Raw genomic sequence first — 57,671 nt, forward strand, 5'->3', positions numbered from 1 at the left:
CCTTCCGGAAGAAGGAGGCGATAACCGTTGGTTTCCATAACTGATAATGATTTGTTGTTCTCAAAGATACGATTTTATCGAATTTACCCCTCATATTTTTACGTTGATCCCAAAAGGTGGAGATAAAAACTGTAGGAAAAAAGAAAAGAAGTTCATTCAATGTGTTTTCCATCCTTAAGATGATCTAGCTGTTGAAAATGGAGAAGTTCCTTGTGTATGTTTGTGAATGTAAGAACAGAACTAACCGACCTCGGCACGTCTGTTACTGGAAATCTTTTGACAGTACACTATTCATATCTCAACATGGAGATAACCTTCTTGTTTGATATTTTATATATTTTCCATGCGATAGATAAGAAGATAATCACACCAACTATCAACGCTATTGAAAACCAAAATAAGAAATTATGTATTAATTGTAATCCAAATCGGAACGCACATTATTTAACAAAAAATGATATACAAGAGGCAATGCCACCACTAATGAGGTAATATATAGTCCTAAATAGATGCCTCCTAATAATATTGAAATATCAAACGAAGAAGCTCCATATATTTTTCGAACAGCTATCTGTTTTTCCATAGAATTAACATCTTTGGTTATTGCTGTATATGCTCTCAATACAACGATAACAATAGACATAAATGAGAACAACAAGAATAAATCAGTAACCGACTTTGTTGCATCTATTGTCAAAAGTTGTTCTTCCTTAAAAGTTTTCAAATAGAAAGGTATTGTATTAGGCAGTTTCGTTCTAATTATTTTTTCTATTTCACTGCGTACATAATCTTTTTTACCGGCTTGTACTTTCACATAAAAATCTTTTGGATTCCCTTTTGATAAGGATATTACATTATAACGATACTTTTCACCCTTCTGTAACAAGTTTTTTGACATTGGCTTAAACGGTAATTGATCATAAACTCCAACAACCGTATAATACACATTGTTAATCATTACGGTTCTTGTAGCCAATTTATCTAATTCTAAATTCAGAAATTTAGAAATAACAATTTCGTTTTCGGTAGCAGGAAGTCTACCTGCAATCATAGGAAGATTAAAAAATGAAAAGTAATTCCGATCTACATCCTTTACTATTCCCTCAAAAGAAACAGTATCATTCAAAACAATAGATCGAGTCAATTCTGAACCCACCAATGATATATTCTCAACAAAATCGATAGCTTTTATAGAAGACAATAATTCTTCTTCAGCACCCATAAAACGGACATTATCTAAAACTACATGAAATATATGTTCGGATTCTTCATCAGACAATGTCCTATTTATTGTAACCTTTGAATGATTCGAAAACAACAACAATCCTAAAGAAGAGCCCACAAAAAAAGTAGATACTATAAACTGGAGTGCCAACAAAGCCTTAACCATTTTTCCTGAGCGTCCAGTCTTGATGCTTTCAGTCAAGATGCGTTTTTTTATTCGATATACAACCCCAAATGCAATAACCATTGAAATTACCAAAAGTGATAAGACAATTTCAATATAAGACTTATACAATACCCATACATCAATTTGTATAATTTCATCTATAGCTACAGAGTCTGGCAAATACATATAATACAAAGGCAAAAGTATATCTGTTAATCCCATTGTTACCATCAATGCAATAAAAAGGAACAAAAATATATCCACTAACAATAAAAGATATAAGCCCAACAGACTTGAACCAAATACCATCCGAATCCCCAACTCCCTTGTTCGTGTATAAAAATCCTGAATAAAGTTTTTTACAAAATTGAAAAACACCAAGAATGAAATCAAAGAACCCAATAGGGATATAGATAATACGATATAAGAAAGTTAATCATAAGCTTGATGTAAACTTTCTGCTTTCAAACGATAATCCTCCCATTCATACTTTTCACTAGGCAAATAAGTCTCAATAGGTGTTTCATCTAAACGTTCATTAAATAACAATGCGATTTTTCCACTATACAGTTTATCATCTGTAAACTTATCGTCTATGACCACATACATATCCGCACATTCATCTAATCCTTTCGGAAGGTCTTTTACAACTCCAGTTATTACATAGTCTTTTTTCAACAATTTCCCATTTTCATTAGAAAGAACGAACAATGAATTCCCTACTGGATTGGATTTGCCATATACTTTCCTAGCATAACTTTCTGACAAGACAATACTTCCTACACGTAAGTCGCCATCAATGAACTCTAATGAATAAACTTGTGGGAAATCTTTTGTTACACACAAACTATTCAATATATAAGAGATTTCTTTCCCTTCATAAAAGAAAGTGACATCATCTTTTTGACGCATTCCCGAATATGCGATTTTCTCACATCTTAATGGATTATACAAGAAGATATTATTAATGCATCGCCCCTGATAGCTAGAACCATATCTCTTTGTTGTTTGATCAACACTATAAATATTAGCTATTTTAGAGCTATTAGGATAGTACAAATATTGACCACGAATAAACTCCAAATAATAGTTCGTCATCCCAAAGCAAATCAATCCTATAGAGAAGCATAGAATCAACAGCAGATTCAATTTCTTTTCTTTTCTTTCCAAAAACGCCGTATCGAAATTTTAAAGAAGTTAAATAGCATATTTCATGTAATTTACTCAATTAATGATCTCTATGATCACTAACGGTAAAAGTTATAGCGTTATTTTGTATAGTAGATGATTACTGTATTTTTTGATGCAATGATGGCAAAATCTTTCCCAAGGTTGATATGTAAGTAAATCCCTCGTATTTCTGACTAAAAATAGCTTTTTCTCTTTTTTAGCTGACACAGTAAAATGGATTTCTCGTACATTTTAGGAGAAAAAGGAAGCTTTTTCCTGCTCTTTCGGTGCATTTTCTTGAAAAGCCGGCGCGTTTTGATCAAAAGCCGGTGTGTTTGGGTAAATTCATGGTAAGCTTTTTGGGAAAAAGTAACGAGAAATAGAAACAAAATCAGTGCGTTTTGTCTGAAAAACTCGTGATATCTTGCTGGAAAGTCCTTTTAAACAGGAATAGATTGTTAAAATCTGTTTTAAATAGAGGCGATTTTTCCTTTTCTCGTTTTTAAAGACAGATTTTTTTGTCAGAAATGATTTCAAATCCATTCTATTTTTGAATGATAAAAAGATCGTTATACATGAAAAAGAGTGACAGCTGGTCGATTAATCCTATAAGGAATGTTTTTTCTTTCGTTTTATTGTCAGAAAATATCAGGATTGAACAGCTTTCTGTTAAACCTTAACTCGCTGTGCGTCGCATATTCCCGATCATCTGTACAAATCTCTTCAAATATCGCAGAAATAAGAGGGTAGTTTTGACAAAATGTCAAAATGAAAAAGAGAAAATATCCTCACCGGATACTTTCTCTTTTCCATATATATACTCCAAAGATTTTTAGTCTCTGTTGGAGAAATATTTCATGAACTGTGAGCGTTCGTATAATGCCGGATCAGGAATATTGGCATAATTCAGTTTTCCGATAAACTGATCCAATGATTCATAATGAGCCTGATGCATCCATTCTTCTACGCAAGTCGTGATTTGTGAGATGATTTCTGCTCCGTGTGTATAGATAGCGCTACACATTTCAACAGCAGATGCTCCGGCCAACAAGCATTTAACAACGTCTTCCCAGTCGTGTACTCCGGTAGAAGAAGCAATGCTGATATTCGGAATCTTACCGGATACGATAGCCGTCCAGCGAATCGTATCGCTCAAATCTGAATGGCTGCTGAATACATTGCCTGATACCAACTGCATTGTATTCAGATCAATGTCCGGCTGATAGAAACGGTTGAATAGAACAACGCCGTCTGCACCGTTAGCCTTCAATTGATTAACCAAAGCCGGCATATTAGAGATGTATTTTCCGAGTTTGATGATGACCGGAATAGTAACCACTTGTTTTACTTTCTTCAGAATCTGGGTATATAACTGATACAAGTCTTCACAGCTGTGATGGATATCGGTTTCAAGGAAGAAAACATTCAGTTCGATAGCATCAGCTCCGGCATCTTGTAATTGCTTGGCAAACTCAATCCATGTATCTGCCCGATAACAGTTGATGCTGGCAATGATAGGAATGGTACACAATTCTTTGGATTTGCGAATCAGTTCCAGGTAATTTTCCACTTGGTTTGCCTTTACATAGCCACGGATATAATCGGCAGCCTCCGGATAATCGGATTCTTGCAACATGGCATCGCTTTGCATTTCCATTTGTTCTTCAAACAATGATTTCAGAACGATGGCACCAGCGCCGGCTTTTTCAAATTCCTTGTTTCGTTCCGCATTATTGGTTAAACCGGAACTACTGACGATAATAGGAGACTGAAGTGTCAGTCCCGCATATTGTGTCTTTAGGTTAATCATATTTATTCTGTTTTTTATTGTTTATTAGACTTATTGTTAGTCAACCGTTTTGTTGATCAGTTATTAATATTCTCTTTCTCCAAAGATATAAGTCCCCACACGTATCATGTTGCTTCCTTCCTCAATTGCCAGTTTGTAGTCGTGCGACATTCCCATGGAAAGGATCGAGAAAGCTTCTGATTGGCAGAATACGGTTTCCTTTAATTCCGTGAAAAGCGCGTGCAAGGTATGGAATTCCTTGCGGATCTGGCTTTCATCGTCTGTCAAAGTAGCCATACCCATGATGCCACAGATTTGTACATGGGGTAATTCCGGTAAATGATTTACCAGTTCGCGACATTCATCGGGTGTAAATCCATGTTTGGTTTCTTCAGCTGCCACATGGATTTCCAGCAAGACGCGGATGATTCGCTCATGCTTGGCCGCCTGTTTTTCGATTTCATTCAATAACTTCAGTGAGTCAACGCTATGAATGAGACTGATAAACGGGGCAATGTCTTTTACCTTATTGCTTTGTAGCGGACCGATAAAATGCCATTCAATATCTTTGGGGAGAACAAGCTGTTTGGCTACCAGCTCTTGAGCTCTGCTTTCTCCGAATACACGCTGTCCGGCCTGATAAGCTTCTTGCAAAGCTTCAACCGGATGAAACTTTGAAACAGCAACAAGCGTCACTCCTTGTGGAAGTGAAGCCTGTAATTCTTGAATATGCTGAGCTATATCCATAATGATATGATTTAGATCGTTGTTTCTGCCGCTTTCTTTTGTTCAGCAATCAGTTCTTCCTTTGATTTGGGTTCGGAAGGAATGCTGTTCGGATCAAACGGGAATACATCCATCAACTGAGTTTCTGTAACCGAAGCAATCGTATAGTCAGACAATGTTCCTTTCATACCTTCTTCCAGTACGGCGATTGCCTCTTTTAAAGTAGAAGCCTGAGCCAGCATCTGAGCGGCTGTTTTCTTTTCGGCTCCGCTTTTTTCGTCGAGCGTAATGAAATATACTTTTATTTTATAGTAACGGTCTCCGTTTTCATTGAAGAATAGTTCTGAAATACGTGCACGCTTGATGTCTGTTACCGTAAACTCGCCTGTAATGAAAGGACGAATTTCTTCGATAATACGTGATTCAGCTTCTGTAAATGACAGAGCATCTACAAGATAAGGCTCTGTTACTTTCTTCTGCATACCATTTTCAAGCATCTTCTCGAAAGAGACTTTACATTCAAACCAGTTGTGCATCTTTATTCTGTTTATATTAATTATTATCTTGTTTCTTCCGACAAAGGTAATAGCAATTTATAAATAAAACAATTGATAGCTATTTTTTCGGAAATGTATTTTCATGAATAATTTGTACTTTTATCGCCTTATTGAATGAGAATAAAATCAAGATAAATAGAATTACATGAAGACATTACTTTCATTGCCACCTAATTTGGTGGACTGTTTTCATCAGATAGAAAAGGTATCAGAAGATGCTTGGTTTTGTACATCCGATCCTGTAGGTGCCCGGCTGGGTTCGGGAGGCGGAACTACCTGGCTGCTGGAATCGTGCTGGCAGAAAGAGCATAAGGATATCGATTTTAAGTCTTGGCTGGCTTTGGAAAAGCGTATCTTGTTGCATGCCGGCGGACAAAGTCGGCGTTTGCCTTCGTATGCACCTTCGGGAAAGATTTTAACGCCCGTTCCGGTGTTTCGTTGGGCTAGAGGGCAACGGTTGTCGCAGAATCTGCTTTCGTTGCAGCTTCCGTTGTATCGGGAAATCATGCAGAAGGCACCGGATTCTTTGCATACATTAGTGGCCAGCGGAGATGTTTATATCCGGAATAGCGAGCCTTTGCAGGAAATTCCCGAAGCCGATGTCGTTTGTTATGGCTTGTGGGTTGACCCGTCACTGGCAACCAATCATGGTGTTTTTGTATCAGACCGGAATTGTCCGGACGAACTGGATTTTATGTGGCAAAAGCCTTCTTTGGAGCAACTGGCTTCTTTGTCGGGTTCGCATTTGTTCCTGATGGATATTGGTATTTGGTTGTTAAGCGATAAAGCTGTCCGGCTATTGGCAGAACGCTCCAAGAAAGCCGACGGAAGTTGGAACTTCTACGATATGTATGGAGAATTCGGGTTGGCATTAGGACGGAATCCGCAGGTAAAGGATGAAGCTTTGAATCAGTTGAAGGTGGTTATTCTGCCGTTGCCGGGAGGTGAGTTTTATCATTATGGGACGAGTAGGGAATTGATTTCTTCAACATTGGCCGTACAGAACCTGGTGCGTGATCAGCGGGCCATTATGCATCGGAAAGTCAAACCGCATCCGGCGATGTTTGTACAGAATGCAATCCTGGATAAGCCTTTGACGGCTGATAATTCGGAAGTATGGATAGAGAATAGCCATGTGGCAGGAAAATGGCAACTGGCCAACAGACATATTATAACCGGTGTGCCACGAAACGACTGGAGTCTGACTTTGCCTGCCGGTGTTTGTGTAGATGTTGTTCCCTTGCGGGAATCTGCATTTGTGGCTCGTCCGTATGGTTTTTATGATGCCTTCAAAGGAAAACGCGATGATGCTTCGACACAATGGATGGGAAAACCGGTGCAGGAATGGATGCAGGAACGCCAGGTTGCATTGCCCGATTTCTCGGATTTGCAGGAAGCGCCTATCTTTCCGGTTTGTACCTCTGTCGAGGAATTAGGTCTTGTATTGCGCTGGATGATATCCGAACCTGAGTTGATCACCGGTAAAGAAGTCTGGGAGAAAGCCGAGAAGTTGTCGGCAAACCAACTGTCTGATCAGGCCAATCTTTTGCGGTTGGTAGAACAGCGGGATTCCTATTGTCGGGAAAACTGGCCGATGTTGGCCAAGAATCATGCGAAAAGTGTCTTCTATCAGTTGGATTTGGCCGATGCAGCCCAAGCCTTTGCGCATTATCGGTTGCCATTGCCGGATATATTGCCTGCCGATGAACCGGTCATGAAGCGCATTCATAATTATATGTTCCGTTCGAAAGCCCATCAATTGGCCGGACAACCTTGGGAAGCTGAGCAACAGGCGGCCTTTGCTTTACTGCGCGATGGTTTGTTGCAGACGCTTGATTCGGATTTGCAGCGTCCGCATCGGCAAGTTTATCCCGATCAGATTGTATGGGGAAGAAGTCCTGTCCGGATTGACTTGGCTGGTGGATGGACGGATACGCCTCCGTACTGTCTTTTTTCCGGAGGAAATGTGGTAAATGTGGCCATCGAACTGAATGGACAGCCTCCTTTGCAGGTTTATATCAAGCCTTCTAAAGATTATCGGATTACCTTGCGCTCGATTGATCTGGGAGCCATGGAGCAGATTCAGACTTGGGAAGAATTGTCCGATTTCAATAAAGTGGGTTCGCCTTTCTCAATCCCGAAAGCGGCATTGGCTTTGGCCGGATTCTTACCCCGTTTTTCAGCAGATAAGTTTACTTCATTGGAAGAACAGCTGAAAGACTTCGGCAGTGGTTTGGAAATTACGTTGTTGGCTGCTATTCCGGCGGGTTCCGGCTTGGGGACAAGTTCAATTCTGGCAGCAACCGTTTTGGGTTCTTTGTCCGACTTCTGTGGCTTGGGTTGGGATAAGAATGAAATCGGTAGCCGTACCTTGATTTTGGAGCAGTTGCTCACCACCGGCGGAGGCTGGCAAGATCAATATGGCGGTGTGTTGCACGGTCTGAAGTTATTGCAGACCAACGATGGCTTTTATCAGCATCCGCAAGTCCGTTGGTTGCCTGAATATCTCTTCACAGATCCTTGTTATCAGTCTTGTCATATTCTGTATTATACGGGAATTACCCGGACGGCAAAGCACATATTGGCAGAGATTGTTCAGGGAATGTTTCTCAACAGTGCTGCTCATCTGCATATTTTAGGAGAGATGAAACGTCATGCCTTGGATATGTTTGAGGCGATTCAGCTGGGGAACTTCGAGCAGTACGGTCGTCTGGTAGGGAAGAGTTGGGAACAGAACAAGGCGCTTGATTCCGGAACGAATCCTCCAGCTGTGGAAGCCATTATCAATCGTATCCAGGACGAGGCTTTAGGTTATAAATTACCGGGAGCCGGCGGTGGCGGATATTTATATGTCGTAGCAAAAGATCCGGACGCAGCCCGTCGGATTCGGCAGACATTGATGACAAATCCTGCGAATGCAAACGCCCGCCTAGTAGAAATGAATCTTTCGAATAAAGGTTTGCAGGTAAGCCGTTCTTAATACAGATAAAAGCTTTTCCCGCCGCGCTGGGGTTTTTGTAGAGATACAAAAGTCTCCGCGTGCCGCGCTGAAGTTTTTGTAGAGATGCAAAAGTCTCCGCGTGTCGCGCTGAAGTTTCTGTAGAGGTACAAAAGTCTCCGCGTGTCGCGCTGAAGTTTTTGTAGAGATGCAAAAGTCTCCGCGTGTCGCGCTGGGAGTTATGTAAGCTTCAGGAGATAATTTTTGAAGGGAAAGATAGGATATTTGAGGACAAAAAAATCCCGGTTGCTTTCTTTTTGGGGATAAGCAACCGGGATTATTATTATCTTATATGGGATGAGATTACATCATGCCACCCATTCCGCCCATACCCGGATTCATTGCCGGAGCAGCCGGAGTCTCTTCTTTCTTGTCTGCGATAACACATTCAGTAGTCAAGAACATACCAGCGATTGAAGCGGCATTTTCCAAAGCTACACGAGTTACCTTAGCCGGGTCGATTACACCAGCAGCACACAAGTTTTCGAAGCAATCCTTGCGAGCGTTGTAACCGAAGTCGCCTTTGCCTTCTTTTACGCGCTGAACGATAACGGCACCTTCTTTACCAGCGTTGGCAACGATCTGACGCAACGGTTCTTCGATTGCACGTTTAACGATTTCGATACCAGTTGTTTCATCATCGTTTTCACCCTTCAAGCCTTCCAAGGCAGAGATAGCACGGATGTAAGCAACGCCACCACCAGGAACGGTACCTTCTTCGATAGCTGCACGAGTTGCATGCAAAGCATCATCAACACGGTCTTTCTTTTCTTTCATTTCAACTTCAGAAGGAGCACCTACGTACAGAACAGCTACGCCACCTGCCATCTTGGCCAAACGTTCCTGAAGTTTTTCTTTATCATAATCAGATGTTGTATTTTCCATCTGCATTTTGATCTGACCGATACGATCCTGAATAGCTTGCTTGTCGCCTGCACCGTTTACGATAGTTGTGTTGTCTTTGTTAACAACGATCTTTTCAGCAGTACCCAGCATATCCATAGTAGCGCCTTCCAGCTTCATACCTTTTTCTTCAGAGATAACGATACCGCCAGTCAATACAGCAATATCTTCCAACATAGCCTTACGACGATCGCCGAAGCCCGGAGCCTTAACAGCACAGATCTTCAAAGAACCACGCAGACGGTTTACAACCAAAGTAGCCAAAGCTTCGCTGTCGATGTCTTCAGCGATGATCAACAACGGACGACCGCTCTGAACTGTCGGTTCAAGAATTGGCAGCAAGTCTTTCAATACTGAGATCTTCTTGTCGTAGATCAGCACATACGGATTTTCCATCTGGCATTCCATCTTTTCAGTATCTGTTACGAAATACGGAGAGATGTAACCACGATCGAACTGCATACCTTCTACAACATCAACAGTTGTTTCAGTACCTTTGGCTTCTTCTACTGTGATAACGCCTTCTTTCTTTACCTTTTGCATAGCTTCTGCAATCAGTTTACCGATAGCTTCATCACCATTGGCAGAGATTTTAGCAACGTGTTCAACCTTTTCGAATTTATCGCCAACTTCTTCAGCTTGTTCAGCGATGCTTTCTACAACTTTAGCAACGGCTTTGTCGATACCACGTTTCAAATCCATTGGGTTTGCACCTGCTGTAACGTTCTTCAAACCAACACCGATGATTGCTTGTGCCAATACAGTTGCAGTAGTTGTACCGTCACCTGCATTATCATTAGTCTTTGATGCTACTTCACGAACCAACTGAGCACCCATGTTTTCAAACTGATTGCTCAATTCGATTTCTTTTGCTACTGTAACACCATCTTTTGTGATGTGAGGAGCACCGAATTTCTTTTCGATAATTACGTTACGACCCTTCGGACCCAGAGTTACTTTAACGGCATTTGCCAATTCGTCCACACCTTTCTTCAAAAGGTCGCGGGCATCCATATCATATTTAATTTCTTTAGCCATGATTTTCTAGTTTTTGAATTTGTTAGTTTGTTTGTTTTTGTGAGTTGACAAGTGAATGAATAACCGAGGTAATGGATTTGTTTCCTGAAATCTTTTCCTCTTGTTCCCTTGTCGCTTTTATTTAGATGATTGCCAAAATATCAGATTGACGCATGATCAAGTACTTTTCGCCTTCGAATTCGATTTCAGTACCTGCATATTTACCGTATAATACAGTATCGCCTTCTTTAACAACCATTTCTTCGTCTTTGGTTCCCTGACCAACGGCTTTCACTTCACCTTTTAAAGGTTTTTCTTTTGCTGAATCCGGAATAATGATTCCACCTACAGTTTTTTCTTCTGCGGCAGCCGGCTTGATAAGCACGCGGTCTGCTAATGGTTTAATGTTCATATCTGTATAAGTTTTAATTTATAATTTTATAATCGATATTTACCGGAGTCTTTTTACGACTTCCGCTAATATCTCTACGAATAGTGTGCCAAACCGATTTGGGAAGATGACAGACTGTCAATATTGCCGAATCTGACAAATGCGGATATTTCCTCAGGACAACCTGTCAGTCTGTTTCCGCCATCGGAAGCATTTATCGGATGATCCGGGCATATCCTTCTTTACGGGCTTTCGGTTCGGCCGGTGTTGTTGCCGGATAACCTAAAGCAATGGCTCCAATTCCGCCCAGACCTTCGGGAAGTCCCATTTCTTTCATCAGTTGTTTGCCTTCTTCGGTAGCGAACATTTCGATCTCTCGGTTAATCCAACAGCTGGCAAGTCCTATGGCATGGGCGGCAAGCATCATGTTTTCGAGTACACAAGTTCCGTCTTGAATGGCAAACGGACAATCAGTTGGGGCGAAAACCAATACATAAGTTGGTGCATCGTAATAAGGATTCCCGCTTTTCCCGCGAACAGCCGCATTCATGGCTGCCAGCTTTTCTTTCATTTGTTCTTGTTGTACGGCTACGATGAATGGAGATTGCCAGCCCATTCCGGTTGGAGCAAAGGTTCCGGCCTGTAATACGGCATTCAGTTCTTCGTCGGTAATCTGTTCAGGTAAATATTTACGGCAACTACGGCGTGTCTCAATGAGTTTTAAAAATTCGTTTTCCATATCTTATAAAGAATTATTGTTATTATAATATGTACAGATAAATCTGTTCTTGCATACAAATATATAATGAGAAATCAATTTGACAAAAATACCGTTTGGAACGATGGTATAATAATAAAGAAAGCAGGTAAAAGAAAATAGATCCTTTTGCCTGCTTTGATACATTATTCATTTGTGAGTTACTTATTCTTCTGCATTTTTCTTTAGCCATTCCAGTCTGCGACAATCCGGAAGATGCTTTACTTTAAAATGTTCGAAGGTTGCTTTAAATCCTTTGCCGTCGGGCGAAGCGGCCATTAAGCCAACCATGACCGGAATATTGTCTTGCAACCAGGCCGTACGCATCATGGTGTATTCCTTATCGTCGAGTGAATAGAAGATCTCAACTGCATCCAGGCGTCTGACTGCCTTGATCCAGATATAAGGAACCGGTTTATCGAGCGCGATGACGCTCCAGTCCGATGTTTTGTGCGTAACAACCGTACTGATATTAAACTTACCGTCGACAAACTCAATACCGGTTTTGATATAATTCTCGTGATCAATCCGCAACATTAATCCTGCCTGATCAAAACGTTGCTTATAATCTCCTGTTACCTTTACTTTTACTTCAAATTCTCCTCCATAGGTAGTGTAGTAGAAAGGGGCATCATCTACTGTGAAGCCGTAATGTGAAATCCGCCAGTAATCACTTTGAGGTGTTACGAACATTGACAGCGAATTGTCTTTGATTTCCCATTCTTCCGGTTCATTGAACCATTGCATCTTCTCCAGCGACTGGGCTATCCCCATTTGGGAAGACACTAAAACCAATAAGGTAAAAAATAACTTTTTCATTGAATGCTAGTATAATTAAATATGAATGAATCAATCAATGGAATCTTTTCTTCATTTTTCATTTGGCAGTTTGTGTATAACTGCATTTTAAATTTACCTTTGCAAAGGTAAATGGCAAGATTAATTTGTACAATGATTATTAATAACCATTTTCGCTATGGATATTGTAAAGAAGCTGACCAACGAATTTTCACGACAGGATTTTACGAATTCAAGAGAAGATCTGGATGCCGGAGAACTGGATAAGTATAAAAGAATTGCTTCGGGATATGCCACAATTGAAAACGCCATTGCTGTATTAAGTGATATGCATGCCAATACCAGTTATATTTATTATGGTGATTTCTCTGACGTGTTAGGACTTGGAAAAATGACTGATAAAGAAGATCGTATTGGTTCTATTTGGGAAGAGGAGATCTTAAAGCTTGTTTCTCCGGATGATTTGCATAATAAATACTTGCATGAACTGCGTTTTTTTCATTTTGTGAAGCATTTGCCTAAAGGCCGTCGTCATCATTATTATTTGGCAAACAAGTTGCGGATGAAAGATTCTGCCGGAAATTATCATGCCGTTTTGCATCGTTTGTTTTATGTTCCCGAACCCAATGGGAATAGTTTATGGTTGGCTTTGTGTTTATATACTCCGTTGACCGTTGATTTGCCAAACGGGAGTGTGGTGGTCAATTCGGTAACAGGAGAAACGGAAGAGCTGGAAGTAAAGAATGATTTAAAGATCTTGTCGGATAGGGAAAGGCAAGTACTCCGACTGATTGATAAAGGACTGATGAGTAAAAATATAGCAGAAAGACTTTCGATCAGTATCAATACGGTCAGCAGGCACCGACAAGAGATTCTCAGTAAGCTTCAGGTTAAGAATTCTATCGAAGCTTGTCGGATTGCTAAAGATTTAGGACTTATTTAACTGTTACTGGAAGTTAGGCAGACAGGCATTTCTCTTCAGATTGACATTCTGACACTTTGTCAATTTAACTGCTTTAAAACTGAGCTGTACGGTTCGGAGTATGGGCTTGTTTGATTTTATGCGATTCTCGCGAAGTTGAGATTTGTCAAAAAGAAAGTAAAAGGCGTGTTTGTGAAAAAAAAGATTGTTGCTTCAGTACGTCCTGGGCAAGAAAAATAGATCTTGTTGGTTGGTGGCTGGATTTACATTACTTTTTGGCAGATTAAAAGTAACTGGATTTGGACAAGAAAATGGAAGGAAAACAGCCTCTCGGCAGGTGAAAAACTGCCGAAAAAGCGTGTCACGAACAAAATAAACGGGAATTATCTTCAAAATACCTGACTTTTTACGGGAAATCCTACTAGCTTTGAACAAATTCCCGGCGTGTTTTTGGTAAAACATAGGCATGAATTGGGTTAAAAGTAGGCATAAAATCCTCCTTTGTAGACGAAAATAGGGGTGAAAATAGCCCTTTTTGCCCGTTTTTTGTGTAATATGATATGAATGGATGTTAGCAGATTAAGGCTGATTTTGTCTTACTGTTGGCTATCAACTGTAAAACCTTTCAAAGTGATCAAGTTGTTATTGCTATAGATGCAGGTAATAATCTTTGGCCAACGCTATAAAATCATCCGTATAAACATGCCTTTCCTTCTCGATTGTCAAGGTATCTGCCTGGACTTCTGTAACCGGTGTGTCGGATATTTCTACCAGCAATCGTTTGGGGCGAGAAGTAGGAGTGGGCAGAACTGCCGTTTCTTTGTGTAGGAACAGAGACTCCTTATATATAATAGGTAAGAGGATTTCCCGTTGGTCGAAAGGCAGGATCAAACAGAGTTTTCCTTGCGGAGCCAGAAGTTGCCTGCTGCCTTCAATCAGTTCTTCCAATGTGAGTGTATCCGTATGCCGTGCCTGATTGCGCTGTTTGTCGGGGCATTTCAGTGAATCAATGAAATAAGGCGGATTGGAAACAATACAGTCATATTGGCGGATTCCGGCTGATTCGTTGACAAAATTGGCAAAAGGACGATGGAAAATCTGCAGTCGGTCACCGAAAGGTGAGCGGTCGGCGTTTTCGCGCGCTTGGATACAGGCCGCTTCGTCTATATCCACTGCGTCGATTTCTGCCTGGCAACGCTGGGCCAGCATCAGACTAATCAGTCCGGTTCCGCAACCCACGTCGAGTATGCGTGTTATGTTTTCTACACAGCACCAGGCACCCAATAAAACACCGTCGGTACCCACTTTCATCGCACACTTGTCGTGCCAAACCGTAAATTGCTTGAACTGGAAATAAGGATTTGCCATCTTTTTTCTGATTACCAGCTGCAAAATTAGAGAGATTCTGCTATTTTTCGTACCTTTGGCACGTTTATTGTATAAAAAATTATACAACCGCTTAATTAGAAGTATGAAGAGTAAAAAGAAAATATTCTCCGCCTCCTCGTTTATAGCAGACGAGCCGATGGATATTGTAATACCCATTCTGACGAATTGTGATAACGATGAGGATTTTACGGAAGGGATTGACAAGCTGGAAAGCGAAGTTCCTATTTTACCGTTGCGTAATATGGTTTTGTTTCCCGGCGTGGCTTTGCCCGTTATGGTAGGCCGAACTAAATCAATGAACCTGATAAAAGACATGGGCAGTTCGAAATCGATGATAGGAGTAGTCTGCCAGCGAGATATGTCTGTCGAAGATCCGAATAAAGACGATTTGTATCCGATAGGTGTTATTGCCGACGTACTTAAAGTTATGGATGTATCGGACGGCATGACTACGGTTCTTTTACAGGGAAAGAAACGTTTTGAATTAAATGAACTGGTACAGGACGAACCATTCCTGAAGGGACGAATTACCTTATTGGATGAACATTTCCCGGCAAAATCAGATAAAGAATTCAAGGCTTTGCTATCTAATGTAAAGGATTTGATGATCAAGATCCTGATGGCAACCAACGAACTTGGACAACGGGAAATGGCCTATGCCATCAGAAATATTAATAATGCACTGTATCTGATTAATTATGCAAGTGCCAATCTTTTGAATGATGTAGCCAACAAGCAGCTGTTGCTGATGATGGATAGTCTGAAGGAACGTGCTTATAAGTTGCTTACTTTATTGAACCGGGAGTTTCAGCTGATCGAACTGAAGGCTTCTATCCAGATGAAAACGCAGGAAGATATTGATAAGCAGCAGAAGGAATATTTCTTGCAGCAACAGATCAAGACGATTCAGGAAGAGTTGGGTGGCAGCGTGAATGATCGGGATGTACAGGAACTGAAGGACAAAGCGGCTGATAAGATATGGCCGCAAGCCGTTGCTGAGATTTTCGACAAAGAACTTCATAAGCTGCAACGCCTGCATCCGCAGTCTCCGGATTATTCGGTGCAGATGCAATATGTACAGACCATTGTCGGTTTGCCATGGGAAACCTATTCGACAGACAATTTTAACTTGAATCATGCCCGTCGGGTATTGGATCGGGATCATTATGGTTTGGAGAAGGTAAAGGAACGTATTATTGAACATTTGGCTGTATTGAAGCTGAAGAAAGATATGAAGTCGCCTATCATCTGCTTGTATGGTCCTCCGGGAGTCGGAAAGACTTCTTTGGGCCGCTCTATTGCAGAAGCATTGGGCAGGAAGTATGTACGTGTTTCCTTGGGCGGTTTGCACGACGAGGCAGAAATCAGAGGGCATCGCCGGACATATATTGGTGCTATGTGCGGACGAATCCTTAAGAATATACAGAAAGCAGGAACTTCCAATCCGGTATTTATATTGGATGAGATCGACAAGGTGTCGAGCGACTTTAAAGGTGATCCGGCTGCTGCTTTGCTGGAGGTACTTGATCCGGAACAAAACAGTGCATTCCATGACAATTATTTGGATATGGACTACGATTTGAGCCATGTGATGTTTATTGCTACGGCCAACAATCTGAATACAATTTCCCAACCTTTATTGGATCGTATGGAGTTGATCGAGGTAAGTGGCTATATTCAGGAAGAAAAGGTAGAGATAGCATCGAAACATCTGATCCCGAAAGAAGCCGAGATTCATGGATTGAATAAGAAGGAAGTGAAGTTGCCGAAGAAAACAATCCAGGCGATCATCGAATCCTACACACGCGAAAGCGGTGTACGTGAGCTGGATAAGAAGATTGCCAAGCTGATGCGTAAGCTGGCTTATAAGAAAGCCTCGGATGAAGTACTTCCGGCACAAATCAAACCGGAAGATTTGCACGATTACTTAGGACCGATAGAATATACGCGTGATAAATATCAGGGTAATGACTATGCCGGTGTGGTAACAGGTTTGGCATGGACGGCTGTTGGTGGCGAGATCCTGTTTGTTGAAACCAGCTTGAGCAAAGGCAAAGGCGGCAAACTGACGTTGACCGGAAATCTGGGTGATGTCATGAAGGAATCAGCGATGCTGGCATTGGAATACATTCATGCGCATGCTCCTCTGTTTGGTATAGCAGAAGACCTGTTTGACAATTGGAATGTTCATGTCCATGTACCGGAAGGAGCTATTCCCAAAGATGGTCCGAGTGCCGGTATTACCATGGTAACTTCTTTGGTTTCGGCTTTCACGCAGCGGAAGGTGAAGAGTAATCTGGCGATGACAGGCGAAATCACTTTGCGTGGTAAAGTTCTTCCGGTCGGAGGTATCCGAGAGAAGATTTTGGCGGCTAAACGGGCCGGCATCAATGAGATTATCCTATGTAAGGAAAATCAGAAAGACATTGATGAAATCAAACCGGAATATCTGAAAGGGGTTACATTCCACTATGTAAGCGATATTCAGGAAGTCATTAAATTGGCTTTATTGGACGAGAAGGTAGCGAATCCGTTATTTTGATCGGATGATAATATAAGGTAGAAGTCATGTATAAAACCAAACTCGTGGGTTGGGTTTTGTATATGACTTCTGTTTTGTTTTTTACGATGTTTTGATTTCGGTTATTGCGAAATTGATTGATTTTCCTTTTCTTTGCAAAGAATTAATAAACGGCAGAGAGAAACGGATGAGACTGAAGGAACGGATATATTATGTTTTGGTATTGATAGCGAGCTTTCTGGTTTTGCTGTCAGTAATTGTTCCTCATCATCACCATGCCGATGGCTCTCCTTGTTACGAATGGTTATGGTATGGAGCCGCTTCGGATGCGCATACGCATTCCCATGGCGGAGATCATGACCATGCAACCGACTGCACACATAATCAGGCATTAAAACCAGCTATCGAGAAACATGTAGTAGGTGAAGATATACACCTTTGGCTGGTTCCTATATTTTCCTTTTTCTATTTACTTCGTCGACAAGATTCAGACTGGCTATCTGCTCTTTTTGAGCAAGGGCGAACCGTCTATCAGGAGACGTTGCATACCTCGTGGATACCACGGGCTAAAGGACTTCGTGCTCCTCCTTCCCTGATTTGATCCGATGTTAAGATATAATAGACTGTTTGTACGTCTGTTGTATCGATTGTTTAGAAGACAAGACTTATTGGAAGTCCGGTCTTCAGAGGAATATAACAATTAATCAAATCAGAAAACAAATGAAGAAAATATATTGGGTATTCTTGGCAACTGCCTATTTATTGGCGGGTTGTCAGGCAAAGAGTGTGCATACAGAGCATGATCATGAACATCATCATGAAGAAGAAACCGAACATGCACACGAGGAACATAATCATGAACATGATCACGAGCACGAAGAAGATGAGCATAATCATGAACATGAAGAAGCCGGAGAAAGTCATGCAGCCGGCGAGATCGTATTCAAGAAGGCAAATGCTGAAGCTATCGGTTTGCAGACGGAAGAAATGACTCCGGCTGCCTTTTCAGAAGTATTGAAAACCAGTGGTCAGATTCAGGCAGCGCAAGGTTCGGAATCGGTAGTCGTAGCAACAGTTCCAGGTGTGGTAACTTTAGGAACAACCCGTTTGATGGACGGAACGGCTGTACAAAAAGGACAGACGATTTTATCTCTGGCTTCACGGACATTATCAGATGGTGATGTAGCCTTGCGTTTGAAGAATGCTTACGAAACAGCCCGGAAAGAATATGAACGAATGAAAGGACTGGTAGCCGACAAGATCGTTTCAGAAAAGGACTTCGAACAGGCTCGTTTGGCCTATGAGAACGCTAAGGTTGCCTACGAAGCCGTAAATGGAAAACATTCATCCAATGGTGTGGCTGTTACGGCAACGATGAGTGGTTTCTTGAAGAATATTCTGGTAAAAGAAGGTGATTATGTAGCCGTAGGTCAGCCTTTGGCAACGATTTCTCAGAATAATCGGTTGGTATTGCGGGCCGATGTGTCGGAAAAGTATTATGCGCATATTCCGATGATGCGTTCTGCATATTTTAAGACACCGTATGATGACCAGGTATATAAGTTGGACGAGTTGAATGGTCGTTTCCTTTCGTATGGTAAATCTTCTGCCAATAATTCATTCTATATTCCTGTCTTGTTCGAGTTTGATAACAAAGGAGCAATCATACCGGGCTCGTTTGTAGAAGTCTATTTGCTGGGTAATCCGATGGATTCGGTACTAAGTGTTCCGCATAGTGCTTTGGTAGAGGAACAGGGGTTATTCTTTGTTTACATCCGTTTGGATGAAGAATGTTATAAGAAGCAAGAAGTTTCTTTAGGCGCAGACAACGGCGAACGTGTCCAAATACTTTCCGGACTGAAAGCCGGTGATCAGGTCGTTACAAAGGGAGCTTATCAGATTAAGCTGGCATCGGCATCCAATGCTATTCCGGCTCACAGCCATAGTCATTAAACGAAATCGATACGGATATGCTGAATAAAATTATACATTATTCATTGCACAACCGGCTCGTCGTTTTGGTGTGTGCCGTGTTGTTGCTGATAGGCGGAACTTATACAGCCTATCATACGGATGTGGATGTCTTTCCGGATCTGACAGCGCCTACAGTCGTTGTTATGACGGAAGCAAATGGAATGGCACCGGAAGAAGTAGAGCGTCTGGTTACTTTTCCGGTAGAAACAGCTGTCAACGGAGCTACACATGTACGTCGGGTCCGTTCTTCTTCAACAACGGGTTTCTCGGTTGTCTGGGTGGAATTCGACTGGGGAACGGATATTTATCTGGCCCGTCAGATTGTATCGGAGAAGTTGGCAATTGTAACGGATGATCTTCCTCAGAATGTGGGTCGCCCGACAATGGGACCGCAGTCTTCTATCTTGGGAGAAATGATGATTATCGGATTGACTTCGGATACGACTTCTTTACTTGATGTACGGACCATGGCCGACTGGACCATTCGTCCGCGACTCCTTTCTACCGGAGGTGTTGCCCAGGTAGCTGTTATCGGTGGTGACATCAAGGAATATCAGATCTTATTGGATCCGGCACGGATGAAACATTATAGCGTCGGTCTGGATCAGGTCTTATTGGTTTGTCGCCAGATGAATCAGAATGCCAACGGTGGTGTCTTGTATGAATATTCCAATGAATATATTATACGTGGAGTCTTGACGACAACGAAAGCCGAAGAGCTGGCAAAAGGAGTGGTGGCCATGACACCGGATAATACTCCGATTCTCCTGGAAGATATTGCGACGGTAAAAATCGGCGGTAAACAACCGAAGTTGGGTCTGGCTTCCGAACGGACTAAACCAGCCGTTCTGATCACGGTAACCAAACAGCCGAATACCAGTACCATTGAACTGACGGAGAAACTGGATGCTGTGATGGCGGATTTACAGAAGAATTTGCCGAGTGATGTACATGTCTCAACAGATATTTTCCGTCAGAGCCGTTTCATTGATAGCTCGATTAATAATGTCAAGAACAGTTTGTTTGAGGGAAGTTTCTTCGTGATCATCGTCCTCTTCCTTTTCCTGATGAATGTGCGTACAACGGTAATCTCGCTGGTAGCTTTGCCGCTTTCGTTGCTGGTTTCTATTCTGACGTTGCATTACCTCGGATTAACCATCAATACGATGAGTTTGGGTGGTATGGCAATTGCCATCGGTTCATTGGTAGACGACGCGATTGTGGATGTGGAGAATGTATATAAGCGATTACGCCAGAATCGGTTATTACCAGTAGAACAACAGCGCCCGACGAAAGATGTTGTCTTTGATGCTTCGCGGGAAGTACGTATGCCGATCCTGAATTCAACTTTGATCATTGTGGTGAGCTTTGTTCCCTTGTTCTTCCTGACGGGAATGGAAGGTCGTATGCTGGTTCCGCTGGGAATTGCTTTTATCGTAGCTTTGTTTGCTTCGACGGTGGTAGCCTTGACATTGACTCCGGTTTTATGCAGTTATTTGTTGGATCGGAAAGGAGAGAAACCAACTCAAGATGCTTGGGTTGCGAGAAAGCTGCGTGGTGTATATGAGAAGGCTTTGCTTTTCTCCATTCATCATAAACAGGCCGTTTTGGGTTCTACCATAGTTGTATTTGTCGTTGCTTTAGGATTATTCTTTACATTGGGGCGCAGCTTCTTGCCTCCATTTAATGAGGGATCATTTACGATTAATGTCAGTTCATTGCCGGGTATTTCCTTGGAAGAGTCAGATAAGATCGGGCGTCGGGCAGAAGAATTACTGTTGCAGGTACCGGAAATCCAGACGGTGGCCCGCAAGACCGGACGTGCTGAGTTGGATGAACATGCCTTAGGCGTGAATGTCAGTGAGATTGAAGCTCCGTTTGAGTTGAAGGACCGTTCGAGAGCTGAAGTAACGAATGATGTCCGTGAGAAGTTATCGACTATCTCGGGAGCAAATATTGAGATTGGTCAGCCGATATCTCATCGTATTGACGCGATGCTTTCGGGTACGGAAGCGAATATCGCCATCAAGTTGTTCGGAACGGATCTGAACCGGATGTTCCAGATCGGAAATCAGATTAAGGATGCGGTGAAGGGAATTGAAGGATTGGTGGACCTGAAAGTAGAACAACAGATCGAACGCCCGCAGCTGACGATTACACCGAAGCGTGATATCTTGGCTAAGTTCGGTATTCCGCTGCCGGAGTTCCAGGAATATGTGAATGTCATGCTTGGCGGCGAAGTAGTCAGCCAGGTATATGATGACGGAAAGACTTTCGACTTGACGGTCAAGACTTCCGACGAGAGTAGGGCGACGATGGACGATATCCGCAATCTGATGATCGATGCCAACGGTACTAAAGTGCCCTTGAGTTATGTGGCCGAGATCCGTTCGGCTGCCGGACCGAATACGATCAACCGCGAGAATGTACGCCGGAAGATTGTAATCAGTGCCAATGTTTCGGAGCGAGACTTGCGTGGCGTGGTAAATGATATCCAGCAGGCGGTGAATGAAAAGATTGTTCTTCCCGAAGGTTATCATATCGAGTACGGCGGACAGTTTGAGAGCGAACAGGCGGCTAGTCGTACTTTGTTGCTTACTTCGCTGATGTCATTGCTCGTTATCTTCCTTTTATTATATCATGAGTTCAAAGATGCCCGCGAGAGTGGCGTGGTGATGATCAATCTGCCGTTGGCTTTGATTGGTGGCGTGTTTATCTTGTGCCTGACTTCGGGCGAGATCAGTATTCCGGCGATTATTGGGTTTATTTCCCTCTTCGGAATCGCGACGCGCAATGGTATGTTGTTAATCAGTCATTATACACAGTTGCGAAGCGAAGGCATGGCGTTGCAGCAAGCCGTTGTGCAAGGTTCGCTGGATCGTCTGAACCCGATTCTGATGACGGCTTTGAGTTCGGCGTTGGCGCTGATTCCGTTGGCAGTGAACGGCGATCTGCCCGGTAATGAAATCCAAAGTCCGATGGCGACGGTCATCTTGGGAGGATTGCTTTCTTCTACCTTCCTCAACGGGTTTATCATTCCAATCATTTATCTACTTATGAATAAAGAGGAGAAACAGACATGCTAAGAAAACAGCTATTTACAATCGCTTTATGCTTCGGCTTCTCGGTAGCCTTCTCGCAAGAAGTTTGCCGGCCGCAGACAATGGATGAACTGCTCCAGTTGATCGAGCAGAATAATAAGGACTTGAAGGCGGGGGCTTCGCAGACGGAAGCCTTCAAATGGCAGGCACGGACCGAGAATAATTTGCCCGACCCCGAAGTAACGTATTCGCATCTGTGGGGAAACAAGGAAGGCATGGGTTTCACGGGCGAGTTCATTGCCAGTCAGTCGTTCAACTTCCCGACGCTTTATGCCCAGCGCAACAAACTGAACGAATCGCGTTTCCGTTCGTTCGATGCTCAGTATGCCGTTTCGCGCCAGCAGATTCTGTTGCAGGCACAGCAGGCTTGCCTCGACTTGATCTATCTGAATCAGTTGCAGACTTTGTTGGATGAACGCTTGGCTAACGCCGAGGTCTTGAGCCGTTTCTATGCTTCACAGCTGGAAAAGGGATCGACCAATATTATCGAAACGAATAAAATCGACCTGGAGTTGTTGAATGCCCGCAATGAGGCACGGCAGAATGAGGCGGCACGCCAGGCGAAACTGGAAGAGTTGACTGCCTTGAACGGTGGCGTTCCGGTGGCATTTGCCGATACAGTTTATCGGTCAGCTTGGGAATATCCGTCCGATTTCGAAGCTTTCCGGGTAGAAGCCTTGGCTTCATTGCCCGAAATGCAGGCGTTGCAAAGCGATCAGGCAGCGGCATCGCGTTCGGTGGCGGTTAGCAAACAACAATGGTTGCCCAACTTGACATTAGGATATCGAATGAATCCTTCGAGTGGGGGCGACCGTTATAACGGTGTGATGGTGGGTATCTCGATCCCCCTTTTCTCCAACCGAGGGAAAGTGAAGCAAGCCAAGGCCGAACGTTTCTATGCCGAAACCAAGGTACAGAGTTTTACGGATACCGAGACGGCGGCTTTGCGCCAAGTGTGGGTGCAGGCAGGGAAACTGAAGGCGTCGGCCGACGAATACGCTTCGGTGTTGCGGCAGCAGAATAATATCGCGTTGCTGAACAAGGCGATCCAGGCCGGGCAGATTTCGATGATCGAATACTTCGTCAACGTAACGACTTTCTATCAAAGTATGCAGAATTATCTGCAGTTGCAGAATGAATATCAGAAAGCGATGGCGCAGCTCTATCGCTTCCGTTTATAACCGGGAAAATCGGAGAAAAGCTCTGTCGCTTCGGCTGACAGGGCTTTTTTTCTGTCTTTTTTATTTTTCTGATGCAGTATTTGTGCTTTCTTCGCATTCTGTAGATAAAAGATTTCGGAAAGATGAGCGAACAGGAGTTGGCTGAAGGTTGTAAAAAAGGAGACAACCGGGCGCGCAAGGAGCTGTATGAGCTTTTTGCCCAGCCGATGCTATGCCTTTGTTTTCGCTACGTCGCCGATTTGGAACAGGCGCAAGACTTGCTGCACGACGGTTTCCTGAAAGTCTTTTCGTCGATTTCTTCCTATACAAACCAGGGAGAAGGCAGCCTGCGGGCGTGGATGAGTCGGGTATTTACCAATCTGGCGTTGGGTTTTCTGCGAGCTAATAAATTATTGCCTTCGCTGGTCCCGTTGGAAACGATAGCGGATACCGTGGACGAAACAGAAGAACCAGATGCCAACCGACTGCCTATCGACGTATTGATGCGCCTTGTGGCGGAACTTCCGCCGGGTTATCGCACGGTATTTAATCTTTATGTGTTTGAGGAGTGGTCGCACAAAGAGATTGCCGCTTATTTGCATATACAGGAGAAGTCATCGGCCTCGCAACTTAATCGGGCGCGTAAAATGCTGATGGAACGAGTAAGAAACTATCTAAAATCAACAGAATAATGGAAGAAAAGCAGCATGACATCATCGAAGTCTGTCGCAGGCGGAAAGAAGAATTCCGGCTTCCATTGCCTGTGGACGGATGGGAACGCCTCGAAGCCGATCTGAAAGAACTGGAGAAACCGGCGCGCCGTCGGTCTGTCTGGTGGCGTTGGCTGGCGGCAGCAGCGTTGTTGGCAGGAATTACTTTCTCCGGTTGGTGGCTGTGGCAAATGCCGGAGGTTGAACCGTTGCCGGAAGAAGTCGTGACAGAATCCGTTCCCGAAGAGGTCCGTCCGGTTATTCCCGAGGTGGAAGTCTTGCCTTTGGCGTATCTTTCCGTATCGGAAGAAGAATTTCCATTGCATTCTGTCGCTATTCCGGAAGAAAAGACAGAATCTATTTCTGAAGAACCGGAGATTGTTTCATCATCCGAGGAAACTGAAGAGACAGAAGAAGCTATGCCGGAAACATCGGTCTGGACATTGCCTGAAGAAGAACAACCCCGTCGCCGCAAAGGAAGCTGGTCGTTTGGTTTGGCAGCCGGTGGAAGCGGGGCGATGAACCTTTCGTTGGCTTCGGCAGACAATGATTATGTGGCACAAGATCCTACGCAACCGGGAGGAGATGGCAGTTATGGAGACGGCGATGAGGATAAACCGGAAGAAGACTTGCAAACCCGCGGATTGTCGGCCGTATCAGGTATACGAGAGCCGTCGTTTGATTATCATCATCGCTTGCCGATCTCGTTTGGCTTGTCGGCACGTTATGCTTGGAAACCGGATTTAGGCATAGAAACGGGGCTGACATACACTTGGCTTTATTCGTCGTTACGTTCGGGAAGCTACCGGACGGGTGAACAATCATTGCATTATTTAGGAATACCTCTCAAGCTGAATTGGACATTCTGGCGGAAAGACAATCTGTCGTTCTATCTCTCTGGTGGTGGGTTGCAGGAATATTGTGTATCGGCACGGAGGCAATTCATCGGCGAATCGTCCTATTCATTACCCGTCAACCGTTGGCAGACTTCGATACAGGGCGGATTAGGATTCCAGATTCAGGTATATAAATCAGTCTCCATTTATCTGGAACCCAATTTTGGTTATTACTTCGATATGTTGGGAACCAGTCAGGTGGAAACGTACCGGACCGAGAATCCATTGAATATCGGACTACAAATCGGTGTCAGGTTTGGCAAATAATCCCGAAAAGTATTACTTTTGCAGGTAATTATAAGTTAAACTAAAAACGACAAATATGAGTGAATTGAAGCAAATCGCAGCAATGCCGTGGGAAGACCGCCCCGAAGGTTGCACTGACGTGATGTGGCGTTATTCAAAGAATCCGGTGATCGGACGTTATCACATCCCGACATCCAACAGTATCTTCAACAGCGCCGTTGTTCCGTTCAAGGATGGGTATGCCGGAGTGTTCCGTTGCGACAACAAAGCTGTACAGATGAATATCTTTGCCGGCTTCAGTAAAGACGGTATTAACTGGGAAATCAATCATGAACCGATCCAGTTTAAAGCCGGAAATACGGATATGATTGAATCAGAATATAAATATGATCCGCGTGTTGCCTGGATTGAAGACCGTTATTGGATTACCTGGTGTAATGGTTATCACGGACCAACCATCGGTATTGCTTATACCTTCGACTTTCAGGAATTTTTCCAGTGCGAGAATGCTTTCTTGCCATTCAACCGTAACGGTGTGTTGTTCCCGCAGAAGATTAACGGTAAATATGCCATGTTGAGTCGTCCGAGCGATAATGGTCATACTCCGTTTGGTGATATTTACATCAGCTACAGTCCGGATATGAAATACTGGGGCGAACACCGTTGTGTGATGAAAGTAACTCCTTTCCCGGAAAGTGCTTGGCAGTGCCTGAAGATCGGTGCCGGATCTGTTCCGTTTATGACAGAAGCTGGCTGGTTGATGTTCTACCACGGCGTTATCCAGACTTGCAACGGTTACCGTTATTCGATGGGTGCAGTTATCTTGGATAAAGAGAATCCGGAAAAGGTACTGTATCGTACGCGCGATTATATCCTGGCTCCGGCAGCTCCTTATGAATTACAGGGCGATGTGCCTAATGTTGTATTCCCATGTGCCGCTTTGCAGGATGGCAAACGTGTAGCTGTCTATTATGGTGCAGCTGATACAGTTGTTTGTATGGCATTCGGTTATATCGACGAAATTATCGAATTTGTAAAGACTCATTCAATCGTTTAATTGAATCCTGAAAAAGCCGGCGTATTTTCATCAAAATACGCCGGCTTTTTATAAAAATACGCCAGCTTTTCTTTCAAATCTAACGTATATCAAAAATGATTCCCTTGAGGATTGAAAATGATCCTCGTTTATTTTGTCGGGAGGCTTTATTCAATTGCCATTTCTTCCCATTTCCCGTTCACTAATTCACAAGTTGCTCTGAATCCTTTTGCTTTGAGGAGTTCGAAAGCTTCCTCGCGACCGTCGTTGACAAGATCCGGATAATGGCTGTCTGAATTGACCATGATTGGAATATGACGTTCACGGATGGCATCCAGGAACTTTTCGTGCGGATAAATTTCCCCTTTCTTCTTCAGGTTTTTCGTATTGATTTCGGCCATCAGTCCTTTCTCGGCAATCAAATCCAGATAGGCAAACAGTTCTTTGGTGTACCAGTCCGCATCCAGCGAGAAACCTGTGTATCGTTGTCCGTTCATGTAGATTTTATCGAGGTGGCCAACAATGTCGATGCCTCCGGCCTCTACCATCGCACAAGAAGAATCGTAGTAATGCTTGACCAGCTTACGGATATCACCTTCGTAATACTGATCGACGCCACGGGCAAAGTCACTGAAAGCCCCGTCGATACACATCATGTTCTCTTCTGCCAGCGGATAGGCGATGGGGAGGAAATGAATGGAGCCGATCCGATAATCCAGTGGCAGACTCGTAAAATAATCGATCGACGCGTTATAGGTCTTATCCAGGTAATCAATTTCCAGTCCGGTATAAATTTCCAGTTGTCCGGCATATTTCTTTTTGAGCCGATCAATTTCTTCCAGATATTCATTCATGTCTTCTTTAGACATGTTCCAGAAGGTTTCGAAGGGCAGGGGAGAATGAGAGGAAAACCCGTAAGCTCGAAATTGATGCTGAATGGCGAATTTGACAAAGTCTTCCGGGAAACTTCTTCCATCGCAGAAGTTACAATGGCTATGATAATTGCTAAGTTGCATAAGTTGTTTTATCTTTATTGCTTTTGTTCTGTAAAGTTAATAGTTTTATGCGAGTTACGGAGCAGGATTGCCTGCTTTTCTTCGTCTGGAATCAATCTACGCGCATCAGGTGATAATAGGCCGGTTTGATCTTTTCTTCCGCTTCTTGGTAAAGGCGGTTTATGGCTTCCACATCCAGCCCTTTTTCTTCCCATTCAGCCTGATGGCGGGCGAACAGATCATAGATTTCGTTCCATACGGGCGTTAATGTTTGAATGTAACCTGTGCCTTGGGCATTCCAAAGTTCAGACCAGTGAATGTATTTCTGTCCGTTGCCCCGATGGATGGGATAGGCCTGTGTTTTCAGCAGGGTAGCAAAGTAACACAAGGGAGCCGTTTTGAATTGCGGACTATACAACACCAGTTCCGGCTGTTGTTCACCTAACTTCACCCAAAGAGGCAAAGCAATGGCTGTAGGCGGATAACCCAATTCGGTCCACATCGTTGTCAGTTCCGGATTCATTCCTTTCTTTACCCCTTGGATCACGATTGATGCCGTACTTTCGAATCGGGGAATCAAATCCTGTTCGAGTTGCCATTCCGTGTTCTTCTCCTCTTTCATGTCTTTTCGGAACAAGCTATGATAAAATGAATGGGATACTTCTTGGAAGATTGAGCGAGGAGTCAGTCCTTGCGGATAGATATCGGCGAAAATCTTTTTGGCACTTTCATAACGGATATAGCCGTACCCTTCATCTTTTCTGCCTTCAAAGGAGAAATTCGTGTAGACAAGATACCCGTCGGGTGCCAGATTCGGATCATTTACATCCTTTTTATAGTAGCTTGTGTTGTTTGTCTCATAATAAGCTGCTCCGCCATAGGCATCAATGATGCCAAAATTAGCCTCTACTCGCATCGGACGAGATAGGGTATCGAGAAAATGTTCGAAATCCTGTTGATTCTTACATATTTCCAATGCACGTCGCATCAGGCGACCTTCATGATCCATTTCCTGTACATCGTCGTCTTTCAGATTGAAAGATGCGGTATTCATGATCGCAAATCCGGCTTCATTAACGCCTGTCCAGATATCATAATCCGTCGAATCGCTGTTTGCCAGCCCGAGGAAATTATATTTTTCTCCCTTTTCAAATGTAATATGATTATAACGTGTTCCCGTATCGCGATGCTTCCACATCAGCGGACGGCCATCGGGTGTCGCTTTCCCGGAAACAATCACGGAGGTACAGGCATTACCTGCTTCGTGAAGCAGCAAACCTCCCAAAAAGAGGTAGACAAATAGAATTCTTTTCATTGTATATCGTTTATCAGGAACAAAGTTATTCAAATGCTTTGAATTATTTATGTATGAGGCTGATTAATTATTGAAGGGAAGTGGTTGAATAAAAAATCTCCGATATTGTGAGTACCGGAGATTCTTTTGTATGATTCGTGAAGTTGTATCAAGAAGACTGGCTGGCACCGCCCATGATGTCGAGCAATTCGTTGGTAATGGCCTGCTGACGAGTCTTGTTGTACTGCAAGGTAAGTTGACGGATCAACTCATTGGCATTATCGTTGGCCGTTTGCATAGCCATCATACGAGCCGCATGTTCGGAAGTGGTCGTATCAAGCAAAGTTGTATAAATTTGCAGATCCAACATCTTCGGGAACAATAGCTGTTGTAATTCATAAACCGAAGGCTCCAGAATATAATCTGTTGCATACGCTGTATTGTCAACAGACTTTGTCTCTTCCTGAATAGATAGCGGGAGATATATTTTATGCGTCAGGATTTGCTGTACCATGTTTTTGAAGTGATGGTATAACAAGTCTATCTGATCAACTTGCTTGCTGATGTATAACTCCCGTAACCGTGCTGCCAGCTTGGCAACCTTTTCATATTCCAGGTTATCAGCGATGGAAATAAACTCATCATGATAATCATATCCTGCCTTTTGCAGTTCTTTGGCTATTTTTTTACCCACAGGATAAAATTCAATATGAACTTGCTGGGCTTTATACGACTGGATTAACTCTTCTAACGACTTCCAAACATTGGCGTTGAAACTACCGCACAAGCCCGTATTGGAAGAACAAACCACGATGGCTACGTTCTTAACCTCACGCCGGACTGTATAAGGTGAATCGAATTCTTGTTCGGCAGCCAGCAGACTTTGCAGAATATCCGTCAGCTGCTCAGCGTAAGCCAGTGTCCGTTCGGTCGCAGCTTGCGTATGATGCAGTTTGGCTGAAGCTACCATTTTCATGGCAGCTGTAATCTTCTGCGTACTCTGGATCGAATTAATCCGATTTTTAATCTCTTTCAATGAGGCCATAGTCGTCTGTTATTTTTTATAAGAAGCTGCTATTTGTTTGGCAGTTTCTTCCAGTATCGTTGTAATTTCATCATTGATTGTACCTTTCTTCAGTACATCCAGTACGTCACGTTGATGGTTTACCTGCAGTGACTCTAAGAATGAATTCTCAAACTCATGTACTTTATTCAACGGTACATCACGCAACAGTCCTTTTGTTGCGCAGTATAAGATGGCAATCTGCTTCTCGACAGGCATCGGGCTGTATTGAGGCTGGATCAACAGCTGGGTATTCTTCTGTCCCTTATCGATAGTAAAGGCAGTAACCGGGTCCATTTCTCCGCCGAACTTGGCAAATGATTCCAGTTCACGGAACTGAGCCTGGTCGATCTTTAACGTACCAGCTACTTTCTTCATCGCCTTCAACTGGGCATTACCACCTACACGAGAAACGGAAATACCTACGTTGATAGCCGGACGGTTACCTTGGTTGAAAAGGTTTGTCTCCAAGAAAATCTGACCATCGGTAATAGAAATCACATTAGTCGGAATGTAGGCAGAAACATCACCGGCCTGAGTCTCGATGATTGGCAGTGCAGTTAATGAACCACCACCTTTAACGCGAGATTTCATGCTGTCGGGCAGGTCGTTCATCTGGCAAGCTACTTCCTGCTGGTTGATGATACGGGCTGCACGCTCCAGCAAACGGGAGTGCAGATAGAAGATATCACCCGGATAAGCTTCACGACCCGAAGGACGACGTAAGATCAGAGAAACTTCACGATAGGCAACAGCTTGTTTCGACAAGTCATCATATACAACCAAGGCGTGACGACCGCTGTCACGGAAATATTCTCCGATCGCTGCACCGGCAAAAGGAGCGAAATACTGCATGGCTGCCGGGTCAGAAGCCGTTGCACTTACAACAATGGTATAATCCATCGCGCCTTTCTCTTGCAGGGTATTGACAAGAGCTGCAACAGTAGAACCCTTTTGACCAATTGCTACATAAATACAATATACTGGATTTCCGGCTTCATAGGCTGTCCGTTGATTGATAATGGTATCAATGGCAATTGCAGTCTTTCCTGTCTGACGGTCGCCGATGATCAACTCACGCTGTCCACGACCAATCGGGATCATCGCATCAATGGCTTTGATACCTGTTTGTAAAGGCTCATTTACCGGCTGGCGGAAGATAACACCTGGAGCTTTTCTTTCCAATGGCATCTCGCAAGTTTCGCCAGTGATTTCACCTTTACCGTCGATCGGATTTCCCAGAGGGTCAATCACACGTCCGATCAAATTCTCATTTACATTGATAGAAGCAATTCGGCCTGTACGTGTAACTGTATCACCTTCCTTAATCAGATCGGTAGGACCTAACAACACGGCACCGACATTATCTTCTTCCAAGTTCATGACAATGGCTTCCATTCCATTGTCAAAGCGGAGCAATTCATTGGCTTCGGCATTGTCCAATCCATAGATACGGACTACACCGTCGCTTACTTGCAATACGGTACCAACTTCTTCCAGTTGGATACTCGTATTGATTCCTTCCAGTTCTTTCCGAAGGATATCTGAAACTTCGCTGATTTTTATCTGGTCTGTCATATTCAGTTTTATTTTCTTTGCAGTAACTGCTCACGGATGTGTTTCAACTGAGATGCATAACTTGCATCCAGACGATAATTTCCGATTTGTAAGCAGAAACCACCAATTAGTTCCGGTTTCACTTCTCCAGAAAACTCGATAATATTTCCGGTTTCCTGCTGAAGCTTCTCTATTAAATGCTTTTGCGTATTTTCCTGAATAGGAGTCGCCGCACTGAATCGAATTCGAGTAATTTTCTTTTCCTTCCGGTACAGATAAATAAAGATGTATGTAATGAAAGGTAAACAACTTTCGCGTTTATGGCTCAGTACCATGTGGATGAATCGGCGATATAATTCACAAACTTCTATTCCACCAGCATGGATCAACAACTTTTCTTTATCTGCAGCAGAAACAATCGGATTTTGTAATGTCTCTTTCAATTCAGGAACGAGCAAAAAACTCTGTTTAAGCATTTTCATATCGTTATATACACGGGTTTCTTCATTCTTCTCTTTTGCCAGAGAAAACAAAGCTCGTGCATATCTGGATGAAATAGTTCCTAAATCCATAACTTACGATTTATTGAATGACATCTCATCAAGCAGCTTATTGATGATCTCTTCCTGGCTGTTATCCCGATTGATTTTCTCTTTCATGACTTTCTCAGCAATGGCAATAGACAAATCTGTGATTTCCTTGCGGACTTCGCGGATTGCTTTTTCTTTTTCTTCGCGAATCTGACGTGTTGCCTCTTCCATTTGCCGATGAGTCTCAGCAGCAGCCTTCTGGTGAGCTTCTTCAATAATATGTTCTTTTTCTTTCAAAGCCTCTTTTAGAATGGCATTCTGTTTTTCTTTCGCTTCTGATATGATTCTTTCTCCTTCTTCTTTGATATTGGCCAACTGTTCATTGGCTTGGCGAGCTGTATTCAGCGATTCCTCGATAAAGGCTTTCCGGTCTTCAATCGCTTTCACGATCACCGGAAAACCATATTTGGAAAGAATGATCAAAACAATACCGAACGAAAGAATCATCCAGAACAGAAGTCCTGAATCCGGTGTTAGTAATGACATATTCTATACTTTTGGCTTATTGGAATAATCCGAGGAAACAAACAACGATAGCAAACAATGCTACACCTTCAATCAAAGCACCCATGATCAACATTGAAGTACGGATATCGCCTGCTGCAGACGGTTGGCGACCGATTGCTTCTACGGCACCTTTACCGATTAGACCAATACCAATACCTGCTCCGATTACTGCCAGACCGGCACCCATTGTTGCACCTAATTTTGCTACACCTGCTGCAGCTGCCTGTAATAAAATAGTTGATAACATACGTCTTTAGTTTTTTAATTTATAACCTAATTATTTATTCACTCGTTAAAATGTCAATTCAATCTCTATAGGGTTGAATTGGCTGGATTAATCTTTTATTCGTGCCATACCTATGTAGCTGGCCGATAAAAGTGTAAAGATATAAGCTTGCAAACAAGCTACGAATAGTTCAAGGCAGTTCATAAAAATACAGAAAACGACTGACACAACCGTCATACTGTAATTAATGATAACGCCCATAGAAGCAGTGATGAAAATCAAACAAGTTAATGCCAAAATAATGGTATGACCTGCCATGATATTGGCAAACAAACGGATCATCAAGGCAAACGGTTTGGTGAATACTCCGAAGAACTCAACAAATGGCATGATGGGTAACGGACATTTCAGGTAAATAGGCGTATTAGGCCAGAAAATGTCTTTCCAATAAGCTTTTGTACCGAAAACATTAACTGCTATGAATGTACAAACTGCCAATACCATCGTGATGGTAATGTTGCCTGTCAAGTTTGCTCCACCAGGAAATATTGGGATAATACCCAGTAGGTTATTGATCAGAATGAAGAAGAATACAGTCAATAAGTAGGGAGAAAAGAATCGATAAGATTCACCTACGTTTTTTTTGATTACATCTTCATAAATGTATGTAATAACCATTTCTATAAGCCCGAAAAATCCTCCCGGAGCTTTACCCGGATGTTTCTTATACCATTGAGCTGTTTTTAGGATAAGGATTGACAACAAGGTACAGCTTAGAAGCAGTCCGCATACATTCTTTGTCATGGAGAAATCCAACGGACGAACAACTTCGCCAGATGATAATGTCTCCACTATCTTTCCTGCATAATCTCCTTCCTGAGCTATGGAGAATCCTTGATAGTTTTCTCCTTCATGGAGACGGGATGATAGAAAAACATGCCAACCATTTTCTTGACTCTTAACGATGACAGGTAGCGGAATTGAGATCTCATGATCTCCCCATTCTGTGATATGCCATGTGTAAGCATCCTGAATATGCGAGAATACAACTTCTTGCACATTCAATTCTTCTTCTGCAGCTCTTAGTTGAAAACTAACTAACAACAAGCAGATAGATAATAGCCATTTAAAATGTTTATAGTTTATTCTGTTCATCTTGTTCCTTTTTTTCTCTTTTCATTCTTTTCTTTTCATACAAATAAATAGTGTATGTTTCCAAAGTCAAATAAATGAAGTAGAATAACATAAGAGTGAATCCGAACGTGCGTAATTGAGTTCCTACCCAATTGGCGTACATCCATAAGAAGATACAAGCCATCAAAAACTTGCAACATCGAACGAGCATGAATGTCGTCACAGACACATCGCCGTTTTTCCGTTTCACTTTGTCAAGAAAGAATACCATAGCTAATGCCATGATCCAATAAAAAAGTGGTATAGATGGATACCATTCAAAATAATGGTCAGGCCAAATCGTATAAAGAAGTCCGCCTAATGTGACTCCAATAGCTACATTAATAAATGTAATAAGACCGAAAAGCTTTATTTTTAATCTTCCACTCATGATTTGAATTATTTTTCCACACAAGCTGTGAGTATATCATTCTCTATCTTGACAAATCCACTACCTATGGATTGTTCGTATTTTGTCCCATTTACAAGATACCGAATGGTCCCTTTCTGCAGTGCTGTTATTAAAGGAGCGTGATGAGGCAGCACATCAAAAGAACCATTGATTCCCGGAAATGTAACCGACTCAGATTCTCCTTCAAATAAGACTTTTTCAGGGGTGATAATTCTAACTTTCATTTTCTTTACTTCGCTTGTTGAGCCAAACGTTTACCTTTTTCAATTACATCTTCAATGGTTCCAACATTCAAGAATGCCTGTTCGGGAATATCATCCGTTTCACCATCCATAATCATGTTGAAGCCTCGAATTGTATCTTCAATAGAAACCATTACACCCGGAACTCCGGTAAACTGTTCAGCAACGGTAAAGGGCTGGGAGAGGAATCGCTGTACACGACGGGCCCGATTGACAATTTGCCGGTCTTCATCGGAGAGTTCTTCCATACCCAAAATGGAAATAATATCTTGTAATTCTTTATTACGTTCCAAGATTTGCTTTACGCGTTGAGCACATTCGTAATGTTCTTTACCTACTACTAATGGATCCAGAATACGGGAAGTTGACTCCAATGGATCAACAGCCGGGTAGATACCTAATTCTGTAATCTTTCTACTAAGTACGGTTGTAGCATCCAAGTGAGTGAATGTAGTTGCCGGAGCTGGGTCTGTCAAGTCGTCGGCAGGTACATAGACTGCTTGTACGGATGTAATAGAACCTTTCTTGGTAGAAGTGATTCGTTCCTGCATAGCACCCATTTCGGTTGCCAGTGTCGGTTGATAACCTACAGCCGAAGGCATTCGTCCTAACAAGGCTGAAACTTCAGAACCCGCCTGCGTGAATCGGAAGATATTATCAATGAAGAACAGAATATCTTTAGCTTCTCCTTCTTTTGATAAATCACGGAATGATTCGGCAATGGTCAGTCCTGACAAAGCAACGGAAGAACGTGCTCCAGGAGGTTCATTCATCTGTCCGAACACAAGTGTCGCTTGGGATTTGGCTAATTCGTTATGATCTATTTTGGATAGATCCCAATTTCCAGCTTCCATGCTTTTCTTGAACTCTTCTCCGTAACGGATAACTCCTGATTGGATCATCTCACGCAGTAAGTCATTTCCTTCACGTGTTCGTTCTCCAACACCGGCGAAAACAGAGAAACCGTTATTCTTCTTGGCGATGTTGTTGATCAGCTCCATGATCAATACTGTTTTTCCAACACCAGCACCACCAAACAAACCGATTTTTCCACCCTTTAAATAAGGCTCCAACAAGTCAATAACTTTGATTCCTGTGTAAAGAACTTCTTTACTTGTCGTTAATTCTTCAAATTTAGGTGGCTCCCGATGGATGGGAAATGCTCCTTTGTGATCAAGTTCTTCCATTCCATCGATTGCATTTCCTGTGACGTTAAGCAGACGTCCTTTTACTTGATCGCCTACTGGCATTGTGATAGGTGAACCTAATGCAATGACTTCCATCCCTCTTTTTAAACCATCTGTTGAATCCATGGCTACTGTACGAACGGTATTTTCACCTATGTGTTGTTGTACTTCAACAATAAGCTTTTTCCCGTTGGGGCGAGTTATTTCCATGGCGTCGTGGATATGAGGGAGTACGATGGGTGTATCCGACGTTTTGTCGAAATGAACGTCCACGACTGGACCGATAACCTGTAAAATAAAACCTTTTATTTCTCCCATTAGAATTTTGCCTTTAAATTACGGTTGCAATATTACAAAAGATCTAGTTTTGTTTTTCGTTTGAGCTATTTTTTTTGTCTTTTTGTAATATGTTAAACATTCTACATGACGTATTTGAAGAAAAATAGACTAATTCTTTTTGAAAATAAACCAATTTGTGTGTTTTTGCTATTAATGAGTAAGTGCCGGAATTATAAGCTATCATCCAGTTTTTAGCTCGTTTTAGGTGGGAAAATGAGGGAAATGTTTTGGTTTGTTAAATGAATAGAAACGAATTTGCCTTTGTTTGATTGATTTTTCAGAAAAGACTTTTTGTTGTTACTATGGACTTGTGATTTGCAAGTTATAAATAAAGAATGTACTTTTGGCGATAATAAATAGCTATGTATTAAGATGAGTGTCGTTATTGGAATTGACGTCGGAGGAAGTACAACGAAAGTTGTAGGTATAAGGAACAAGCAGATTTGTAATCCTCTGTTTGTTCGTGCAACAGATCCGGTTGCCTCTTTGTTTGGTGCATTAGGTAAATATTTGTATGATAATAATATTCCTTTAAGTAAGGTCGAGAAAATTATATTGACGGGTGTTGGAAGTGCTTATATTTCTCAACCGTTGTATGGTTTGCCAACAGCGCGAGTAGATGAGTTTCTAGCCAATGGTTTGGGCGCACAATATATGACAAACTTGGATAAGCTGATTGTTGTCAGTATGGGAACAGGTACTTCTTTTGTCAAGGTTGACGGCAATGATGTGCAACATATCGGAGGTATAGGTATTGGTGGCGGAACCATTTTAGGTTTGTCCCGCTTGTTATTGAAGACACAAGATTTCAAGCAGATCATAGATTTGGCTCAACAAGGTTCTGTTTCGTCTATTGATTTGCAGATTCAAGATATTTGTAATCGTCCGTTACCTGGTTTGCCTTTAGATGCAACGGCCTCCATTTTTGGGAAGGCTGCTGCCAATGCTTCTCTGGAAGATATAGCCGCCGGAATTGTACACATGGTTTTGCAAAGCATAGGGCAAGCAGCTATTTTATCTTCTTTAAATTCGGATATTAATGATTTTGTATTAATCGGGAATCTGACACGTATGCCTCAATGTGCCGAGACATTTCCTAATCTGGAAAAGATGTTTGGGAAACGATTCCTTATTCCTAAATATGCCGAATACAGAACGGCTATCGGAGCTGCTTTGTCTTATATCAGAAATCATGCTTGTGATGATATTTAAATAATAAACTCGCTTATGGATTATGACTATCAACATAAGCGAGTTTATTATTAATGGTTAAATGTTCTGTTTATTAATCGAGTGTACGAATATCCATATTCCGGAACCAGATTAAAGCATCACCGTGTTTACCTTGTAATCCGATATATCCTTTCGTTGGAAGTTCGGCAAATGGTTTCGGAAGCCAACTTGGGATTTTACTACCATCCGGATTGACAGTTCCTGATGTCCATTTACTCATATCCATTTCTGTAACCAATTCTCCATTGAGTTCTACAGTAATGTGCTGACCTTCGCATTTGATACGCATGCGGTTCCATTCACCAGGACGTTTTACAACTCGATCTCTTTTAGCAGGAAGATGTCCATAAATAGCAGCTGAACGGGCATAAGGTTGATCATTAGCCCATTTTTCACAATAATCATCTGCAATCTGAATTTCTACAGAGTTTGGAATCCAGTCATTGATGTCGGTACAATACACTACAACACCGCTGTTTGTTCCTTCGTCTGTCTTAAATTCCAGATCCAATTCGAAGTTTTCGTATTGGGTCTTTGTCCAAATGGATTCATCCTTGGTAGCCGACAAGACTCCGTCTTTCATACTCCATACTTCAGGATTGTAGGTTGCGTCTTCCAGGTTGTTACCAAACAAAGGTTTCCATTTACCTTGTGTTTCTGCATTGGACGGCAGAAATGAGATACAGCATAAGCATGCTGCCATTAAAAACTTTTTCATAATGCTTAAATTGAAATTAGATTATATAAGTTGTTTCTACAGACCAAATGTAAGGAATAAAATGTGAATACCGATAAAGTGGCATGTATTTTAAACGAAAATTAAACATCTAAGGACAAAAACAGCCGCAACCGGCTCTTATATGCTTGAGTTTCCCGATTGCGGCTGGATAATTAATGAATGGGATTTTTATTCAGGAATGATAGTAAATCCCCATTGATAATCTTTGTTTGCAGGCAATGTATATTGTGGTTCCGGACGTGCGCCCCAGCTGTCATAACCACCTACACCTTGCTGTTTTAAATCAATACAAACTTCAACATAATTACGTGGTGTAACATCGTTGATGTGATGTTGACGACGTAGAACGTTTTTAGCTGCTGCTTCATCATGATTAGCAATCTGTTCAGGAGTGAAATTACTCCATTGACGAGGCAGATTAGTCTGTTCTTCATCATCAAAATCTTCGATAGAATTACGTAATGCATTGAATTCGATCAGCTCGTCTGCTACAATCTTTAGTCCTTTTCCCTTGTTTGAGCTAACAGAAACCCAACGAGTATCTGTGTGATGGCCATTTTCTTGCGGACGAACATAAGGGAAATACAAATCTTCAGCTGTAGATTTGTAAAGACCTACCAATGTACCGGCTTTGCGATCCCAGTAGTTTTCTTCAGGTCCGCGACCGAAATATTCTACTTGGTTCATTACGGCCGGCATACGGAAACGAACACCTATTCTCGGAACAGTCAGTTTTGATGCTTCCTTACGAGCTGCATCTCGTCCCGGAGTAAATGTAGCTGTGCGGGTTGCTTCAGATACTTCTGTTTCTGCTTCGTTCATTTCAGTAGAAGTGAAATGTGCTGCAACATGAACGGCTCCACTTGGATAGATTGTATAATCAACAATGTACAGGTTACCTGCCGGTAACAGATAGTTGATAGTCATAATGGCATTTTTTCCATCCATCTTGACTGTTGCATCCGATACATTGAAGTTCTTGCTACTCTGTTTCCATATTTGTTCGCGTTTGGGTTGGCCATTTCCGTAATCATTGTCGGTAGGACCACGCCAGAAGTTCGGTTGTAAACCAAAGCCTTCGCTGAAGTATTCGGTAGAACCGACTTTATAAGATGAAACCAGACCAGTCTTCTTGTTGAATACAAAGTTTACTTTTGAAGAAGAAGCGACGAGTTCATCTCCGTTTTCACTGACTGATAATGCCGGACCTGATGTCTTGAGGTCAGATTTTATAGGTTCTATCGGTAAACGGAATTGTTCGCTGGCGATTTCATGTCCTTCATGTATCAAACCTTCAGGCTGGACGGTTACAACACTGAAGTTAACGAAATACTCAGTATTCTTTTGAGGCTTCAAGCCGGCCATGTTTACTTGCAACTCTTTCGATGTTTGCGGAGCAATGTCCAAAGATACTTTTCCGTGTCTGACAGCTTTACCATTGGCCATAATGGTATAAGTAATCATATAGTCTTTCAGGTTTTTGAAGTAGTATCGGTTGAATACTTCAAAGGAACCATTGGCCAAGTCTTTGGCCGTGATGGCAACGTCCTGATAAACATATTTTACTTCTGCCATTGCCGGATGAGGCGTTCTGTCTGGACCGACAATACCATTACATAAGAAGTTTCCGTCGCTAGGAGCATTTACACCGTAATCTCCTCCGTAGGCATAATAAGGACGACCGTTTGCATCTTTCTCCAGGAATCCCTGATCAACCCAGTCCCAGATATAACCACCTTGCAGATTCGGATATTTATAGATTGCATTCCACTGGTCCAGCAAGCTTCCGGTTGAATTACCCATGGCATGTGCGTATTCAGAAGGAACAACCGGACGGTCACTTCCTTTTTGTCCGATTTCTTCAAACCAGCTGGCTCCTGGGTATTGTGGAACATACATATCTGTATTCCATTCCCACAAAGCCCGTTCGTAATTGACCGGACGATTCATTCCGTCTTTTTCCTTATTCTTGATGTAGAGATAAGTCTGATAGAAATTATATCCGTTACCGGCTTCGTTGCCTAATGACCAGAAGGTTACACTCGGATAGTTCTTATTCCGCTCATACATGTTGATTGTTCTGTCCATGTGCGGTTTGAGCCATTCCGGGTTATTACCTAAGGTTCCGCCTTTGCTCAAACTATAATACATACCGTGTGATTCGATGTTGGCTTCATCATATACATACAGTCCGTATTCATCACACAATTCATAGAATTTCCGGTCTTGCGGGTAATGACACAAACGGACAGAATTGATGTTATGCTTTTTCATCAACTCAAAGTCTTTGCGCATCAACTCGACAGGTACATAGTGTCCGGTTTCCGGATTATGCTCGTGAATGTTAACCCCTTTGAATTTAACCGGCTGTCCGTTAACCAGGAATACGGTATAAGGCTTTCCGTTTCCGGCTAATTCTTTCGTCTGTTTCATTTCGAAGCGGCGGAAACCCACATGATAAGGAACGACTTCCACTGTTTTGTCTCCGTCTTTAATGGTCATCACCATTTTATAAAGATTCGGAATTTCTGCAGTCCAGGTTGCAACATCCGGAATAGATGTTTCAAAAGACGCCGTAGAATTTACAGCCGGACTGACCCAAAGGTTTTTGCTTTCTGTGGCAATGGCTTTGCCGCTTTTATCAAGCAACTCATAAGAAATAGTCAGATTCTTCGCTTTTTCTTCATGATTCTTCAGGTCGATAGCCAATTTGAAGATACCTGTTTTGTATGTATCGTCGAGTGTTGAGATAACCCGGAAGTCTTGAATGGCAGTTTTAGGCTGTGACCATAAATAAACATCACGCTCAATACCGCTCACACGCCAGAAGTCCTGACATTCCAGATAGGAGCCCGTACTCCAACGGAATATTTTTAGGGTAAGAACATTCTTTCCGGGTTTCAGGTATTTGTTGATCAGGAATTCTGCCGGATTTTTGGAATCTTCGCTATAACCAACTTCCTGTCCGTTTACATAGACATACGTTCCTGATTTGGCTCCTGCGATATGTAAGTAAATATCTCGTCCGTCCCAATCTGCCGGGATTTCGATATCCCGCCGATAGACTCCAACCGGATTTTCTTCTGGCAATAACGGTGGTTGCGGATTACGAGCCTTGAATTCGTATCCATGATTGGTATAAATGGCAACGCCGAAACCCTGTCGTTCCCAGTTCCCCGGAACTTGAATGTCATTCCAGTTGTCTGTACTGGTAGAAGGATCGGTAATGTTATCCGGAAGATCTTTGTACGAGTTGACAAAGTAGAATTTCCAGGTTCCGTTCAGTAACTGGTAATACGGACTTTTCTCGTAAGCAAGGGTGAGTGCCGTGTTTTTGTCGGGATACGTCATAAAGGCGCTCCTTGGCGTTTCTTTATTGACGGATACGGTTTGAATATCTTTCCAATAAGGAAGGGAACAAACCGATACGTTGTTCTCTGCATAGACATTTCCGGGACCTAAAACAACCGGGCCGCCTAATGCTCCACACAATAAAATTGTCTTAATGATATATTTCATAACTGATACAATAAAAAAACACAAACTTACCTGTTGTCTGCAAATAAGCTTGTGTTGTTTATAATTAATTCATGTTTAACGGGCAGCGTAGAATGTGTAGTTCTGGGCTACTTCCTGGAAAGCAAGAACTCCTGCCTGACTAAGTTCGACGTTCATTTCCTGGCCATTCGGCAAGTACATAACGACATCGTTAGCTCCATCAAACTTCAACAATTTGTGCATTTCTCCGTTTGATTTAACGCTCCAGCTTTCTTCCTGGCTGTTATAAACCAAATCAATAGCCTTGTCTTCTTCTCCAGCTTTTTCGATGTGATAGCCATCTGCCTTCGTTTCAACGGTGTAGATTCCGTTTTCAGTTTCTACGTTTTGAGTTTTACCGGCATCAGCAACAGGAGAATTGCCTGACCAGAACTCAATAGAGTTCAGTACCAGAATGTCTGACAGAATTGTAATTTCATAAACAGGGATGATATGAAATGCAATAAAGACAAGTTCGTTTACAAATTTACTATTGATACTTTGATTCCAACTTAATAATTTGTTTGTCAGTCCAAATGATCCGATGCAAGACGAAAATGTCATGCTTGCCGCCAGTGTGGCAGCTACAGCTAGTGTAAGACTTTTTTTCTTCATGATATTACTAATTTAGAATGATAATTTGTTGCGAAGATAAAAAAAACTTTGAACTGTTGTATCTTTGCACACACATTTAAAGAAAATAATTATGATTTCAGTTGAAGGTTTACGCGTAGAGTTTGGAGGTTTTACTTTATTTGATGATGTTTCTTTTGTCATTAATAAGAAAGACCGGATTGCTTTGGTGGGGAAGAACGGTGCCGGAAAATCGACCATGTTGAAGATTCTTGCCGGTTTGCAATCGCCTACAGGCGGAGTCGTAAGTATTCCGAAAGAAACAACCATCGGGTATTTACCACAGCAAATGCAACTGAAAGATATCCGGACAGTACGCGAAGAAGCCGAGATGGCTTTTGACCATATTCACGATATGGAACGTGAAATCAATTTGCTGAACGAACAGTTGGCAGAACGGACCGATTATGAATCGGAAGTTTACCATAAGATTATTGATAAAGTAACGCATCTGTCGGAGCAGTTCCAAATGATGGGAGGTAGTAATTATCATGCCGAACTGGAAAGAACCTTGATCGGTTTGGGCTTTTCGCGTGAAGACTTCGACCGCCCGACCAGCGAGTTCAGTGGTGGTTGGCGTATGCGTATCGAGCTGGCCAAACTGTTGCTTCGCCGACCGGATGTGTTATTGCTCGACGAGCCTACCAACCATTTGGACATTGAATCAATCCAGTGGTTGGAAAACTTTATAGCAACCCGGGCCAATGCGGTTATTTTGGTTTCGCACGATAGGGCGTTTATCGACAATACGACTTCACGTACGATTGAAATTGAGCTGGGACATATCTATGATTATAAGGTAAAGTATTCCGATTATGTTGTGTTGCGCAAAGAACGTCGCGAACAACAGTTGCGGGCTTACGAAAACCAGCAGAAGAAATTGGCGGATACTGAAGCTTTCATCGAGCGTTTCCGCTATAAGGCTACTAAATCAACGCAAGTACAATCGCGTATTAAGCAGTTGGAAAAGATCGAACGGATCGAAGTGGACGAGATTGATACGGCGATGCTGAACCTGAAATTCCCGCCTGCGCCTCATTCAGGCTCTTATCCGGTGATTGCCGAGGAAGTTTCAAAGAGTTATGGGGATCATTTGATTTTCGAACATGTCAATCTGACGATCAAGCGGGGAGAAAAGGTGGCATTCGTCGGTAAAAACGGTGAAGGTAAATCTACGTTGGTGAAGTGTATCATGAATGAGATTCCGTTTGAGGGCTCTTTGAAGCTGGGACATGGTGTCAAGATCGGTTATTTTGCACAGAACCAGGCGCAACTGCTCGATGATAATATGACGGTATTTGATACAGTCGATTATGTGGCCCAAGGAGATATCCGGACGAAGATTCGGGATATTCTGGGAGCTTTCATGTTCGGTGGAGAAGCATCCGAAAAGAAAGTTGCGGTCTTGTCGGGAGGAGAGCGCAGTCGTCTGGCGATGATCCGTTTGCTTCTTGAACCAGTCAATTTGCTTATCCTCGACGAGCCTACCAACCATTTGGATATGCGCTCGAAAGATGTCTTGAAGAATGCCTTGAAAGATTTCGACGGAACGGTTATTGTCGTATCGCACGACCGTGAGTTTTTGGATGGTCTGGTTGAGAAAGTCTATGAATTTGGCAACAAGCGGGTAGTAGAACACTTGGGTGGCATTTATGAATTCCTGGAACGGAAGAAAATGCAGAATTTGCAGGAGTTGGAAGTTTCGGCAAACAAAGCAACGGAGGCTGCGGCGGACGAAAATGTGCCGACCCAGAACAAGCTTTCGTATGAGGCCCGGAAAGAACTGAACAAGGCCATTAAAAAGCAGGAGAAACTGATTGCTGAATCGGAAAAGAAAATAGAAGAGCTGGAAACTTCGATTGCCGATTTGGAGGCCAAACTGGCTACTCCCGAAGGCGCTTCGGACACAGCGCTTTATACCCAATATGCCGATTTGAAGAAGGCTTTGTCCGAAACGATGGATCTGTGGACAGAACAGACGATGGAATTGGAAGAAATGCAACAGAATTGATCCGCTAAAACCGGAAGAAATAAGGTGAAATCCCAGCGGAAATGACAAGAAAACAGGATGGTTTTCCAGTCATTTCCGTTGGGTTATTTTTTTGCTTGTATTGAGAGCCTTTCCCGAAGTAGTGGAGATAAAATTCCTTTTCTTCCGGTTAAAAACAGAAGAATTAACTATGAAAACTTTGTTCGCCCAGGGCGAACATATATTCGTCGTTTGTGAATATATATTCGCCCACGCTGAATATGTATTCGGAATCGGCGAATAAAGAAAATATGATAAGCGGATCCAGAAAAGAAAGGCGGGTTGTAAAAAAATATAAGTGACCGGCGGATTATTTTTAAATGGAAATGAGACAATGATAAGGATGTTTTTTATAATTTTGTATGATAATACAAGAATAACACACAAAACTAAAAATATACTTTATGTTGACGCAAATTATAAACGGTAAGATTCTTACCCCGCAGGGCTGGTTAAATAACGGCTCAGTGCTGATGCAGGATAATAAAATTCTGGAAGTAACGAATTGTGATTTAGCTATTGTAGGAGCCAAACTGATTGATGCCAAGGGCATGTATATTGTTCCCGGTGGAGTGGAAATACACGTGCACGGCGGTGGAGGCCGTGACTTTATGGAAGGAACTGAAGATGCTTTCCGTGCGGCTGTGCATGCACATATGTTACATGGTACGACTTCTATATTCCCGACTTTGTCTTCTTCTACAATTCCGATGATACGCGCTGCTGCCGAAACGACTGAAAAATTGATGGCAGAGCCGGATAGTCCGGTTTTAGGCTTACACTTGGAAGGTCATTATTTCAACTTGAAGATGGCCGGCGGACAAATGCCTGAAAACATCAAGAACCCGGATCCGGAAGAATACATCCCGTTGCTTGAAGAAACACATTGTATTAAACGTTGGGATGCCGCTCCTGAACTTCCTGGAGCTATGCAGTTTGGTAAATACATTACTTCAAAGGGTGTGTTGGCCGCTGTCGGACATACGCAAGCCGAATATGAAGATATTCTGACTGCCTATGAAGCCGGTTATTCACATGCAACCCATTTTTATAATGCGATGCCGGGATTCCATAAGCGTCGTGAGTATAAATATGAAGGAACTGTTGAAAGTATTTATTTGATTGATGATATGACTGTCGAAGTAGTGGCAGATGGAATTCACGTTCCGCCAACTATTCTTCGTCTGGTATATAAGATTAAAGGTGTAGAACGTACTTGTTTGATTACTGATGCGTTGGCTTGTGCGGCAAGTGACAGTCAGGTAGCTTTTGACCCGCGTGTCATTATTGAAGATGGCGTTTGTAAGTTGGCAGACCGCTCGGCTTTGGCTGGAAGTATCGCCACAATGGACCGTCTGATCCGTACGATGGTGCAGAAAGCAGAAATACCTTTGGCTGATGCTGTCCGGATGGCTTCTGAAACACCGGCTCGTATCATGGGTGTTTACGATCGGAAAGGTTCTTTGCAACGCGGTAAAGATGCAGACATCATGGTATTGGATAAAGATTTGAATGTACGTGCTGTCTGGGCAATGGGTAAATTGGTTGAAGGAACAAATAAATTGTTCTGATTAACGGATAACAAGCACAATTTGGTAATTAGTTAGGAGAAAGAGGTATGTTGACACAAATAATAAACGGAAAAATATTAACTCCACAAGGTTGGTTGGAAGATGGTTCTGTCTTGATTTGCGACGGAAAGATCCTGGAAGTAACCAATAGTGATCTGGCAGTGATTGGAGCCAAGGTAATTGACGCTAAAGGTATGTATATCGTACCGGGATTGGTAGCCATGCATGTACACGGTGGTGGCGGACATGATTTTAAAGAAGGAACGGAAGAAGCTTTTCAAGCTGCCGTTCAAGCTCACCTGAAGCATGGTGCGACTTCCATTATTCCAACGCTTTCGGCTTCTTCAGCAGATGAAATCCGTAAAGCCGGTGCAGTTTGTGAAGCGATGATGGCTCAGCAGGGTCCGGTACAGGGATTGCATTTGGAAGGTCCTTATCTGAATCGGAAAATGGCGGGAGCATTATTTGCCGATCATGTGAAAGATCTTGATAAAGAAGAATACCATGCCCTGCTGGAAGATATCAAATGTATCAAGCGTTGGGATATTAGTCCGGAATTGGAAGGAGCTATGGATTTTGCCCAATATGTCAAGTCGAAAGGGATAATGCTGGCTGTAACACATACAGAAGCAGAATATGATCTGATCAAGGCTGCTAATGAAGCTGGTTTTACCCATGCGGCACATTTCTATAATGCAATGCCCGGCTTCCATAAACGTCGTGAATATAAATATGAAGGAACTGTAGAAAGTGTTTATCTGATGGATGATATGACTGTCGAAGTGATTGCAGACGGTATGCATCTTCCTTCTACAATTCTGCGATTGGTGTATAAATTGAAAGGCGTAGAAAAGACTTGTTTGGTAACGGATGCCGTTTCTTATGCTGCTTGTGAGCATCCGCAGGTTGATCCTCGCTTTGTGATAGAAGATGGCGTTTGTAAATTGGCTGATCATTCCTCATTGGCAGGAAGTCTGGCTACAATGGATGATCTGGTTCGTACAATGGTGCAGAAAGCAGATATACCATTGGCTGATGCTATCCGGATGGCTTCCGAGACACCGGCTCGTCTGATTGGTATTGATGATCGGAAAGGAACATTGGCGCGTGGTAAGGATGCGGATATATTGATCTTGGACCGGAAGTTAAAGGTAAGAGGAGTTTGGTCAATGGGACACGAAATTGGAGGAACCAATACGCTGGCCTGATCAAATCGAACAGAGAATATAGAATCAAGCTTTCTTCCACAGCGTTGGAAGGAAGCTTTTTTTGTGAATGAAAATAGAATGGAATGAAAAATGTGTTTAATAACATCTGCTTTTAGTGTGGATGGCTTAAATCAAGTTAAATTGATGAGAAAAACAAGCAAACTTGTGTGCTATATAACATAAAAGCTCTATATTTGCACTGTGTTTTTCATGGTATTAGATTTAAGGTTAACAATGGAGATTGGTTGTCGTGAGACAACCTTTTTCTTTTTATAGCCATTCCTGTTTTATCCATAACTTTTCTTTCTTAGAAATAAATCCATTCTCTATATCGGTTCAATCGGGGAAAACTTTCGGTAGTTATTAAATAATATTAAAAGGCATAATTTTTATGCCAATAATGTGTGCTGTAAAACATAAAAGCTCTATATTTGCACTGTGTTTTTCATGGTATTAGATTTAAGGTTAACAATGGAAATTGGTTGTCGTGAGACAACCTTTTCTTTTTTTATATATTCCCATTGTCAGTCTTGTCTTTTACAGAGAATGCCATAAATTAATCTTTTCGTCAGTTCTGGTCAGGAAATTGGGGAATAAATTCTAATTTTGCAGGATTTTTGACTTAAAAACAGAATTCATGTTTGGTAGGATAAAAAATATACCGAAGAAGATATGCAAGAAAGACGGTTTCTTTACCTTTATGCGTGCTCAGTTTACCTCGCAGATATCTAGTGCAACCGACTTTCTGGTAACTATTGTTTTGGCTAAAGCTTTTGACGTTTATTATGTGGTTGCAACAAGTTTGGGAGCTGTTGCCGGAGGAATAGTGAATTGTACGGTGAATTATTACTGGACATTCAAAAGCAAAGAGTGTAAAAAGAAATATGTCCTTATCAAATATACATTAGTATGGATAGGCAGTATCTGTCTGAATACATGGGGCGTTTACTGGATGACGGAGTCTATTCAACGTGTTCCTTGGGTACAGGAAACACTGGCTCAGTTCTTCGATAATATATTTATTGTATGTAAAGCTGTAGTTTCCTTATTGGTGGGCTGGTTTTGGAATTATAATATGCATCGGATATTTGTATATCGCGATTGTAAATTCCGAATGCCTTTCCAAAAGAAGAAAGACCTGGTGGTGAATACAGAAGTGGAAGAACTGTAAACTTATTCATATGAAACGGATCGTTATTGTTGGAGCTACATCGGGAATCGGAAGAGAGGTTGCTTGCCTTTTCGCCCAACAAGGTTGGATAGTTGGTGCGGCAGGACGCCGGGAAAAAGAACTGAAAGAACTCCAGCTTTTATATCCCCAACAGATCCATACGGAAGTAATCGATATCACTACGGAAGAAGCAACGGCTGGTTTGTCCCGCTTAATTGAATCCTGTGGAGGAATGGATGTGTATTTCCATGTATCAGGTATAGGAAAACAGAACTATTCGTTGAATTCAGCTATTGAACTGGCTACCATCAAGACGAATGGTGAAGGTTTTGTGCGTATGATAACTGCGGCATGGGATTATTTCCGTCAAAAAGGACAAGGACATATTGCTGTTATTAGTTCGATTGCCGGAACCAAAGGACTGGGAGCAGCTCCGGCTTATTCTGCAACTAAGCGATTTCAGAATTGTTATTTGGAAGCGCTGGCACAATTGGCCCGTTTGAATCATTTATCGATTAGTTTAACAGATATTCGTCCGGGATTTGTTGCTACGGATTTGTTGGCTGACGGGAAGAAATATCCGTTATTGATGCAAAAGGAAAAGGTTGCAAGATTGATTGTTCAAGCCATCTTAAAGCGTAAGAAACGAGTTATCCTGGATTGGAAATATGTGATTCTGGTCTTTTTCTGGCGATTGATACCTTCTTCTATGTGGGAACGGCTTCCTATTCGCAATTAATACTTGACTGCTTTTTGGAATGGAAGGTTATCTTTTTATTCATGAGGAAGTTGACAAAACCATAAATGAATAGCCCGATGAATTGAGATATATATTCATTCCAATCTAACAATTCAACCATCCATAATAGAAAAATGAATTGGGAACCGTAAGCACAGATAAAAGCCAGCAGAAAGAAGAGTGCTTGTGGAAGGTAATGTCCTTTCCCGGATTGAAAAATCCAGAATTTGCTCCAGAAGAAATTATTAAGTAAAGCTGCTATATAACCGGCTATGTTTGAGGCTATATAATTAAAGTGTAGCACATCCATCATTAGCCAAACGACTAAAGCCGTGATGAATGCGTTCAATGTACCAATGATAATGAACCGGAGTATTTGCTGGGAATTCTTCATCCATTCATAAATTTCGGTGCAAATATAATCAAAAGATTAGCCTAACCCGAAAAATATCTATACATTTGTCGTTGTATTGGTGAAACAAAAGCTATTTCGGCTTTTGATTTGAAAAGGGAATCCGGTTGAAATCCGGAACAGTGCCCGCTACTGTGACATCTAAAGGTGAAAAGATAAGCACTTTGAAGCCACTATTTCTATAACAGAGGAATGGGAAGGCTATCTTTTTTGATGGAGTCAGGAAACCTGCCATACAAATCAGGAAAAGAAAATGTATCTCGGGATCAGGATCATTTTCAGAAAGGAAAAATAATAGTTTTATGGTAGCAAACAAGGGTAAGATCATTGTCGTTGGTATTGGACCTGGTGGTTTGGACGACATCACGCCGGCTGTATTGACAGCTCTTCGTGAGTCTGATGTAGTTATTGGATATAAGTATTATTTTCAGTTTATTCAACCGTTACTCCGGCAGGATGCCCTTTGCTTGGATTCCGGCATGAAGAAAGAGCAGGAACGGGCACAGGAAGCTTTTCGATATGCCTTGGATGGACATGTCGTATGCGTGATCAGTTCGGGTGATGCAGGAATATATGGCATGACTCCTTTGATTTATGAAATGCGTGAACAGTTGAATGCGACTGTTGAGGTCCTTTCTTTGCCTGGTATCAGCGCTTTTCAGAAGGCAGCTTCTTTATTGGGAGCACCGATTGGACATGATTTTTGTGTGATATCATTGTCTGATTTGATGACACCATGGGATTTGATTGAAAGAAGAATTCGGGCTGCGGCAATGGCAGATTTCGTAACAGCCGTTTATAATCCGAAAAGTCATGGCCGGTATTGGCAACTGTATCGGTTGAAAGAGATATTTCTGCAGGAACGTTGTGGACAGACGCCTGTTGGCTATGTTCGTCAGGCAGGACGACCGGAACAGGAAATTCATACTTGCACATTGGAAGAACTGGATCCGGAGCAGATTGATATGTTTACAGTGCTGCTGATTGGTAATTCCCAAAGTTTCTTTGGTCAGGATGTGCATTCGAACCAGGTGATGATTACGCCTCGTGGTTATTACGGCGAAGAGAAAAACAAGTCGGGTGAATGTGGAATCGGTCAAGACATCATGATCCGGAGTTTCCGGACAATCGAGAAAGAGCTGAAGCATCCGGATATACCATTGGGAAAGAAATGGGCTTTATTGCATGCTATTCATACGACGGCCGACTTTGATATGGAGGATATTCTTTATACGGATCCGAATGCCGTGGAGTGCTTATTCCAGAAATTGAAGGAAGGAGCAATTACAACCATTGTCACGGATGTAACCATGGCAGCTTCGGGAATTCGGAAAGGTGCGCTTCAGCGTTTAGGAGTTGAGGTAAAATGTTATCTGAGTGATCCTCGGACAGCCGAAATGGCCAAGGAAAAAGGTATTACCCGTACGCAGGCCGGTATTCGTTTGGCTGTAGAAGAAACTCCGAATGCATTGTTTGTTTTTGGAAACGCACCGACTGCTTTGATGGAATTATGTGATTTGATCCGGAAAGGAAAGACAGAACCGGCTGGTGTCATTGCAGCTCCCGTTGGGTTTGTCCATGTGAAGGAGTCAAAACACATGGTGAAACCGTTTACTTCCATTCCGAAAATTATAGTGGAAGGACGAAAAGGAGGAAGTAATTTAGCGGCTACTTTGGTTAATGCCATTCTTTGTTTTGATGATGCAGAACAATTAAAACCAGGAAGAGACGTATGAGCCGTTTTTATGTAATAGGAATGAACGATTGTCCGAATCCGGACTTTTCGCCTGAAGTCTTACATATCATCAAGTCTCATCGGATTTTCTCGGGTGGTATACGGCATCATGAGATTGTCCGTTCATTGCTTCCCCAACAGGCTGTCTGGATTGACATAAAGAGCCCTATGGATGAGGTGTTCCAGCAGTATGAAAACGTCAATGAAAGTATTGTTGTTTTTGCTTCTGGTGATCCTTTGTTCTTTGGCTTTGCCAATACGATCAAGAGACGACTGCCGCATGCCGGGATTTTTCTTTATCCGGCATTCAATTCATTGCAGATGCTGGCACATCAGTTATTGATTCCGTATCATGATATGCGTATTGTTTCATTGACCGGGCGTCCGTGGCATGAATTGGATCGTGCCCTGATAGAACGTTCGTCAAAGATTGGAGTTTTAACAGATCATGTTCATACGCCGGCACAAATAGCCAGACGCATGCTTGAATATGGTTATTCAATGTATGTGATGTATGTAGGAACTAATCTGGGAAATCCGGATAAGCAGAGTATCCGTAAGTTCTCGCTTCAACAGGCTGCTACGGAATCTTATCAGACGCCCAATTGTGTGATCTTGGAACAAGAGGGACAACTTTTGCCCCGTCCGTTTGGAATTCCGGATGCGTCTTTTGAGCATCTGGATGGACGTACTCGGATGATTACCAAGATGCCGGTCCGGTTACTTTCTTTAAGTTTGTTGGATTTACATGATAAGACGAATTTATGGGATATCGGTTTCTGTACAGGTTCGGTTTCCATAGAAGCTAAGTTGCAATTTCCTCATTTACATATTACGGCTTTTGAAGTGAGAACGGAAGGAGCTGAGTTGATGGATGTAAATTCTCACCGTTTCGGAACACCGGGCATAGAAGCGATAATAACTGATTTCATGACGTATGATGTTTCTTCTTTAGATTCTCCGGATGCGGTCTTTATTGGTGGTCATGGAGGAAAATTACCAGAAATGCTCCGGAAGGTTTCATCATGTTTGGCGGAGCGCGGAACAATCGTATTTAATTCCGTATCAGAGGAGAGTCTGTTACTGTTTAAGAATACGTTGCTGGCTATCGGATTTGAATGTAAAGAGGAAATCCGAATGGCGGTGGATGATTTCAATCCGATAACGATATGTAAAGCTGAACGAAGTAAAAAATAAGACAAGATGATAAATAAAATAACAATTATAGCTATTTCAGAGAAAGGGAAGGAATTAGCTGAGCGGATATCACGGCACTATGACGAAGTGACGATCTCCCGTTTAGCTGAGGTGGAAAAAGCGTTTTCTTGCTCGGATGCTTTGATTTTTATCGGAGCCTTAGGTATTTGTGTCAGAAGTATAGCACCATATATTCAGGATAAGCATACGGATCCGGCTGTCGTTTGTATAGATACCACTGGAAAGCAGGTGATTTCTGTTTTGTCGGGACACGTTGGTGGTGCAAACGAACTAACGGTTTCGCTAGCTCGCTTGTTGTCGGCTGAACCTGTTATTACAACTCAAAGTGACAATGTCGGTTTATGGGCATTGGATACGTTGCCTGAAAAGTATGATTGGGCATTGGAAGTATTGCCGAAAGGAAATACAACACCAGTTTCAGACGAACAGAGGAACTCTTGGTTGAATCAGGCTATTGCTCTTTTCGTAGACCGGAAGCCAACAGCGCTTTTATTGGAATGTCCAGTAGAAGGTGGTGAATATCTGATAGAAACCTTACCTTCTCATGTGGATTTGTATCAGGATGTTGCGTCGATACCTGTAGATAAATATAGCTTGGTTATTGCTGTAACTCCATGGATTCATGCGTATCCGGCGTTGTGTATCCAATATGTTCCGAAAGTATTGCATGTCGGTATGGGCTGCAAACGGGATTTGCTGGTGGATGTACAGTTGTTAAAAGAAAAGATTCTGACATCTTTGCGAGAACAGCATCTCTCTGAAAAGGCAATTTGTTCGTTGGATTCGGTTGACATAAAAGCAGACGAGAAAGCTTTACTATTGTTGGCAGAAACATGGCATGTTCCTTTTTATACATATCCGGCAACCGAACTGAAGGGAATTGAGGTTCCGACACCATCGGCTGTTGTAGAATCGAATATTGGTATCCCCAGTGTGAGTGAAGCTGCTGCTATCAAGGCTTCGGGAGACGGTTTATTGGTCTTGCCTAAACAGATTTATCATGAAGGGGATGTGCAGTTTACTTGGGCGGTAGCTTTGGACAGTGGAAAACCGAGACAAAAAGGACATATTGAAATCGTGGGTGCCGGACCTGGTGATCCGGAGTTGGTTTCTGTACGGGGAAAACATTTCCTCCAGCGGGCTGATCTGATTCTTTATGCCGGAAGCTTGGTGCCCAAAGAGCTGACTTATTATGCTAAGCCTGGTGCGATAGTCCGTAGTTCTGCCGACATGAATTTGGATGAACAGTTTGCGTTGATGAAATCCTTTTATGATAAAGGAAAACTGGTTGTCCGTTTGCATACGGGTGATCCTTGTCTGTATGGGGCCATTCAGGAACAGATGAATTATTTCGACCAGTATGGTATGGAATATCATATTACTCCGGGTATTTCCGCTTTCCAGGCTGCTGCAGCTGAATTGAAATCTGAATTTACGGTTCCGGAAAAAGTCCAGACAATTATTTTGACCCGCGGTGAAGGACGTACGCCTGTTCCGGAAAAAGAACAGTTGCATAAACTGGCAGCCAGTCAAAGTACCATGTGTATTTATCTGAGTGCTTCTATTGCGGATAAAGTGGAGCAAGAGTTATTACAGCATTATGCTCCGGATACACCGGTCGCTGTCTGCTATAAATTGACTTGGAAGGAACAGCGTATTTTCCGGGGTGAACTAAAAGATTTAGCTCGGATCGTACGGGAAAACCATTTGACATTAACTACGTTGTTGGTGGTAGGAGAGGCGATCGGACATCGGGAAGGTTTGTCTCGTTTGTATGCGGATGAGTTTAAGCATTTGTTCAGGAAGTAAAGACATGATACTGGTTTTTGGCGGAACAACTGAAGGACGATTGGTTGCCCAGGTATTGGAAGAGGCCGGAAAGCCATTCTTATATTCCACGAAAGGAGAGGGACAAGAAATGGAGCTGGTCCATGGCAAACGTCTTTGCGGAGCCATGAATGAAGAGGCTATGGCGGACTGTTGTTCAGAGGCTTCGGTTCGTTTGATTGTAGATGCCGCTCATCCGTTTGCAGTCCAATTACATCAAACGATTGCTGCTGTTGCAGCCCGACTGAGTTTGCCGGTTATTCGTTATGAGCGGAAATATTCTCCAAGGAACCCTGATTTTGTATGGTGTGATGATTATGCAGATGCCATGCAGAAAATGGAATTGGCCGGTGTTTCCCGACTGTTGGCGTGGACGGGCGTGAATACGATTCGTCCTCTTCGACCTTTTTGGTCTGCGCATGAGTCTTTCTTCCGGATATTAAATCGAGAAGATTCCCGGCGAATAGCTTCAGATCAGGGTTTTCCTTCAGATCATTTGCTTTTTTATCAGGAACAATCGGATGAGAGTATGATCAGGCAGGTTTTGCCAGATGCGATTCTGACAAAAGAGAGTGGCAGTTCTGGTTTCTTTGAAGAGAAAACAGCAGTAGCTCTCCAAAAGCATATTCCGGTGTATGTGATCAAACGCCCTGTGCTTCCGGACTCATTTTTGTGTGTCTATGGAGAATTTGGTTTGCGGCGGGAAATTTATCGTTTATTGCCTGACTTTTTTGATTTGCATTGTGGATTGACGACTGGGGCTTGTGCGACGGCTGCTGCAAAAGCGGCTTTGCATAAGATTTTGTATGGAGAGGAAATTCCTTCTATGGAAATCCAGTTGCCTTCAGGAGAACCGGTTGTTTTGCCTGTTGCTTCTGTGGAAGCAGATGAAACAGGAGTGGCATGTTCGGTGATTAAAGAGGCTGGTGATGATCCGGATGTGACAAATGGATGCCGGATCAAAGTACATGTTTCGGTGGTGGATGGAGAAACGGAAGAAGAACCTCTGATTCGTTTTCAAGCAGGTCCGGGTGTGGGAACGGTTACTTTACCCGGCTTGGGACTGGAAGTTGGCGGACCAGCGATCAACCAGACTCCCCGACGGATGATGGAAACGGAACTGCATCGTTTGGTTGTTGCTTCCGGAAGAAAGATTTCTTCTATATGGGTCACAGTGTCTGTGGAGCATGGAGAGGAATTAGCCAAACGTACTTTCAATCCAAAATTAGGTATTGTTGGTGGTATTTCCATTATTGGCACCTCGGGTATTGTACGTCCGTTCTCATCGGAAGCATTTGTGGCTTCTATCCGGAAGGAAGTCCAGGTTGCTAAAGCAGTTGGATGTTCGCAGCTGGTGATTAATTCGGGGGCGAAGAGCGAGCGATATCTAAAGACTTATTTGGCTGATCGGTCTATTCCGCAGCAAGGATTTGTACATTATGGTAATTTTATTGGAGCAACTCTTCAGATTGCTGTTGAGACTGGGTTTCAGCATATCATTATGGGACTGATGTTAGGAAAAGCTGTCAAGCTGGCAGAAGGAGCATTGGATACGCATAGTAAGAAAGTCATCATGAATCGGGATTATTTGCTGCAGGTAGCCGGGAAGACATCCTGTTCAGCGGATATCTTATCTGCAATTCCGTCATTGACTTTGGCGCGTGAGTTATGGCAATTGATCTCTCCCGAGATCTATCCTGAATTTTATCAGATGATCTTGCAGGATTGCTATCGTTCGTGTGCTCCACTTTTGCAGTCAGCACATTTGGAACTGCTTCTTATTTCGGAAGAAGGAAATGTGATTCCATTGGGATAAACGTCTTGGGTTTGTATAGTTGAATTTATCTTTTTATTTTTGTGCCATAATTTAGTTAGTAATCAGGATGGCGTTAAAGCGATTTGGGGTTTCTTTGGAAGACGATTTGTTGGAGTCGTTAGACCAATATGTACTGGAGAATGGTTTTTCGAATCGTTCACAGGCTATCCGTTTCCTAATTGAGAAGAATCTGGCGGAGAAGAAGTGGCTTTGTAATCATATCGTGGCAGGTACGATTATAATCATGTATGACCAGGGGAAAAAGGAGATTGCTTCGAAAATCAATCTGATTGAGCAGGATTATCAGGATGTGATTCTTTCTTCTTCGCAGTATTTTATAAACAAGAATTTCTGTTTGCATATTGCTACGGTGATGGGTGAGGCGCATCGATTGACGGATTTGTCGGATCGTCTGACTACGATTAAAGGTATCAAGCATGGTAAACTGGTGATGAGCCGGGCCGATTGAGCCTTATTTTTTTAGTAATATGGTAACACGTTTTCTTGGAAAGGTAACACAGTGTATATATTTATTAAGAGATAGATGAAAAGAAATGTATTGATTGTAGCAGGCTTGGTTGCTTCGGGTGTTGTTATGGCAGAAACACCGCTGGAAGTAGACAGTTTGATCCATCTGAATAGTTTGGTTGTTTCTGCTAATAAGATTGAGGTAAATCGGAATAGTGTTCCGCTGACTATTTCGGTGATAGGGCGTAGTCAGATTGAAAACAGCAGTGAATCGGCTCTTTTACCAGTACTTTCCGAGCAGGTGCCAGGTTTGTTTGTAACGGAAAAAGGCATTACCGGTTTTGGTGTTTCTACCAATGCTGCCGGTACCATCAATATCCGTGGGGTAGGAAGTGGAAACAAAGTCTTGGTATTATTTGATGGCCAACCACAGTGGGCCGGACTTTTTGGACATGCCTTGCCGGATACTTATGTGGCTTCGGATGTAGAAAAGGTTGAAGTTATTCGCGGACCGGGTTCGCTGTTGTATGGCTCAAATGCTATGGGTGGTGTGATCAATATCATTACGCGTCGGCATCATCAGCAGGGACGTCGTACACAGGCTCGGGTGATGTACGGGTCATATAATACACAGAAATATATGGTGAATAATGGATATAATGTGGGCAATTTCAGTTCTTTTGTCTCGATAAATCATGATCGGACGGACGGACATCGCCCTAATTCTGATTTCCAAATCACCAATGGCTTTGCGAATTTAGGATATCGTTTTAATGATGTTTACCAATTGCGCGGAGATGTAAGTCTGGCAAAGTATAAGTTCCAGAATCCGGGAGAAACATTCAATCCGATTTTTGACAATAAGATGGATGTCTGGCGTGGTACTTCGTCATTGGCTCTCGAAAACCAGTATGAGAAAATGAGTGGGGCAATCCGGCTTTTCTATAACTGGGGGAATCATGAGATTAACGATGGCTATTATACGGGCGAAGATCCCCAGAATTATCTATTCCGATCGACCGACCGGAATTTGGGCGTTCTTTTTTACGAATCTTTCCGGCTCTTTGAAGGGAATAACTTCACGGTGGGTATCGATTATAAAAACTGGGGTGGTCATGCTTGGAATCAGATGAATGATGGTTCTGCAGATCAGGAGATCATTGATAAATCTGTCAACGAAGTGGCTGGTTATGTCATTATGCAACAGGATTTTTTCAATAAACTGGGGGTAAATGCGGGTGTCCGTTACGAACACAACAGTTCGTTTGGCGGTGCTTGGGTGCCACAGGCAGGTTTGAC

General features: G+C 42.5%; 47 protein-coding genes and 1 riboswitch (1 of these 48 running past the window's edge). Of the genes, 22 read left to right on the forward strand and 25 right to left on the reverse strand.

Annotated features, from left to right (window positions below; genetic code table 11):
• Window positions 1-412 precede the first annotated feature (412 nt).
• The 5 genes from MUN53_RS06660 to MUN53_RS06680 form a co-directional block, all read right to left on the reverse strand.
• Window positions 413-1,612, reverse strand: coding sequence for an ABC transporter permease (locus MUN53_RS06660; RefSeq protein WP_243324146.1), 1,200 nt, complete (start codon window positions 1,610-1,612; stop codon window positions 413-415).
• Between the two features lie 210 nt (window positions 1,613-1,822).
• Window positions 1,823-2,560 (reverse strand): ABC transporter permease, encoded by a 738-nt coding sequence (locus MUN53_RS06665; RefSeq protein WP_243324148.1) that lies wholly within the window; start codon window positions 2,558-2,560, stop codon window positions 1,823-1,825.
• Between the two features lie 832 nt (window positions 2,561-3,392).
• Window positions 3,393-4,370: a dihydroorotate dehydrogenase-like protein gene (locus MUN53_RS06670; RefSeq protein ID WP_243324150.1), complete on the reverse strand. Its 978-nt coding sequence runs from the start codon at window positions 4,368-4,370 to the stop codon at window positions 3,393-3,395.
• 63 nt (window positions 4,371-4,433) lie between these two features.
• On the reverse strand, window positions 4,434-5,096 hold the full coding sequence (locus tag MUN53_RS06675) for a YggS family pyridoxal phosphate-dependent enzyme (RefSeq protein ID WP_243324152.1): 663 nt from the start codon (window positions 5,094-5,096) through the stop codon (window positions 4,434-4,436).
• An 11-nt stretch (window positions 5,097-5,107) separates the two neighbouring features.
• A complete protein-coding gene (locus MUN53_RS06680) occupies window positions 5,108-5,611 on the reverse strand; it encodes a DUF4494 domain-containing protein (RefSeq protein WP_022455939.1) in 504 nt (167 codons plus the stop codon).
• Between the two features lie 166 nt (window positions 5,612-5,777).
• On the opposite strand from MUN53_RS06680, the gene MUN53_RS06685 reads away from it, so the two are divergent.
• Entirely contained in the window at window positions 5,778-8,612 is a 2,835-nt protein-coding gene (locus MUN53_RS06685) for a bifunctional fucokinase/fucose-1-phosphate guanylyltransferase (protein WP_243324155.1), read from the forward strand.
• 321 nt (window positions 8,613-8,933) lie between these two features.
• Here the strand turns inward: MUN53_RS06685 and groL are convergent, their stop codons facing one another.
• From groL to MUN53_RS06705, 4 genes are all read right to left on the reverse strand, one after another.
• Window positions 8,934-10,571, reverse strand: coding sequence for a chaperonin GroEL (groL, locus tag MUN53_RS06690; protein WP_243324156.1), 1,638 nt, complete (start codon window positions 10,569-10,571; stop codon window positions 8,934-8,936).
• Between the two features lie 121 nt (window positions 10,572-10,692).
• A complete protein-coding gene (locus MUN53_RS06695; RefSeq protein WP_243324158.1) occupies window positions 10,693-10,962 on the reverse strand; it encodes a co-chaperone GroES in 270 nt (89 codons plus the stop codon).
• Window positions 10,963-11,155: 193 nt separating this feature from the next.
• Window positions 11,156-11,680, reverse strand: a complete 525-nt coding sequence (locus tag MUN53_RS06700) for a nitroreductase family protein (protein WP_243324159.1) — start codon at window positions 11,678-11,680, stop codon at window positions 11,156-11,158.
• Window positions 11,681-11,863: 183 nt separating this feature from the next.
• The gene (locus MUN53_RS06705) at window positions 11,864-12,517 is read right to left on the reverse strand and encodes a DUF1349 domain-containing protein (protein WP_022455934.1); all 654 of its coding nucleotides are present in this window, start codon (window positions 12,515-12,517) and stop codon (window positions 11,864-11,866) included.
• A gap of 157 nt (window positions 12,518-12,674) precedes the next feature.
• Between MUN53_RS06705 and MUN53_RS06710 the strand changes: the two genes are divergently transcribed.
• Window positions 12,675-13,439 (forward strand): response regulator transcription factor, encoded by a 765-nt coding sequence (locus tag MUN53_RS06710; protein ID WP_243324160.1) that lies wholly within the window; start codon window positions 12,675-12,677, stop codon window positions 13,437-13,439.
• A 627-nt stretch (window positions 13,440-14,066) separates the two neighbouring features.
• Here the strand turns inward: MUN53_RS06710 and MUN53_RS06715 are convergent.
• A complete protein-coding gene (locus MUN53_RS06715) occupies window positions 14,067-14,786 on the reverse strand; it encodes a tRNA1(Val) (adenine(37)-N6)-methyltransferase (RefSeq protein WP_243324161.1) in 720 nt (239 codons plus the stop codon).
• Window positions 14,787-14,889: 103 nt separating this feature from the next.
• Between MUN53_RS06715 and lon the strand changes: the two genes are divergently transcribed.
• From lon to MUN53_RS06755, 8 genes are all read left to right on the forward strand, one after another.
• A complete protein-coding gene (lon, locus tag MUN53_RS06720) occupies window positions 14,890-17,349 on the forward strand; it encodes an endopeptidase La (RefSeq protein ID WP_243324163.1) in 2,460 nt (819 codons plus the stop codon).
• A gap of 166 nt (window positions 17,350-17,515) precedes the next feature.
• Window positions 17,516-17,929, forward strand: a complete 414-nt coding sequence (locus MUN53_RS06725; protein ID WP_243324166.1) for a DUF6769 family protein — start codon at window positions 17,516-17,518, stop codon at window positions 17,927-17,929.
• A 119-nt stretch (window positions 17,930-18,048) separates the two neighbouring features.
• Window positions 18,049-19,281, forward strand: coding sequence for an efflux RND transporter periplasmic adaptor subunit (locus MUN53_RS06730; protein WP_243324169.1), 1,233 nt, complete (start codon window positions 18,049-18,051; stop codon window positions 19,279-19,281).
• 17 nt (window positions 19,282-19,298) lie between these two features.
• Window positions 19,299-22,388, forward strand: coding sequence for an efflux RND transporter permease subunit (locus MUN53_RS06735; protein WP_243324171.1), 3,090 nt, complete (start codon window positions 19,299-19,301; stop codon window positions 22,386-22,388).
• The gene (locus MUN53_RS06740; RefSeq protein WP_243324175.1) at window positions 22,382-23,584 is read left to right on the forward strand and encodes a TolC family protein; all 1,203 of its coding nucleotides are present in this window, start codon (window positions 22,382-22,384) and stop codon (window positions 23,582-23,584) included. The genes MUN53_RS06735 and MUN53_RS06740 overlap by 7 nt, the downstream gene beginning before the upstream one ends.
• 122 nt (window positions 23,585-23,706) lie before the next feature.
• Entirely contained in the window at window positions 23,707-24,255 is a 549-nt protein-coding gene (locus MUN53_RS06745) for an RNA polymerase sigma factor (protein ID WP_243324178.1), read from the forward strand.
• Window positions 24,255-25,436 carry an outer membrane beta-barrel protein gene (locus MUN53_RS06750; protein ID WP_243324180.1) on the forward strand — a complete coding sequence of 394 codons (1,182 nt, stop codon included), beginning with the start codon at window positions 24,255-24,257 and terminating at the stop codon, window positions 25,434-25,436. The genes MUN53_RS06745 and MUN53_RS06750 overlap by 1 nt, the downstream gene beginning before the upstream one ends.
• Window positions 25,437-25,491: 55 nt before the next feature.
• Window positions 25,492-26,472 carry a glycoside hydrolase family 130 protein gene (locus MUN53_RS06755; protein WP_243324181.1) on the forward strand — a complete coding sequence of 327 codons (981 nt, stop codon included), beginning with the start codon at window positions 25,492-25,494 and terminating at the stop codon, window positions 26,470-26,472.
• Between the two features lie 146 nt (window positions 26,473-26,618).
• On the opposite strand, the gene MUN53_RS06760 is transcribed toward MUN53_RS06755, so the two are convergent.
• From MUN53_RS06760 to atpD, 11 genes are all read right to left on the reverse strand, one after another.
• Entirely contained in the window at window positions 26,619-27,467 is an 849-nt protein-coding gene (locus MUN53_RS06760) for a histidinol-phosphatase (protein WP_243324184.1), read from the reverse strand.
• 91 nt (window positions 27,468-27,558) lie between these two features.
• Window positions 27,559-28,761 (reverse strand): C45 family peptidase, encoded by a 1,203-nt coding sequence (locus MUN53_RS06765; RefSeq protein ID WP_243324186.1) that lies wholly within the window; start codon window positions 28,759-28,761, stop codon window positions 27,559-27,561.
• 148 nt (window positions 28,762-28,909) lie between these two features.
• Window positions 28,910-29,785 (reverse strand): F0F1 ATP synthase subunit gamma, encoded by an 876-nt coding sequence (locus MUN53_RS06770; RefSeq protein WP_022455921.1) that lies wholly within the window; start codon window positions 29,783-29,785, stop codon window positions 28,910-28,912.
• Between the two features lie 9 nt (window positions 29,786-29,794).
• On the reverse strand, window positions 29,795-31,381 hold the full coding sequence (atpA, locus tag MUN53_RS06775; RefSeq protein ID WP_243324188.1) for a F0F1 ATP synthase subunit alpha: 1,587 nt from the start codon (window positions 31,379-31,381) through the stop codon (window positions 29,795-29,797).
• An 8-nt stretch (window positions 31,382-31,389) separates the two neighbouring features.
• Window positions 31,390-31,932, reverse strand: a complete 543-nt coding sequence (locus MUN53_RS06780; RefSeq protein ID WP_243324190.1) for a F0F1 ATP synthase subunit delta — start codon at window positions 31,930-31,932, stop codon at window positions 31,390-31,392.
• Window positions 31,933-31,935: 3 nt separating this feature from the next.
• A complete protein-coding gene (gene atpF, locus MUN53_RS06785; protein ID WP_243324192.1) occupies window positions 31,936-32,436 on the reverse strand; it encodes a F0F1 ATP synthase subunit B in 501 nt (166 codons plus the stop codon).
• Between the two features lie 16 nt (window positions 32,437-32,452).
• Complete coding sequence (gene atpE / locus MUN53_RS06790) at window positions 32,453-32,704, reverse strand: ATP synthase F0 subunit C (RefSeq protein WP_243324194.1); 252 nt, start codon at window positions 32,702-32,704, stop codon at window positions 32,453-32,455.
• A gap of 87 nt (window positions 32,705-32,791) precedes the next feature.
• Window positions 32,792-33,838, reverse strand: coding sequence for a F0F1 ATP synthase subunit A (gene atpB / locus MUN53_RS06795; protein WP_243324196.1), 1,047 nt, complete (start codon window positions 33,836-33,838; stop codon window positions 32,792-32,794).
• Window positions 33,819-34,247, reverse strand: a complete 429-nt coding sequence (locus MUN53_RS06800) for a hypothetical protein (RefSeq protein WP_243324198.1) — start codon at window positions 34,245-34,247, stop codon at window positions 33,819-33,821. Before MUN53_RS06800 ends, atpB begins: the two co-directional genes overlap by 20 nt.
• Before the next feature lie 8 nt (window positions 34,248-34,255).
• Window positions 34,256-34,492, reverse strand: coding sequence for a F0F1 ATP synthase subunit epsilon (locus MUN53_RS06805; protein WP_022455914.1), 237 nt, complete (start codon window positions 34,490-34,492; stop codon window positions 34,256-34,258).
• A 5-nt stretch (window positions 34,493-34,497) separates the two neighbouring features.
• Complete coding sequence (atpD, locus tag MUN53_RS06810) at window positions 34,498-36,015, reverse strand: F0F1 ATP synthase subunit beta (RefSeq protein WP_022455913.1); 1,518 nt, start codon at window positions 36,013-36,015, stop codon at window positions 34,498-34,500.
• A 393-nt stretch (window positions 36,016-36,408) separates the two neighbouring features.
• Here atpD and coaW point away from each other — a divergent pair, with 393 nt between their 5' ends.
• Window positions 36,409-37,248: a type II pantothenate kinase gene (gene coaW / locus MUN53_RS06815; RefSeq protein ID WP_022455912.1), complete on the forward strand. Its 840-nt coding sequence runs from the start codon at window positions 36,409-36,411 to the stop codon at window positions 37,246-37,248.
• 73 nt (window positions 37,249-37,321) lie between these two features.
• Here coaW and MUN53_RS06820 read toward each other — a convergent pair whose 3' ends face one another.
• From MUN53_RS06820 to MUN53_RS06830, 3 genes are all read right to left on the reverse strand, one after another.
• Window positions 37,322-37,987 (reverse strand): 3-keto-disaccharide hydrolase, encoded by a 666-nt coding sequence (locus MUN53_RS06820; protein WP_243324200.1) that lies wholly within the window; start codon window positions 37,985-37,987, stop codon window positions 37,322-37,324.
• 189 nt (window positions 37,988-38,176) lie between these two features.
• Entirely contained in the window at window positions 38,177-41,527 is a 3,351-nt protein-coding gene (locus tag MUN53_RS06825; RefSeq protein ID WP_243324203.1) for a glycoside hydrolase family 2 TIM barrel-domain containing protein, read from the reverse strand.
• Window positions 41,528-41,602: 75 nt separating this feature from the next.
• Entirely contained in the window at window positions 41,603-42,160 is a 558-nt protein-coding gene (locus MUN53_RS06830) for a DUF3332 domain-containing protein (protein ID WP_022455909.1), read from the reverse strand.
• A 91-nt stretch (window positions 42,161-42,251) separates the two neighbouring features.
• On the opposite strand from MUN53_RS06830, the gene MUN53_RS06835 reads away from it, so the two are divergent.
• From MUN53_RS06835 to MUN53_RS06855, 5 genes are all read left to right on the forward strand, one after another.
• Window positions 42,252-44,189 (forward strand): ABC-F family ATP-binding cassette domain-containing protein, encoded by a 1,938-nt coding sequence (locus MUN53_RS06835; RefSeq protein WP_243324204.1) that lies wholly within the window; start codon window positions 42,252-42,254, stop codon window positions 44,187-44,189.
• 422 nt (window positions 44,190-44,611) lie between these two features.
• Window positions 44,612-45,778 carry an N-acetylglucosamine-6-phosphate deacetylase gene (nagA, locus tag MUN53_RS06840; RefSeq protein ID WP_243324205.1) on the forward strand — a complete coding sequence of 389 codons (1,167 nt, stop codon included), beginning with the start codon at window positions 44,612-44,614 and terminating at the stop codon, window positions 45,776-45,778.
• Between the two features lie 47 nt (window positions 45,779-45,825).
• Window positions 45,826-46,986, forward strand: a complete 1,161-nt coding sequence (gene nagA / locus MUN53_RS06845) for an N-acetylglucosamine-6-phosphate deacetylase (RefSeq protein ID WP_243324207.1) — start codon at window positions 45,826-45,828, stop codon at window positions 46,984-46,986.
• Between the two features lie 637 nt (window positions 46,987-47,623).
• Window positions 47,624-48,157: a GtrA family protein gene (locus MUN53_RS06850; protein ID WP_022455905.1), complete on the forward strand. Its 534-nt coding sequence runs from the start codon at window positions 47,624-47,626 to the stop codon at window positions 48,155-48,157.
• Window positions 48,158-48,167: 10 nt separating this feature from the next.
• The gene (locus tag MUN53_RS06855) at window positions 48,168-48,896 is read left to right on the forward strand and encodes an SDR family NAD(P)-dependent oxidoreductase (RefSeq protein ID WP_243324208.1); all 729 of its coding nucleotides are present in this window, start codon (window positions 48,168-48,170) and stop codon (window positions 48,894-48,896) included.
• Here the strand turns inward: MUN53_RS06855 and MUN53_RS06860 are convergent.
• Window positions 48,883-49,290, reverse strand: a complete 408-nt coding sequence (locus tag MUN53_RS06860; RefSeq protein WP_243324209.1) for a GtrA family protein — start codon at window positions 49,288-49,290, stop codon at window positions 48,883-48,885. The two genes, MUN53_RS06855 and MUN53_RS06860, sit on opposite strands and share 14 nt — an antisense overlap.
• A gap of 60 nt (window positions 49,291-49,350) precedes the next feature.
• Window positions 49,351-49,558: riboswitch (cobalamin riboswitch) on the forward strand.
• Between the two features lie 52 nt (window positions 49,559-49,610).
• Here MUN53_RS06860 and cobJ point away from each other — a divergent pair.
• The 6 genes from cobJ to MUN53_RS06890 all read left to right on the forward strand — a co-directional run.
• Window positions 49,611-51,044, forward strand: coding sequence for a precorrin-3B C(17)-methyltransferase (gene cobJ / locus MUN53_RS06865; RefSeq protein ID WP_243324212.1), 1,434 nt, complete (start codon window positions 49,611-49,613; stop codon window positions 51,042-51,044).
• Window positions 51,041-52,240 (forward strand): precorrin-6y C5,15-methyltransferase (decarboxylating) subunit CbiE, encoded by a 1,200-nt coding sequence (gene cbiE / locus MUN53_RS06870; protein WP_243324213.1) that lies wholly within the window; start codon window positions 51,041-51,043, stop codon window positions 52,238-52,240. Before cobJ ends, cbiE begins: the two co-directional genes overlap by 4 nt.
• 6 nt (window positions 52,241-52,246) lie before the next feature.
• On the forward strand, window positions 52,247-54,070 hold the full coding sequence (gene cobM / locus MUN53_RS06875; RefSeq protein ID WP_243324214.1) for a precorrin-4 C(11)-methyltransferase: 1,824 nt from the start codon (window positions 52,247-52,249) through the stop codon (window positions 54,068-54,070).
• A gap of 4 nt (window positions 54,071-54,074) precedes the next feature.
• Window positions 54,075-55,904: a cobalt-precorrin-5B (C(1))-methyltransferase CbiD gene (gene cbiD, locus MUN53_RS06880; RefSeq protein ID WP_243324215.1), complete on the forward strand. Its 1,830-nt coding sequence runs from the start codon at window positions 54,075-54,077 to the stop codon at window positions 55,902-55,904.
• Window positions 55,905-55,971: 67 nt separating this feature from the next.
• Window positions 55,972-56,373, forward strand: a complete 402-nt coding sequence (nikR, locus tag MUN53_RS06885) for a nickel-responsive transcriptional regulator NikR (RefSeq protein WP_243324217.1) — start codon at window positions 55,972-55,974, stop codon at window positions 56,371-56,373.
• 75 nt (window positions 56,374-56,448) lie between these two features.
• Window positions 56,449-57,671 carry the 5' portion of a TonB-dependent receptor plug domain-containing protein gene (locus MUN53_RS06890; protein WP_243324220.1) on the forward strand. Its footprint extends 655 nt past the window's final position, so the window shows 1,223 of its 1,878 coding nt (coding positions 1-1,223); it begins with the start codon at window positions 56,449-56,451; its stop codon lies off the right edge, out of view.

This window comes from Parabacteroides faecalis, assembly GCF_022809355.1.
Classification (GTDB): domain Bacteria; phylum Bacteroidota; class Bacteroidia; order Bacteroidales; family Tannerellaceae; genus Parabacteroides; species Parabacteroides faecalis.

Coding starts and splice junctions, on each gene's coding strand:
- MUN53_RS06660 (WP_243324146.1), bottom strand. CDS start 1,612: ATGGGATTAACAGATATACTTTTGCCTTTGTATTATATGTATTTGCCA.
- MUN53_RS06670 (WP_243324150.1), bottom strand. CDS start 4,370: ATGATTAACCTAAAGACACAATATGCGGGACTGACACTTCAGTCTCCT.
- MUN53_RS06675 (WP_243324152.1), bottom strand. CDS start 5,096: ATGGATATAGCTCAGCATATTCAAGAATTACAGGCTTCACTTCCACAA.
- MUN53_RS06680 (WP_022455939.1), bottom strand. CDS start 5,611: ATGCACAACTGGTTTGAATGTAAAGTCTCTTTCGAGAAGATGCTTGAA.
- MUN53_RS06685 (WP_243324155.1), top strand. CDS start 5,778: ATGAAGACATTACTTTCATTGCCACCTAATTTGGTGGACTGTTTTCAT.
- groL (WP_243324156.1), bottom strand. CDS start 10,571: ATGGCTAAAGAAATTAAATATGATATGGATGCCCGCGACCTTTTGAAG.
- MUN53_RS06695 (WP_243324158.1), bottom strand. CDS start 10,962: ATGAACATTAAACCATTAGCAGACCGCGTGCTTATCAAGCCGGCTGCC.
- MUN53_RS06700 (WP_243324159.1), bottom strand. CDS start 11,680: ATGGAAAACGAATTTTTAAAACTCATTGAGACACGCCGTAGTTGCCGT.
- MUN53_RS06705 (WP_022455934.1), bottom strand. CDS start 12,517: ATGAAAAAGTTATTTTTTACCTTATTGGTTTTAGTGTCTTCCCAAATG.
- MUN53_RS06710 (WP_243324160.1), top strand. CDS start 12,675: ATGGATATTGTAAAGAAGCTGACCAACGAATTTTCACGACAGGATTTT.
- MUN53_RS06715 (WP_243324161.1), bottom strand. CDS start 14,786: ATGGCAAATCCTTATTTCCAGTTCAAGCAATTTACGGTTTGGCACGAC.
- lon (WP_243324163.1), top strand. CDS start 14,890: ATGAAGAGTAAAAAGAAAATATTCTCCGCCTCCTCGTTTATAGCAGAC.
- MUN53_RS06725 (WP_243324166.1), top strand. CDS start 17,516: ATGAGACTGAAGGAACGGATATATTATGTTTTGGTATTGATAGCGAGC.
- MUN53_RS06730 (WP_243324169.1), top strand. CDS start 18,049: ATGAAGAAAATATATTGGGTATTCTTGGCAACTGCCTATTTATTGGCG.
- MUN53_RS06735 (WP_243324171.1), top strand. CDS start 19,299: ATGCTGAATAAAATTATACATTATTCATTGCACAACCGGCTCGTCGTT.
- MUN53_RS06740 (WP_243324175.1), top strand. CDS start 22,382: ATGCTAAGAAAACAGCTATTTACAATCGCTTTATGCTTCGGCTTCTCG.
- MUN53_RS06745 (WP_243324178.1), top strand. CDS start 23,707: ATGAGCGAACAGGAGTTGGCTGAAGGTTGTAAAAAAGGAGACAACCGG.
- MUN53_RS06750 (WP_243324180.1), top strand. CDS start 24,255: ATGGAAGAAAAGCAGCATGACATCATCGAAGTCTGTCGCAGGCGGAAA.
- MUN53_RS06755 (WP_243324181.1), top strand. CDS start 25,492: ATGAGTGAATTGAAGCAAATCGCAGCAATGCCGTGGGAAGACCGCCCC.
- MUN53_RS06760 (WP_243324184.1), bottom strand. CDS start 27,467: ATGCAACTTAGCAATTATCATAGCCATTGTAACTTCTGCGATGGAAGA.
- MUN53_RS06765 (WP_243324186.1), bottom strand. CDS start 28,761: ATGAAAAGAATTCTATTTGTCTACCTCTTTTTGGGAGGTTTGCTGCTT.
- MUN53_RS06770 (WP_022455921.1), bottom strand. CDS start 29,785: ATGGCCTCATTGAAAGAGATTAAAAATCGGATTAATTCGATCCAGAGT.
- atpA (WP_243324188.1), bottom strand. CDS start 31,381: ATGACAGACCAGATAAAAATCAGCGAAGTTTCAGATATCCTTCGGAAA.
- MUN53_RS06780 (WP_243324190.1), bottom strand. CDS start 31,932: ATGGATTTAGGAACTATTTCATCCAGATATGCACGAGCTTTGTTTTCT.
- atpF (WP_243324192.1), bottom strand. CDS start 32,436: ATGTCATTACTAACACCGGATTCAGGACTTCTGTTCTGGATGATTCTT.
- atpE (WP_243324194.1), bottom strand. CDS start 32,704: ATGTTATCAACTATTTTATTACAGGCAGCTGCAGCAGGTGTAGCAAAA.
- atpB (WP_243324196.1), bottom strand. CDS start 33,838: ATGAACAGAATAAACTATAAACATTTTAAATGGCTATTATCTATCTGC.
- MUN53_RS06800 (WP_243324198.1), bottom strand. CDS start 34,247: ATGAGTGGAAGATTAAAAATAAAGCTTTTCGGTCTTATTACATTTATT.
- MUN53_RS06805 (WP_022455914.1), bottom strand. CDS start 34,492: ATGAAAGTTAGAATTATCACCCCTGAAAAAGTCTTATTTGAAGGAGAA.
- atpD (WP_022455913.1), bottom strand. CDS start 36,015: ATGGGAGAAATAAAAGGTTTTATTTTACAGGTTATCGGTCCAGTCGTG.
- coaW (WP_022455912.1), top strand. CDS start 36,409: ATGAGTGTCGTTATTGGAATTGACGTCGGAGGAAGTACAACGAAAGTT.
- MUN53_RS06820 (WP_243324200.1), bottom strand. CDS start 37,987: ATGAAAAAGTTTTTAATGGCAGCATGCTTATGCTGTATCTCATTTCTG.
- MUN53_RS06825 (WP_243324203.1), bottom strand. CDS start 41,527: ATGAAATATATCATTAAGACAATTTTATTGTGTGGAGCATTAGGCGGC.
- MUN53_RS06830 (WP_022455909.1), bottom strand. CDS start 42,160: ATGAAGAAAAAAAGTCTTACACTAGCTGTAGCTGCCACACTGGCGGCA.
- MUN53_RS06835 (WP_243324204.1), top strand. CDS start 42,252: ATGATTTCAGTTGAAGGTTTACGCGTAGAGTTTGGAGGTTTTACTTTA.
- nagA (WP_243324205.1), top strand. CDS start 44,612: ATGTTGACGCAAATTATAAACGGTAAGATTCTTACCCCGCAGGGCTGG.
- nagA (WP_243324207.1), top strand. CDS start 45,826: ATGTTGACACAAATAATAAACGGAAAAATATTAACTCCACAAGGTTGG.
- MUN53_RS06850 (WP_022455905.1), top strand. CDS start 47,624: ATGTTTGGTAGGATAAAAAATATACCGAAGAAGATATGCAAGAAAGAC.
- MUN53_RS06855 (WP_243324208.1), top strand. CDS start 48,168: ATGAAACGGATCGTTATTGTTGGAGCTACATCGGGAATCGGAAGAGAG.
- MUN53_RS06860 (WP_243324209.1), bottom strand. CDS start 49,290: ATGAAGAATTCCCAGCAAATACTCCGGTTCATTATCATTGGTACATTG.
- cobJ (WP_243324212.1), top strand. CDS start 49,611: ATGGTAGCAAACAAGGGTAAGATCATTGTCGTTGGTATTGGACCTGGT.
- cbiE (WP_243324213.1), top strand. CDS start 51,041: ATGAGCCGTTTTTATGTAATAGGAATGAACGATTGTCCGAATCCGGAC.
- cobM (WP_243324214.1), top strand. CDS start 52,247: ATGATAAATAAAATAACAATTATAGCTATTTCAGAGAAAGGGAAGGAA.
- cbiD (WP_243324215.1), top strand. CDS start 54,075: ATGATACTGGTTTTTGGCGGAACAACTGAAGGACGATTGGTTGCCCAG.
- nikR (WP_243324217.1), top strand. CDS start 55,972: ATGGCGTTAAAGCGATTTGGGGTTTCTTTGGAAGACGATTTGTTGGAG.